General features: G+C 69.3%; 55 protein-coding genes, 1 tRNA gene and 1 pseudogene (1 of these 57 running past the window's edge). 25 read left to right on the top strand and 32 right to left on the bottom strand.

What is annotated here, in order from left to right; genetic code table 11:
- The 6 genes from C882_RS20050 to C882_RS20025 form a co-directional block, all read left to right on the top strand.
- A protein-coding gene (locus tag C882_RS20050; RefSeq protein ID WP_009542511.1) for a bifunctional cobalt-precorrin-7 (C(5))-methyltransferase/cobalt-precorrin-6B (C(15))-methyltransferase crosses the window boundary here: on the top strand, window positions 1-1092 show its 3' portion. 129 nt of this gene lie to the left of the window's left edge; only the last 1092 of its 1221 coding nucleotides appear in the window; its start codon lies beyond the left edge, outside the window; it ends in the stop codon at window positions 1090-1092.
- Complete coding sequence (cobI, locus tag C882_RS20045) at window positions 1089-1790, top strand: precorrin-2 C(20)-methyltransferase (protein WP_009542510.1); 702 nt, start codon at window positions 1089-1091, stop codon at window positions 1788-1790. Before C882_RS20050 ends, cobI begins: the two co-directional genes overlap by 4 nt.
- Window positions 1787-3607 carry a precorrin-3B C(17)-methyltransferase gene (gene cobJ / locus C882_RS20040; RefSeq protein ID WP_009542509.1) on the top strand — a complete coding sequence of 607 codons (1821 nt, stop codon included), beginning with the start codon at window positions 1787-1789 and terminating at the stop codon, window positions 3605-3607. Before cobI ends, cobJ begins: the two co-directional genes overlap by 4 nt.
- A 4-nt stretch (window positions 3608-3611) precedes the next feature.
- Entirely contained in the window at window positions 3612-4127 is a 516-nt protein-coding gene (locus C882_RS23590) for a hypothetical protein (RefSeq protein ID WP_009542508.1), read from the top strand.
- Window positions 4124-4891 (top strand): precorrin-4 C(11)-methyltransferase, encoded by a 768-nt coding sequence (gene cobM, locus C882_RS20030; protein WP_009542507.1) that lies wholly within the window; start codon window positions 4124-4126, stop codon window positions 4889-4891. Before C882_RS23590 ends, cobM begins: the two co-directional genes overlap by 4 nt.
- 172 nt (window positions 4892-5063) lie before the next feature.
- Entirely contained in the window at window positions 5064-5900 is an 837-nt protein-coding gene (locus C882_RS20025) for a sulfite exporter TauE/SafE family protein (RefSeq protein ID WP_009542506.1), read from the top strand.
- A gap of 1 nt (window position 5901) precedes the next feature.
- Here the strand turns inward: C882_RS20025 and rdgB are convergent, their stop codons facing one another.
- Both rdgB and rph read right to left on the bottom strand, forming a co-directional pair.
- Window positions 5902-6501 (bottom strand): RdgB/HAM1 family non-canonical purine NTP pyrophosphatase, encoded by a 600-nt coding sequence (rdgB, locus tag C882_RS20020; RefSeq protein ID WP_009542505.1) that lies wholly within the window; start codon window positions 6499-6501, stop codon window positions 5902-5904.
- Between the two features lie 16 nt (window positions 6502-6517).
- A complete protein-coding gene (gene rph / locus C882_RS20015) occupies window positions 6518-7237 on the bottom strand; it encodes a ribonuclease PH (RefSeq protein ID WP_009542504.1) in 720 nt (239 codons plus the stop codon).
- 175 nt (window positions 7238-7412) lie between these two features.
- Here rph and hrcA point away from each other — a divergent pair, with 175 nt between their 5' ends.
- Together hrcA and grpE are read left to right on the top strand one after the other, a co-directional pair.
- Window positions 7413-8480, top strand: coding sequence for a heat-inducible transcriptional repressor HrcA (hrcA, locus tag C882_RS20010; protein WP_009542503.1), 1068 nt, complete (start codon window positions 7413-7415; stop codon window positions 8478-8480).
- A gap of 14 nt (window positions 8481-8494) precedes the next feature.
- Window positions 8495-9247: a nucleotide exchange factor GrpE gene (gene grpE, locus C882_RS20005; protein WP_009542502.1), complete on the top strand. Its 753-nt coding sequence runs from the start codon at window positions 8495-8497 to the stop codon at window positions 9245-9247.
- Window positions 9248-9639: 392 nt separating this feature from the next.
- Here the strand turns inward: grpE and polA are convergent, their stop codons facing one another.
- Together polA and C882_RS19995 are read right to left on the bottom strand one after the other, a co-directional pair.
- Window positions 9640-12465, bottom strand: coding sequence for a DNA polymerase I (gene polA, locus C882_RS20000; RefSeq protein ID WP_009542501.1), 2826 nt, complete (start codon window positions 12463-12465; stop codon window positions 9640-9642).
- Window positions 12466-12561: 96 nt separating this feature from the next.
- A complete protein-coding gene (locus tag C882_RS19995) occupies window positions 12562-12768 on the bottom strand; it encodes a zinc-finger domain-containing protein (RefSeq protein ID WP_009542500.1) in 207 nt (68 codons plus the stop codon).
- Window positions 12769-12967: 199 nt separating this feature from the next.
- Between C882_RS19995 and C882_RS19990 the strand changes: the two genes are divergently transcribed.
- From C882_RS19990 to C882_RS19975, 4 genes are all read left to right on the top strand, one after another.
- Window positions 12968-13978 carry an ABC transporter ATP-binding protein gene (locus tag C882_RS19990; RefSeq protein ID WP_009542499.1) on the top strand — a complete coding sequence of 337 codons (1011 nt, stop codon included), beginning with the start codon at window positions 12968-12970 and terminating at the stop codon, window positions 13976-13978.
- 19 nt (window positions 13979-13997) lie between these two features.
- Complete coding sequence (locus tag C882_RS19985; protein ID WP_009542498.1) at window positions 13998-15101, top strand: alpha/beta hydrolase; 1104 nt, start codon at window positions 13998-14000, stop codon at window positions 15099-15101.
- Window positions 15102-15164: 63 nt separating this feature from the next.
- Entirely contained in the window at window positions 15165-15515 is a 351-nt protein-coding gene (locus C882_RS19980; RefSeq protein ID WP_009542497.1) for a DUF3140 domain-containing protein, read from the top strand.
- A gap of 91 nt (window positions 15516-15606) precedes the next feature.
- A tRNA-Arg gene (locus C882_RS19975) sits at window positions 15607-15683 on the top strand.
- Window positions 15684-16163: 480 nt separating this feature from the next.
- Here the strand turns inward: C882_RS19975 and C882_RS24780 are convergent.
- The 6 genes from C882_RS24780 to C882_RS19950 all read right to left on the bottom strand — a co-directional run bounded on the left by C882_RS24780 (window position 16164) and on the right by C882_RS19950 (window position 21015).
- Window positions 16164-17039, bottom strand: coding sequence for a hypothetical protein (locus tag C882_RS24780; RefSeq protein ID WP_152415431.1), 876 nt, complete (start codon window positions 17037-17039; stop codon window positions 16164-16166).
- Window positions 17040-17174: 135 nt separating this feature from the next.
- Window positions 17175-17816 carry a methyltransferase family protein gene (locus C882_RS19970; protein ID WP_009542496.1) on the bottom strand — a complete coding sequence of 214 codons (642 nt, stop codon included), beginning with the start codon at window positions 17814-17816 and terminating at the stop codon, window positions 17175-17177.
- 15 nt (window positions 17817-17831) lie between these two features.
- The gene (locus C882_RS23585; RefSeq protein ID WP_009542495.1) at window positions 17832-18179 is read right to left on the bottom strand and encodes an I78 family peptidase inhibitor; all 348 of its coding nucleotides are present in this window, start codon (window positions 18177-18179) and stop codon (window positions 17832-17834) included.
- 23 nt (window positions 18180-18202) lie between these two features.
- The gene (locus tag C882_RS19960; protein ID WP_009542494.1) at window positions 18203-18550 is read right to left on the bottom strand and encodes an I78 family peptidase inhibitor; all 348 of its coding nucleotides are present in this window, start codon (window positions 18548-18550) and stop codon (window positions 18203-18205) included.
- 17 nt (window positions 18551-18567) lie between these two features.
- Window positions 18568-20034, bottom strand: a complete 1467-nt coding sequence (gene rfaE1, locus C882_RS19955; protein WP_009542493.1) for a D-glycero-beta-D-manno-heptose-7-phosphate kinase — start codon at window positions 20032-20034, stop codon at window positions 18568-18570.
- Window positions 20035-20073: 39 nt separating this feature from the next.
- Window positions 20074-21015 carry a UDP-glucuronic acid decarboxylase family protein gene (locus tag C882_RS19950; RefSeq protein WP_009542492.1) on the bottom strand — a complete coding sequence of 314 codons (942 nt, stop codon included), beginning with the start codon at window positions 21013-21015 and terminating at the stop codon, window positions 20074-20076.
- A 104-nt stretch (window positions 21016-21119) separates the two neighbouring features.
- On the opposite strand from C882_RS19950, the gene C882_RS23580 reads away from it, so the two are divergent.
- The 6 genes from C882_RS23580 to C882_RS19920 all read left to right on the top strand — a co-directional run bounded on the left by C882_RS23580 (window position 21120) and on the right by C882_RS19920 (window position 27673).
- A complete protein-coding gene (locus tag C882_RS23580; protein WP_052000236.1) occupies window positions 21120-22517 on the top strand; it encodes an EAL domain-containing protein in 1398 nt (465 codons plus the stop codon).
- Window positions 22514-23803, top strand: a complete 1290-nt coding sequence (locus C882_RS19940; protein WP_009542491.1) for an EAL domain-containing protein — start codon at window positions 22514-22516, stop codon at window positions 23801-23803. The genes C882_RS23580 and C882_RS19940 overlap by 4 nt, the downstream gene beginning before the upstream one ends.
- A 96-nt stretch (window positions 23804-23899) precedes the next feature.
- Window positions 23900-24274, top strand: coding sequence for a hypothetical protein (locus C882_RS19935; protein ID WP_152415430.1), 375 nt, complete (start codon window positions 23900-23902; stop codon window positions 24272-24274).
- A gap of 52 nt (window positions 24275-24326) precedes the next feature.
- Window positions 24327-25799, top strand: a complete 1473-nt coding sequence (locus tag C882_RS25575) for a methyl-accepting chemotaxis protein (protein ID WP_009542489.1) — start codon at window positions 24327-24329, stop codon at window positions 25797-25799.
- A 123-nt stretch (window positions 25800-25922) separates the two neighbouring features.
- A complete protein-coding gene (locus C882_RS19925) occupies window positions 25923-26792 on the top strand; it encodes an ABC transporter ATP-binding protein (protein ID WP_009542488.1) in 870 nt (289 codons plus the stop codon).
- A 20-nt stretch (window positions 26793-26812) separates the two neighbouring features.
- Window positions 26813-27673, top strand: a complete 861-nt coding sequence (locus C882_RS19920) for an ABC transporter permease (protein ID WP_009542487.1) — start codon at window positions 26813-26815, stop codon at window positions 27671-27673.
- Between the two features lie 3 nt (window positions 27674-27676).
- Here C882_RS19920 and C882_RS19915 read toward each other — a convergent pair whose 3' ends face one another.
- The 11 genes from C882_RS19915 to C882_RS25710 all read right to left on the bottom strand — a co-directional run bounded on the left by C882_RS19915 (window position 27677) and on the right by C882_RS25710 (window position 38237).
- A complete protein-coding gene (locus C882_RS19915) occupies window positions 27677-28447 on the bottom strand; it encodes a hypothetical protein (protein ID WP_009542486.1) in 771 nt (256 codons plus the stop codon).
- A gap of 83 nt (window positions 28448-28530) precedes the next feature.
- A complete protein-coding gene (locus C882_RS19910) occupies window positions 28531-29034 on the bottom strand; it encodes a hypothetical protein (RefSeq protein ID WP_043646763.1) in 504 nt (167 codons plus the stop codon).
- Between the two features lie 40 nt (window positions 29035-29074).
- Entirely contained in the window at window positions 29075-31000 is a 1926-nt protein-coding gene (gene mutL / locus C882_RS19905) for a DNA mismatch repair endonuclease MutL (protein ID WP_009542484.1), read from the bottom strand.
- Between the two features lie 309 nt (window positions 31001-31309).
- A complete protein-coding gene (gene dnaA, locus C882_RS19900) occupies window positions 31310-32809 on the bottom strand; it encodes a chromosomal replication initiator protein DnaA (protein ID WP_043646760.1) in 1500 nt (499 codons plus the stop codon).
- A gap of 685 nt (window positions 32810-33494) precedes the next feature.
- Window positions 33495-33764, bottom strand: a complete 270-nt coding sequence (gene rpsT / locus C882_RS19895) for a 30S ribosomal protein S20 (protein ID WP_009542482.1) — start codon at window positions 33762-33764, stop codon at window positions 33495-33497.
- A 246-nt stretch (window positions 33765-34010) separates the two neighbouring features.
- Window positions 34011-34787, bottom strand: coding sequence for an enoyl-CoA hydratase (locus tag C882_RS19890; RefSeq protein WP_009542481.1), 777 nt, complete (start codon window positions 34785-34787; stop codon window positions 34011-34013).
- Between the two features lie 101 nt (window positions 34788-34888).
- Complete coding sequence (locus C882_RS19885) at window positions 34889-35278, bottom strand: hypothetical protein (RefSeq protein ID WP_009542480.1); 390 nt, start codon at window positions 35276-35278, stop codon at window positions 34889-34891.
- Between the two features lie 16 nt (window positions 35279-35294).
- A complete protein-coding gene (gene mutM / locus C882_RS19880; RefSeq protein WP_009542479.1) occupies window positions 35295-36149 on the bottom strand; it encodes a bifunctional DNA-formamidopyrimidine glycosylase/DNA-(apurinic or apyrimidinic site) lyase in 855 nt (284 codons plus the stop codon).
- 48 nt (window positions 36150-36197) lie between these two features.
- Complete coding sequence (locus C882_RS19875) at window positions 36198-36824, bottom strand: LysE family translocator (RefSeq protein WP_009542478.1); 627 nt, start codon at window positions 36822-36824, stop codon at window positions 36198-36200.
- Between the two features lie 116 nt (window positions 36825-36940).
- Window positions 36941-37285, bottom strand: a complete 345-nt coding sequence (locus C882_RS19870) for a hypothetical protein (protein ID WP_009542477.1) — start codon at window positions 37283-37285, stop codon at window positions 36941-36943.
- Between the two features lie 199 nt (window positions 37286-37484).
- The gene (locus tag C882_RS25710; RefSeq protein WP_009542476.1) at window positions 37485-38237 is read right to left on the bottom strand and encodes a tetratricopeptide repeat protein; all 753 of its coding nucleotides are present in this window, start codon (window positions 38235-38237) and stop codon (window positions 37485-37487) included.
- Window positions 38238-38315: 78 nt separating this feature from the next.
- Between C882_RS25710 and C882_RS19860 the strand changes: the two genes are divergently transcribed.
- The gene (locus C882_RS19860) at window positions 38316-39185 is read left to right on the top strand and encodes an SDR family oxidoreductase (protein WP_009542475.1); all 870 of its coding nucleotides are present in this window, start codon (window positions 38316-38318) and stop codon (window positions 39183-39185) included.
- 57 nt (window positions 39186-39242) lie between these two features.
- On the opposite strand, the gene coaA is transcribed toward C882_RS19860, so the two are convergent.
- On the bottom strand, window positions 39243-40196 hold the full coding sequence (coaA, locus tag C882_RS19855) for a type I pantothenate kinase (protein ID WP_009542474.1): 954 nt from the start codon (window positions 40194-40196) through the stop codon (window positions 39243-39245).
- 143 nt (window positions 40197-40339) lie between these two features.
- Between coaA and C882_RS19850 the strand changes: the two genes are divergently transcribed.
- Entirely contained in the window at window positions 40340-40825 is a 486-nt protein-coding gene (locus C882_RS19850; RefSeq protein ID WP_009542473.1) for a PaaI family thioesterase, read from the top strand.
- 44 nt (window positions 40826-40869) lie between these two features.
- Here the strand turns inward: C882_RS19850 and C882_RS19845 are convergent, their stop codons facing one another.
- The 3 genes from C882_RS19845 to C882_RS19835 form a co-directional block, all read right to left on the bottom strand.
- Window positions 40870-41742: a DMT family transporter gene (locus C882_RS19845; RefSeq protein ID WP_009542472.1), complete on the bottom strand. Its 873-nt coding sequence runs from the start codon at window positions 41740-41742 to the stop codon at window positions 40870-40872.
- 73 nt (window positions 41743-41815) lie between these two features.
- The gene (locus C882_RS23575) at window positions 41816-42355 is read right to left on the bottom strand and encodes a hypothetical protein (RefSeq protein WP_009542471.1); all 540 of its coding nucleotides are present in this window, start codon (window positions 42353-42355) and stop codon (window positions 41816-41818) included.
- Between the two features lie 11 nt (window positions 42356-42366).
- On the bottom strand, window positions 42367-42885 hold the full coding sequence (locus C882_RS19835; RefSeq protein ID WP_152415429.1) for a hypothetical protein: 519 nt from the start codon (window positions 42883-42885) through the stop codon (window positions 42367-42369).
- Between the two features lie 189 nt (window positions 42886-43074).
- On the opposite strand from C882_RS19835, the gene rlmN reads away from it, so the two are divergent.
- The 3 genes from rlmN to C882_RS19820 all read left to right on the top strand — a co-directional run bounded on the left by rlmN (window position 43075) and on the right by C882_RS19820 (window position 45863).
- Entirely contained in the window at window positions 43075-44340 is a 1266-nt protein-coding gene (rlmN, locus tag C882_RS19830) for a 23S rRNA (adenine(2503)-C(2))-methyltransferase RlmN (protein WP_009542469.1), read from the top strand.
- A gap of 2 nt (window positions 44341-44342) precedes the next feature.
- A complete protein-coding gene (locus C882_RS19825) occupies window positions 44343-44756 on the top strand; it encodes a hypothetical protein (RefSeq protein ID WP_009542468.1) in 414 nt (137 codons plus the stop codon).
- 129 nt (window positions 44757-44885) lie between these two features.
- A complete protein-coding gene (locus C882_RS19820; protein ID WP_009542467.1) occupies window positions 44886-45863 on the top strand; it encodes a calcium/sodium antiporter in 978 nt (325 codons plus the stop codon).
- A 79-nt stretch (window positions 45864-45942) separates the two neighbouring features.
- Here C882_RS19820 and fliN read toward each other — a convergent pair whose 3' ends face one another.
- From fliN to C882_RS19785, 7 genes are all read right to left on the bottom strand, one after another.
- The gene (gene fliN / locus C882_RS19815) at window positions 45943-46236 is read right to left on the bottom strand and encodes a flagellar motor switch protein FliN (RefSeq protein WP_009542466.1); all 294 of its coding nucleotides are present in this window, start codon (window positions 46234-46236) and stop codon (window positions 45943-45945) included.
- Window positions 46237-46316: 80 nt separating this feature from the next.
- On the bottom strand, window positions 46317-47984 hold the full coding sequence (locus tag C882_RS19810) for an ABC transporter ATP-binding protein (protein ID WP_009542465.1): 1668 nt from the start codon (window positions 47982-47984) through the stop codon (window positions 46317-46319).
- Window positions 47984-49021 (bottom strand): ABC transporter permease, encoded by a 1038-nt coding sequence (locus C882_RS19805; RefSeq protein WP_009542464.1) that lies wholly within the window; start codon window positions 49019-49021, stop codon window positions 47984-47986. Before C882_RS19805 ends, C882_RS19810 begins: the two co-directional genes overlap by 1 nt.
- Before the next feature lie 16 nt (window positions 49022-49037).
- On the bottom strand, window positions 49038-50141 hold the full coding sequence (locus C882_RS19800; RefSeq protein ID WP_009542463.1) for a microcin C ABC transporter permease YejB: 1104 nt from the start codon (window positions 50139-50141) through the stop codon (window positions 49038-49040).
- 23 nt (window positions 50142-50164) lie between these two features.
- Window positions 50165-52102: an extracellular solute-binding protein gene (locus C882_RS19795; RefSeq protein WP_009542462.1), complete on the bottom strand. Its 1938-nt coding sequence runs from the start codon at window positions 52100-52102 to the stop codon at window positions 50165-50167.
- Window positions 52103-52285: 183 nt separating this feature from the next.
- Window positions 52286-53101 carry a histidinol-phosphatase gene (hisN, locus tag C882_RS19790; protein WP_009542461.1) on the bottom strand — a complete coding sequence of 272 codons (816 nt, stop codon included), beginning with the start codon at window positions 53099-53101 and terminating at the stop codon, window positions 52286-52288.
- Between the two features lie 72 nt (window positions 53102-53173).
- Window positions 53174-54388 (bottom strand): UbiH/UbiF/VisC/COQ6 family ubiquinone biosynthesis hydroxylase, encoded by a 1215-nt coding sequence (locus C882_RS19785; protein WP_009542460.1) that lies wholly within the window; start codon window positions 54386-54388, stop codon window positions 53174-53176.
- Between the two features lie 297 nt (window positions 54389-54685).
- On the opposite strand from C882_RS19785, the gene C882_RS19780 reads away from it, so the two are divergent.
- Window positions 54686-55024 carry a P-II family nitrogen regulator gene (locus C882_RS19780; RefSeq protein WP_009542459.1) on the top strand — a complete coding sequence of 113 codons (339 nt, stop codon included), beginning with the start codon at window positions 54686-54688 and terminating at the stop codon, window positions 55022-55024.
- Window positions 55025-55086: 62 nt separating this feature from the next.
- Window positions 55087-55793: pseudogene (locus tag C882_RS19775) on the top strand (ammonium transporter); the annotation flags it as partial.

The following is a 55793-nucleotide window of genomic DNA, read 5'->3' as shown; positions in this document are numbered from 1 at the left end:
CTTGCACCGGAAACGGATGCAGTGCGCATAGAATGGTCCTCGCTGGAAGAAACGCTGGCCGCCATCGAGTCGCGGCGCGGAACGCCCGGCGTGGTGGTCCTGGCGAGCGGCGACCCCATGCTCTACGGCCTGGGCGCGACGCTGGCGCGGCGCTTCGACCCGGCGGAAATGGTGGTGCTGCCGCACGCCAGCGCCTTCAGCCTAGCCGCCGCCCGCATGGGCTGGCCGGTGCAGGACTGCCGGCTGCTCACCGTCCACGGCCGCCCGCTGGAGGGCCTGATCCCGCACCTGACCCCCGGCGCCCGCCTGCTGGTGCTGTCGGCGGACGGGACCAGCCCGGCGGCGGTGGCGGCGCTTCTGACCCGCCACGGCTTCGGCCCGTCGGCCATCACCGCGCTCTGGCACATGGGCGGCCCCCGCGAAGGCCGGCGGGAGGGCACGGCCGAGGCCTGGGACGGCGAACCGGTGCCCGACCTCAACACCCTTGCCGTCGCCTGCGAGGCCGACGCCGGCGCCCGCGTGCTGCCGCGCACGCCGGGCCTGCCGGACGATGCCTTCCGCCATGATGGACAGCTGACCAAGCGCGTGGCCCGCGCCGCCACCGTCTCCGCCCTCGCGCCCCTGCCGGGGCAGGTGCTGTGGGATATCGGCGCCGGCTGCGGATCGGTCGCCATCGAATGGATGCGCGCGGCCGACGGCGCCCAGGCCGTCGCCGTCGAACTCCACGCCGGCCGCCGCGCCATGATCGCCGAGAACGCCGCCACGCTGGGCACACCGGGCCTGCGCGTGGTCGCCGGCGAGGCCCCCGCCGCGCTGGCCGAGGCCGGACCGGCGCCCGATGCCGTCTTCGTCGGCGGCGGCGTCTCGCGCCCCGGAATGCTGGACGCGGCGTGGAACGCGCTCAAGCCCGGCGGGCGGCTGGTCGCCAACGCCGTCACCGCCGAGGCGGAGGCGCGCTTGATCGACCGGCGCGCGGCCTGGAACGGCACGCTCACCCGCATCAGTGCGAGCCACCTGAAGGAAACCCCCGGCGGCCTGCATGTGTGGGACGCGCTGGCGCCGGTCACCCAGCTTGTGGCGGTGAAACCATGACGGCCCCCGGCACCCTTTACGGCCTGGGCGTCGGCCCCGGCGATCCGGAACTGGTGACGCTCAAGGCGTTGCGGCTCTTGCGTGCCTGCCCCGTCATCGCCTGGCCTGCCAACCCGGAAGGGCATTCCATGGCGCGCGCCGTGGTGGCGGAGTGGATTCATCCCGGCAAGATCGAGGTCCCCATCGTCATGGACTTCGTCTCGAAGGGGCGCGAATCGGCGCTGGCGGCCTATGACGCCGCCGCCGACACGCTTGCCGGTCATCTGGCCGAGGGCCGCGACGCCGCCGTGCTGTGCGAGGGCGATCCGCTGTTCTACGGCTCGTTCATGTACCTGCTGGAGCGCCTTGCCGGCCGGTTCCCCGTCGCGATCGTCCCCGGCATCACCAGCGTCGCCGCCTGCGCCGCCGTGGCCGCGCGCCCCGTGGTGTCGCTGGACGAGGGGCTGACGGTCCTTCCCGCCACGCTGCCCGAGGACGCCCTGTCCGCCCGTCTCGCCGCGACCGAGGCCGCCGCCGTCATGAAGCTCGGCCGCCACCTGCCCAAGGTCGCCGCCGTGCTCGACCGCCTGGGCCGGGCCGAGGGCGCCGTAGTCGTGGTGCGCGCCGGCCATGAAGACCAGCGCGTGCTGTCGCTGCCCGAGGCGCTCTCCGAGGGCGTCCCCTATTTCTCCCTCCTGCTGACCCGGAACCGCCCATGACCTCGCCCGCGCCCGTCCTGCTCTGCCTGAACGACACCGGCCTCGCCATCGCCGCGCGCCTGAAAGCCGCCGCCCTGCCCGATGCCGAGGTCCACGGCCTGCGCGGACGGGCGGACGGCGCCGATGTGGCCTTCGACGACACCATGGCCCACGTCCGTGCCCTGTTCGCCGCCGGGCGGCCCATCATCGGCGTCTGCGCGAGCGGCATCCTCATCCGTGCCGTCGCGCCGGTGCTGGGCGACAAGCAGGCGGAGCCGCCGGTGGTCGCCGTGGCGCAGGACGGATCGTGCGCCGTGCCGCTGCTGGGCGGTCACCACGGCGCCAACGCGCTCGCCCGCCGCATCGCCGAGGCGCTGGAGGGCGCGGCCGCCGTCACCACCGCCGGCGACGTCACCCACGGCATCGCCCTGGACGAGCCGCCCAAGGGCTGGAGCCTCGCCAATCCCGCCGCTGCCAAGCCCGTCATGGCCGCGCTGGCGGCCGGGCAGCCGGTGACGGTGGAGGGGGATGCGCCCTGGCTCGCCGCCCTGCCCCAGTCCGACGCCGCCGCCCACGTCATCCGGGTGACGGAGCGGCTGGATGTGGGCCGGGACGCGCTGGTGATCCACCCGCCGGTGCTGGCCGTCGGCGTCGGGTGCGAGCGCGGCGATGATCCGGCCGAGGTGGCGACGCTGGTCAGCGACACGCTCGCCCGCGCCGGCCTCTCGGAAAAGGCCGTTGCCTGCGTCTGCTCGCTGGACCTGAAGGCCGACGAGGCCGCCGTGCGCGCCGTCGCCGCCATGCTGGGCGTGCCGGCCCGCTTCTTCACCGCCGAGGAACTGGAGCGCGAAACGCCGCGCCTGCAAACCCCCTCCGAGGTCGTCTTCGCGGAAGTGGGCTGCCATGGGGTGTCCGAGGGCGCCGCGCTCGCCGCCGCCGGGCCCGAGGCGACGCTCATCGTGCCCAAGAAGAAGACCACCCGCGCCACCTGCGCCGTCGCCCTGGCGCCCACGCCCATCGACGCGGGCGCCGTGGGGCGCGGCCTGGGGCGGCTGACGGTGGTGGGCATCGGCCCCGGCCAGGACGGCTGGCGCACGCCCGCCGTCTCCGCCGCCGTGGCGGGCGCGACCGACCTTGTCGGCTACGGCCTCTATCTCGACCTGCTCGGCCCGGCCGCCAAGGGCAAGACCTGGCACCAGTCCGACCTGGGGGCGGAGGCCGACCGCGCCCGCGTCGCCCTGGACCTAGCCGGCGAGGGCCGCGACGTGGCCCTGGTGTGCTCCGGCGATGCCGGCATCTATGCCCTGGCGACCCTGGTGTTCGAGCTGATCGCGACGGAAGCCAACCCCGCCTGGCGCTTCGTCGACCTCACGGTGGAGCCCGGCGTCTCCGCCATCCAGGCCGCCGCCGCGCGCTCCGGCGCGCCCATCGGGCATGACTTCTGCACCATCAGCCTGTCGGACCTTCTGACCCCGTGGGACGTCATCGACGCCCGCCTGCACGGCGCGGCGGCGGGCGACTTCGTGGTGGCCTTCTACAACCCCGTCTCCAAGCGCCGGCGCGACCATCTGGCGCGGGCGCGGGACGTGCTGCTGACCGGCCGCCCCGGCACCACGCCGGTGGTGCTGGCCCGCAACCTGGGCCGGCCGGACGAAAGCGTCACCTTCACCACCCTTGCCGAACTTTCGCCCGATATGGCCGACATGCTCACGCTTGTGATGGTCGGCAACCGCGAAAGTCGCCTCGTTGAGCAGGGCGGGCGCGTTTGGCTTTATACGCCGCGCGGCTACGCGGCCAAGCTGACCGCCACCGGAGACGCTCAACCGGCAGGAGAGTGACACCATGACCCGATCCGCATCCGCCCTGATCCTTTCGACCGCGCTCGCGGCCCTGCTGACCGCCGCCGGCCCCGCCATGGCCGCCCCGCCGGAGGGCAAGGGCAAGCCCGACCACGCCGGCGGCCCCTCCAAGGGCCAGGGCCAGGGCAACGGCACCGAGGCCCTGATCGCGCCGCTGAGGAAGGGCGAGGCGGATGTCGGCGACATCATCCTCGACACCGTGCTGACGGAGGTGGAGCGCCGCCTCATCCGCGACTACTTCGCGGGCACCGACCGCTCCAGGCTGCCGCCGGGCCTGGCCAAGCGCGACCAGCTGCCGCCCGGCCTCGCCCGGCAGGTGCAGCGCAACGGCACCCTGCCGCCGGGCCTCGCCCCCGAGCCGCTGCCCCGCGACCTGATCGACCGCCTGCCCCGCCGCGGCCAGGGCATCGACCGCGTGGTGGTGGGTTCCGACGTCATCCTCATCGAGCAGGGGACGCGGCTTATCCTCGACATCATGGAGAACGTACTGTCGTCATGACCGTCCATTTCATCGGCGCCGGTCCCGGCGCGCCCGACCTCATCACCGTGCGCGGCCTGAAGCTCATCCAGAAGTGCCCCGTCGTGCTCTACGCCGGGTCGCTGGTGCCGGCCGAGGTGGTGGCGGAAGCGCCCGAGGGGGCGAAGGTGGTCGACACCGCGCCCCTGCACCTGGACCAGATCATCGCGCTGATGGAAGAGGCCCATGCGCAGGGCCACGATGTCGCCCGCGTGCACTCCGGCGACCCCAGCCTCTACGGCGCCATCGCGGAACAGATCCGGCGGCTGGAGGCGCTGGACATCCCCTACGACGTGACGCCCGGCGTGCCGGCCTTCGCGGCGGCGGCGGCGGAGCTGTGCCAGGAACTCACCCTGCCCGACGTCAGCCAGTCCATCGTGCTGACCCGGACGGCGGTGCGGTCCTCGGCCATGCCCAACAACGAAACCCTGGCCGCCTTCGGCGCCACGGGCGCGACGCTGGCCCTGCACCTGTCGGTCAACAACCTCAAGCATGTGGTGGACGAACTCACCCCCCACTACGGCGCCGATTGCCCGGTGGTGGTCATCTACCGCGCGACCTGGCCGGACCAGATGGTGATCCGGGGGCGGCTGTCGGACATCCGCCCGAAGGTGAAGGAGTCGGGGATCACCCGCACGGCGCTCATCCTGGTGGGGCGGGTGCTGGAGGAAGGCGGCGCCGAGTTCACCGACAGCCGGCTCTATGCCGCCGATCATACGCACGTTCTTAGGCCGAAGGCTGGGTGATACAGCTTCCAGGGGCTTCCGCCCCCGGAGCCCCTGATCGAGAGGCACAGCCTCTCGAACTCTCCAGTTTTTTGTTTAGTAATAAGAGACTGGGAGGTTTGGAGGGCTGTGCCCTCCAAGCGGGGTTCGGGGCCGCGGCCCCGAGCGCGCAGCGCTTGTTGAAGGAAATGGAATGGACGCCCTGTTCGCCGCCGATGCCGGCACCCTCGTGGCCCTGGTCGCCGCCCTGCTGGCGACGGGTGTCGTGGCGGGTGTTCTGGCGGGGTTGCTGGGGGTGGGCGGGGGCATCGTCATCGTGCCCATGCTCTACCACCTGTTCACCCTGATCGGCGTGGACGAGGGCGTGCGGATGCATGTGGCCGTCGGCACCTCGCTCGCGACCATCATCCCGACGTCGATAAGCTCCATCCGCGCCCATTGGAAGCGCGGCTCGGTGGATGTGGATTTGCTGAAACGCTGGGGGCCGTGGGTCTTCGTCGGCGTGGTGATCGGTACCGTGATCGGCGGCACCGTGGGCGGGGCCGCGCTGACGGGCGTCTTCGCCGCCGTGGCTCTACTGGTTTCCGCCAACATGGCCTTCCGGAAGGAGGGCTGGACCCTGCGCGAGGGCCTGCCGGCCCTGCCGGGACAGGCGGCCATGGCGACGGTGATCGGCGGGATCTCGGTAATGATGGGCATTGGCGGCGGCACGCTGTCGGTGCCGACGCTCTCGGCCTTCGCCTACCCCATCCGCCGCGCGGTCGGCACGGCGGCGGCGATCGGGCTGATTATCGGCGTGCCGGGTGCGATCGGGTTCCTGGTCTCCGGTCTGGGAGCGGAGGGCCTGCCGCCGGGGACGGTGGGCTACGTGAACCTCATCGGCTTCGCGGTGATCGTGCCTTGTACCGTACTGGCCGCGCCGCTGGGTGCCAGGATCGCCCACACCATCAACCCGAGGATGCTGCGGGCGGCGTTTGCGCTGTTCCTGTTCGCCACCGCTGCCCGCATGATCTACGGCCTTGCGACCTGAGCTATTTCTGGAAGCAGTTGTCCACCAGCTGCTCGAACGCCCGGGCGCGGTGGCTCATGGCGTGTTTCTTCTCCGGCTCCATCTCGCCGAAGGTGATGGTGTGGCCCTCGGGGCGGAAGATCGGGTCGTAGCCGAAGCCCTTCGTCCCCGTCGGCGGCCAGGAAATCACCCCGTCCACCGTGCGCTCGAACACCTCCACGTGCCCGTCCGGCCAAGCGAGGCACAGCGCGCAGATGAATTGCGCGCGCGGGTCGTCCTTGCCGACCATCTCTGTGTTCACCCGCTTCATGGCGATGCCGAAGTCCTTCCCCGGCCCCGCCCAGCGCGCGGAATAGATGCCCGGCGCGCCGTCCAGCGCATTCACCGACAAGCCGCTGTCGTCGGACAGGGCGGGAAGGCCGGAGGCCTCCGCCGCCGCCTTGGCCTTCAGGATGGCGTTCTCGGCAAACGTCACGCCCGTCTCCTCGGGCTCGGGCAGGTTCAGGTCGCCGGCCGACACCGCTTCCACCCTGAAGGGGCGCAAGAGGTCGTTGATCTCGCGCACCTTGCCGGGGTTGTGGCTGGCGACGACCAGGCGGCCGCCCTCGAACTTGCGTGCCATGGGTCGTAGCGCTCCCTCAGTCCAGGCCCAGCGCGGCGCGCTGCTTGGTGGCCAGTTCGGCGATGCCGGCCGTTGCCAGGTCCATCATGGCGGTCAGTTGGCTCTGCTCGAAGGGGTGTTCCTCGGCGGTGGTCTGGACCTCGACGATCAGCCCCTTGGCGGTCATGACGAAGTTGGAGTCGGCGTCGGCGCTGCTGTCCTCGGCATAATCCAGGTCCAGCACCGGCGTGCCCTTGTAGATGCCGCAGGACACCGCCGCCACCTCGTCGGTCATGGGCACGGCCGACAGCACGCCCAGGCTCACCAGCTTCTGGAAGGCCTGGTACAGCGCCACGTAGCCGCCGGTGATGGAGGCGCAGCGGGTGCCGCCGTCGGCCTGGATGACGTCGCAGTCCACCTTGATCTGCATCTCGCCCATGCCCTTGAGGTTCACCACCGAGCGCAACGAGCGGCCGATGAGGCGCTGAATTTCCTGGGTGCGGCCCGACTGCTTGCCGCGCGCGGCCTCGCGGTCGCCGCGGGTGTGGGTGGCGCGCGGCAGCATGCCGTATTCCGCCGTCACCCAGCCGCGTCCCTGGCCGCGCAGCCAGGGCGGCACGCGCTCGTCCACGCTGGCGGTGCACAGCACATGGGTGTCGCCGAAGCGGATGAAGCACGATCCCTCGGCGTGTTTGGCGAAGCCCGGTTCCAGGGTGACCGGGCGAAGGGCGTCGGCGGCGCGGCCGGAAGGTCGCATGGGGTGTACCTCTCGTTGGGGGAGCCGTTGGGACTCGGCGGAATCCGTTGCCCGGCAGGCTAGCGCCTCCACCGGCGCTTGAAAAGGCCGTGCATCCGGGCATGGCGGGCGCGTTGACGGGTTCCGCCCCCTTCCCTACATTCCGGAGCGGTCGTGATTCCGAAGGGTTACGCGCGTGTCGACGCGAGACACACTGAAAAACTCCACCGCCGTCGCGGAGCTGAACCAGCGGTCGCGGGAAATCCTGCGGCACGTCGTGGATGCCTATGTGCAGACCGGCGAGCCCGTGGGCAGCCGGACCCTGTCCAAGCGCCTGCAGACCTCGCTGTCGCCGGCGACCATCCGCAACGTGCTGGCGGACCTGGAAGACCTGGGGCTTCTCTATGCCCCCCACACCTCCGCCGGCCGGCTGCCGACGGAGCTGGGCCTGCGCATGTTCGTCTCGGGCCTGCTGGAGATCGGCAGCCTGACCGACGAGGAGCGGGCGCGGATCGACCTGCAATGCCGCGCCAGCAACAAGTCGATGGAAGACGTGCTGGCCGAGGCGACGCATACCCTTTCCGGCCTGTCGCTGTGCGCCGGGCTGGTCATGGCGCCCAAGACCGAAAGCCCGCTCAAGCACATCGAGTTCGTGAACCTGGGCCCCGGCCGGGCGCTGGTGGTGATCGTCACCCAGAACGGGGTGGTGGAAAACCGCGTGGTCGAGGTGCCCCACGACCTGCCGCCCAACGTTCTGGTGGAGGCGTCGAACTTCCTGTCGGCGCGCATGACCAACCGCACGCTGGAGGAAGCGCGCGAGGCGATCCTGAAGGAACTGGAAAGCCACAAGCACGCCCTGGACGAGTTGACCAGCAAGGTCATCGCCGCCGGGCTCGGCACCTGGACGGGCAGCGAGGCCGACGGGGCGCTGATCGTGCGCGGGCAGTCGCACCTGCTGTCGGACGTGACCGCGCTGGAGGACCTGGAGCGTATCCGCCACCTGTTCGACATGCTGGAGACGCGCGAACAGATGCTGCGCCTGCTGGATCTGGTGGGCGCGGCGGAAGGCGTGCAGATCTTCATCGGGTCGGAGAACGACCTGTTCACCGCCGCCGGGTGTTCGATGATCGTCAGCCCGTTTCGCAACGGCCGGGAAGAAATCGTCGGGGCCATCGGCGTGGTCGGCCCCACCCGCATCAATTACGCCCGCATCATCCCGCTGGTGGACTACACCGCGAAGGTGGTCGGAAGACTCATTGGTTGAGGACACACACAGGCATGGCACAGCAGCATAATCCCGCTCAAGCCGCGAACGGCGCCGAGACCCCCAACGAGGTGCCCGAGCACGAGGGCCAGGAAGGTACCCACCCCGGCGGCACCGCCGACACCGGTGAACAGAGCCCGCAGGCCGGCGACATCCCGCAGGGCACCGTTCCCGACGAGGAGGCCCAGGCCGCCGCCGCCGACAACATGGCGCCGGAAGAGCGCATCGCCATGCTGGAAGGCGAGGTCCAGCGCCTGAAGACCGAATACATGCGTGCGCTGGCAGACGCCGAGAATTCCAAGCGCATGGCGGAAAAGCGCATCGAGGACAACTCCAAGTACGCCGTCTCCAACTTCGCGAAGGAGATGCTGACGGTCGCCGACAACCTGGACCGCGCCCTGCTGGCCGCGCCCGAGGACAAGCGCAGGAACAATGAGCTTCTCAAGAACCTGGCCGTCGGCATCGAGATGACCCAGAAGACGCTGACCGGCGCGCTGGAGAAGTACGGCGTGCAGAAGGTGGAGGCGCGCGGCGCGGCCTTCGATCCCAACCTGCATCAGGCCGTGCAGGAGGTCGAGAACCCCGACGTTCCCGCCGGCACCTGCGTGGAGGTCTACCAGGACGGCTACCTGATCCGCGACCGCCTGCTGCGGCCGGCCATGGTGGTGGTCAGCCGCGGCGGCCCCAAGCGCGACGCCGGCAACGGCAACGGCGGCGGCGCCCAGACGCCCGAGGGCGGCCAGGGCGGGGTGGATACCTCCGCCTGAGGCACCTTGCCGGATTGAAGGGAACGGGGCGCGGCCTTGCGGTCGCGCCCCGTTTCGTTCGGTCTTACCGGGGGCGCGTCAGGACGCCGCGGCCTCCCCTCGCGCTCCCCCGCACGTCTGTGAGAGCGCCGCCACCGGCTGACGTCCCGCCTTCGCGGGTGTCAAGACCGGGAGCGCGGCAGGTCAGCACGGTACACGGATTCCTGCCTTCGCAGGGATGACGGAAGTTTTCATTTTCTAAATCACAAGCTTATGAAACGCATCGCCTGCTGCCATCCCTCGGTACACGACGCACATCCGCCACCGCCGTTCCCGGGCCGCACAAAGCGAGAGCGCGAGAGGCCGCGCCTCTCGCATCCCCCATCGCGCGTCAGCGTGGCGCGGTACCGGGTCTAGTGCGCCTCCGCCCAGGTGTCGGCGATTCCCGCCTCGACCTCCAGCGGCACGGACAACTCGGCCGCGCCCTCCATGACCGCCTTGATGACCGCGACCGCGCGCTCGGCCTCGGCCTCCGGCGCCTCGAAGACCAGTTCGTCGTGGACCTGCAGGAGCATCTTCGTTTCAAGCCCCGCGTCGGTCAGCGCCGCCGGCACGCGGATCATGGCGCGCTTGATGATGTCGGCCGCCCCGCCCTGGATGGGGGCGTTGATGGCCGCGCGCTCGGCGAACCCGCGCATGTTGGGGTTGCGGTCGGAAATGCCCGGCGTCCAGCACTTGCGGCCGAAGGGCGTGCGGACGAAACCGTGGGTCTTCGCGAAGGCCTTGGTCTCGTCCATGTAGGCGCGGATTTCCGGGAAACGGTCGAAGTAGGCGTCGATGTAGGCCTTGGCCTCGCCCCGGTCGATGCCCAGCTGCGCGGCCAGCCCGAAGGGCGAGATGCCGTAGATGATGCCGAAGTTGATGGCCTTGGCGCGGCGGCGGATCATGGGGTCCATGCCCTCGACCGGCACGCCGAACACCTGGCTGGCGGTGATGGCGTGAATGTCCTGGCCCTCGCGGAAGGCTTCCTTCAGCGCGGCGATGTCGGCCACGTGGGCCACCAGTCGAAGCTCGATCTGCGAGTAGTCGGCGCTGATGAGCTTGCACCCCTGCTCCGCCACGAAGGCGCGGCGGATTTTGCGGCCTTCCTCGGTGCGGATGGGGATGTTCTGCAGGTTGGGCTCCTGCGACGACAGGCGGCCGGTGCTGGTGGCCGTCTGGCTGTAGTTGGTGTGCACCCGGCCGGTGCGAGCACGGATCTGGTTGACCAGGCTGTCGGCGTAGGTGCTCTTCAGCTTCTGCACCTGGCGCCAGTCCAGCACGCGGGCCGGCAGGTCGTGGCCCTGCGCGGCCAGCTGTTCGAGAATGTCGGCGCTGGTGGAGTAGGCGCCGGTCTTGCTCTTCTTTCCGCCGGGCAGGCTCATCTTGCCGAACAGGATTTCGCCCAGTTGCTTCGGGCTGCCGGGGTTGAACTCCTCGCCGGCGAGGGCGTGGATTTTCACCTCAAGCTCGCGCATCCGGCTGCCGAGGTCGTCGGACAGGCGCCTCAACTCCACCGAGTCGACCTTGATGCCGGCGGCTTCCATGTCGGCCAGGATGCGCACCTGCGGGCGGTCCAGGCTTTCATAGACGCCGGTCATGCGCTCGGCGAACAGGCGCTCGCGGAACAGGCGGTGCAGGCGCAGGGTGATGTCGGCGTCCTCGGCGGCGTAGTGGGTCGCCTTGTCGACGGGCACCTTGTCGAAGGTGATCTGGTTCTTGCCCTTGCCGCACAGTTCCGTGAACGTGGTGCAGGTGTGGTCCAGGTGGCGGCGGGCCAGTTCATCCATGCCGTGGCCGGTGGTGGTGCCGTCCAGCACGTAGGACATGACCATGGTGTCATCCACGGGCATGACGCGCACCGGCAGGCCATGCGCCGCCATTTCGCGTTCCAGCACGTGCAGGTCGTACTTGATGTTGTGGCCGACCTTGAGCACGCCGGGGTTTTCCAGAAGCGGCCCCAGCCGCTTCAGCGCCTCGGCCACGCCGATCTGGTCGGGACGCAGGGCGGAGCCCGCCTCGGCCGCCGCCGCGTCGCCGCCCAGGTCCAGCGAGCCCTGCGCCTGTCCCGCCGGCACGGCCTCGGGGTCGACATGGCGCAGCGGCACGTAACACGCCCGGCCCGGCGCGGTAGACAGCGACAGGCCGACGAGGTTGCCGCCGTGGGCATCCAGGGCGTCTGTTTCCGTGTCGATGGCGACCACGCCGGTGCGCGTCGCCTCCTCGATCCAGGCGTCCAGGGCGTCCAGCGTCAGAACGCTGTCATAGTGGATGTCGTCGGGCGCGGTGGCGGCCTCGGCGGCGGGATCGCGCACGGGCTCGGGCAGGTCTTCGCCGTCGGCGGCCAGTTTCTCCCGCACGCGGGCGAGGATGGAGTTGAAGCCGTTGTCCTTCAGGAAGGCCGTCAGGGTTTCCACGTCGGGCTTCTTGACCGTGAAGGTGTCCAGCGCCTCGGTCACCTCGCAGTCGCTGCGCAGCAGCACCAGCCGGCGCGAGATGCGGGCCGCCTCGGCATGGTCGATCAGGTTCTGGCGGCGCTTGGGCTGCTTGATCTCCTCGGCGTGGGCCAGCAGGGTGTCGACGTCGCCGTACTGCTCGATCAACTGCGCGGCGGTCTTCACGCCGATGCCCGGCACGCCGGGAACGTTGTCGGTGGAATCACCGGCCAGCGCCTGCACGTCCACCACCTTGTCCGGCCCGACGCCGAATTTTGCGACCACGTCCTCGGCCCGGATCTCCTTGTTCTTCATGGCGTCGAACAGGACAACCTCGCCATCGTGGACCAGCTGCATCAGGTCCTTGTCCGACGACACGATGGTCACCTTGGCGCCGGCCTCGCGGGCCTGGCGGGTGTAGGTGGCGATCAGGTCGTCGGCCTCGAACCCGTCCATCTCCACGCTGGGCAGGTTGAAGGCGCGCACGGCCTCGCGGATCAGCTCGAACTGGGGGATCAGCTCGTCGGGCGGCGGCGGGCGGTGGGCCTTGTATTCGGGGTAGAAGTCGTTGCGGAAAGACTTGCGCGCCGTGTCGAAGATGACGGCGATGTGGTCCGCATCCGTTTCGGCGATCAGCTTCATGAGCATCTGGGTGAAGCCGTAGACGGCGTTCACCGGCGTGCCGTCCGGCCGCGACATGGGCGGCAGGGCGTGGAAGGCCCGGAAGATGAAGCCCGATCCGTCGACCAGGAAGACGTGTTTCATGGCGCGCCCATCATTCATGTGCTGATCGGAAAAAACGACGACGCCGGAGCCGCCACCCGACTCCGGCGCGAAATTCAGGCACCTAGACCCGCACCCCTAGTGCTGCGTGGTGGCGGCGGTGGCCTCGACGCCTTCCTTCAGCACGTACTGGCGGCTGCAGTAGGGGCAGACGATGTCGCGGGTTTCCGGGCGGATGTGCAGCCACACGCGCGGATGGCCCAGCGGACCGTTGCCGCCGTCGCAGGCGACGTCGATGCGGTCCGTCTCGATGGTCTCGGTGATGGTGTTGCCCTTCTGCGTCATGGCCTCTGTCTCTTGTGAAAACCGTGGAGTCGGCGTCTGCCGGCGGATCGCCGGATGATACCCGAGGACAGGACGCGATCAAGGGGACTCGACCGGACCCGGACCCGCAACCATATAGGACCGGCAGCGGCCCTTGCCAGATGGCGCGTTATGGGGTCGACTCCGCCCATCCGAATCCCGCACACCGACCGCAGAGACCATGCCCCGCGACCACGCCAGTTCCATTTCCACGCCCGCCCAGGACCCCTCCGTGCCCGACAACGCCATCGAGATCCGCGACGTCACCAAGGTCTACGCAGCTCGCCACGGCCAGGGGGAGAAGCGCGCGCTGGACGGCGTGAGCATCGAAATCCCGCGCGGCAGCTTTTTCGGCCTGCTGGGCCCCAACGGCGCGGGCAAGTCGACGCTCATCAACATCATGGCCGGGCTGGTGACCAAGACCAGCGGCACGGTGCGCATCTGGGGCAACGACATCGACACCGCCGAGCGCGCCGCGCGACTGGCCATCGGCGTGGTGCCGCAGGAGTTGAACCTCGACCCCTTCTTCACCCCGCGCGAGCTGCTGGACGTGCAGGCGGGCCTCTACGGCGTCCCGAAGTCGGAGCGCCGGACCGATGAAATCCTCCATCTGGTCGGCCTGACCGACAAGGCGGAATCCTACGCCCGCACCCTGTCGGGCGGGATGCGCCGCCGGCTGCTGGTGGCGAAGGCGATGGTGCACGCCCCGCCCATCCTGGTGCTCGACGAGCCGACGGCGGGCGTCGACATCGAACTGCGCCAGCAGTTGTGGGAGCAGGTGAAGCTGCTCAACCAGCAGGGCACCACCATCCTGCTGACCACCCACTACCTGGAGGAAGCCGAGGAACTCTGCGACCGCATCGCCATCATCAGCCAGGGGCAGGTGGCGGCGTGCGAGCCCAAGAAGACCCTTCTCCAGCGCCTGGACAACAAAGCCCTGCACGTCACCGTGCGCGAGACGCTCGGCCACCTGCCGCCGGCCCTGGCGGCCCTGGGGGCGGAGATCGCCGACGAGCACAAGCTGATCGTCCGCTACCGCCCCTCCGAAACGGTGATCGGGGAAATCCTGGAGGCCATCCGTGTCGCCGACCTGTCCATCCTGGACCTGTCGACGGAGGAAGCGGACCTGGAGGACATCTTCCTTCAGCTGACCAGCCAGCCTGACGCGGCCGCGAACCGCGCCAAGGCCTGACGCGGCGGAGGAACGGGCAATGCGTGGGCGATCCTTCCTTGCGGCGGGGCTGGTGGCGGGTGTGCTGGCCCTGACCGGCTGCGCGCCCAGGACCGTGCCGCCGGGTCCGCTGGCCGACGCGCCCCAGTCGCCAGCACTGGCCCAGGAAACCTTCCGCACCGCCGACGGCTATGCGCTGCCCGTGCGCTCGTGGCTGCCCGAGGCCGGCGCGCCCGAGGCGGTGGTGCTGGCGGTGCACGGCTTCAACGACTATTCCCACGGCTTCGACCTGCCCGGCCGTGCGCTGGCCGAGGCGGGCGTGGCGGTCTGGAGCTTCGATCAGCGCGGCTTCGGGCGGGCGCCCCACTTCGGCCTGTGGTCCGGCGAGGAGGCCATGATCGGCGACATCTCCGGCATGGCGCGGGCCCTGAAGGCGCGCTACCCGGACACACCGCTCTACCTGCTGGGCGTGAGCATGGGCGGCGCGGCGGTCATCGCCACCGCCACGTCGGACGATCCGCCGCCCCATGACGGCGTGATCCTGTCGGCGCCCGCGGTGTGGGCGCGCGACACCATGCCCTTCTACCAGCGCGCCGGCCTGTTCATCGCCAGCCACACGGTGCCGTGGCTCAAGCTGTCCGGCGAGGGTCTGGGCTACCAGGCCTCCGACAACCTGGAGATCCTGCGGGCGGCCGGGCGTGATCCGCTGTTCATCAAGGAAACCCGCATCGACAGCACCAAGGGGCTTGTGGACCTCATGGACCGCGCCATGGAAACCGTCGACGACGTGCCGGGGCCGGTCCTCTACCTGTACGGCGAGAAGGACGAAATCGTCCCGCCCCACGCCACGGACCGGGCGCTTGCGACCCTGCCGGACCGGGGCGGGCGCGTGCGCGTGGTGCTGTATGACGACGGCTGGCACATGCTGCTGCGCGACCTCCAGCGCGAGACGGTCTATGCCGACATCCTGGCCTGGATCGAGGACCGCCAGGGCCCGCTGCCCTCGGGCGAGGAAGTGGGCCCCGAGGTGACCGTGGCGCAGGAGATCGCCGACAACGGCGACGGAGCGGAGGGCGGCGCTGCCGACCGTCCGGGGACCGTGCGCGCCGCCGGCCCGTCGGACGCCTCCGAGCCGTCGGAGTAAACCTCGCGGTCGCGCGGGCCGTAGGGCAGGGACAGGCACCGCTTTCCCGTCCCGGAGGCTTCCATGACCAGTGACGACCCACAAGCCATCTACCAGGAATTCAACGCCGTGGTGAACATGGCGCCGAAGGAGCTGGAGGAGTGGCTCGCCACCGACGAAAGCCAATCCGTCGGCTGGACCCGCGAGGGCGAGGACGAAAGCGTCGGCCACCACTCGGGCCGGCGGATCGTGGAGATCAAGCGCAAGAAGAAGGCGGATCTGACCGACGACGACTACGCGCACATGCGGAAAGTCATCGGCTACGTCCACCGCCACCAGAAACAGGTGCCCGGCGGCGACGTGACGGACACCCGCTGGCGTTACTCCCTCATGAACTGGGGCCACGATCCGCTGAAGGAACCGGGCGAGCATTGACGCGGGCGGCGGCGGCTCCTAGATGGTGGATCGCCGCCGATTTCCCGGTTGGCAAAGTGCATTGGGATCGGTATGGTTCCGATCCTGCTTGGGACCCGTAGCTCAGCTGGATAGAGTGTCGCCCTCCGAAGGCGAAGGTCGCGCGTTCGAATCGCGCCGGGTCCGCCAGAATTCTAGAAACCCTGGTCGCTTGATTAGCGGCCAGGGCTTTCTGCGTTTCGCGGGCTCGGAAGTCGCTACGGTTCTTCTGCGTCGCGCTTCGCCAGGATAGCCTTCTTTGTGGGTATCCGAAAAACCGCTAGGGACAGATCATAAATCGTGACAATAAAAAAATATACTACAAGAAGGGCCAGGGAGTTCATAAACGAGGTCGCGTGTTCCTCTGCTGATACTAAGGGTTTTACGACAACTATGACGACAGAGGCGCCCAGAAGAATAATGAGACTTGCCGATGATTTTCGGAGGGAATTTCTGGTTCTTATGAAATTGGTATCAGTTTCGTCTTCTAGACGATTAAGTTCAAGATGAATATTTGCTGCTGAGGCTAATGTTACCGCGGCAATAAATCCAAGAGTCGCCAAGAATTCGTGGTTCACGAAGCCGTGCAAGAAGGCATTGGCATCGCTAGTGAGATGTGGGTGGCAAATGTTAATCGCCCCCAGAATCGTCGCCAGTCCTATCAGACCGATCCACGGCAGTGTTTTCCCCATGACCCAAAATCCAGTTCTTCAGCCCACGCAATGCATCAGCAATTACTTCCCTCGGAGCGGCAATGCGGGGGATTTCTGTGACTGCCGGGCGCCTGCTTGATGAGAACCTTTTATTGTCCAAGGATCTTGCAGTTATTTTACCCGCGCCTCGCTCCGAATATCTTACGGCCTCTCTAATTTTATTGGTATCAGTCGCCACGCCTACGGAAGATTCCATTCCGTACTGCACCCTTTCCGCGCCATTTTCTTCTCGGGTGTCTCGCAAGTCTCTGTCGATGTCTCCGGTTGTGTCCCACATGTTCGGAACAGCGAAATCAAACCGGATCGAGCGCAACTTGCCGCCACTTTCTTTAGCGAATTTCCAAAAATCTTGACTGTCGAAGATGTGGTCTACTTCGATATTGTATGGTCGGTAGGAGTTCTGGTTGATGTGCCTCACGAGCGACCTTATGAGCGCGGAAGGCTTGCCCACAACGTCATTCTCAACAGCGACACGCTGTCCTTGTTCGTGCGTTGTCGGATCAACTAGAACGTATGCTCCCTGCCATTCGTCAGTAGTAACTTCAGCACCGCCCTCTTCTGGAGGCCTATGATGATCGTGGGGCTTTTGCAGCTGTAAAAGCCCCAAAATCAGGTCATCGTCATCCTTAAGCGGAAGCCAGTGAAGCGTTCTTGCGCCGTGATGAGGAAAGGCGAGCGTTTGTCCAAGACATTTTCGCAGCCACTCCTCGCGACCAATTTTGTAGGTTTCCAGATCAGCTTGGGGAACTGGAGATAAGCTGAGGTGGAAAAGCGTAAATCGTCGAAATGCCATGAATACCCTCCCGCGACGCGGGAGAATATAAACCAATACGATCTGAGGTCAAATCTCTTTCGAGTAGTGCTCAGTAGGAGTATGTGGTCCCCGTAAAGCAGACCCTTAAGGACGCTCGCGCGCCGGCACCGATCGTCAATCCGGGATGTTCACGTTTACCCGCCCCCGCCACGGCACGAACGCCGGCACCTTCTCCCGATACCGCGCATAGGCCTCCCCATACAGCCGCAGCAGCCTTCGTTCCTCGAAGCGGCTGCCGATGAGCAGGTAGAGGCTCGCCCAGACCGCCGTCGCCAAGCCCAGCGGGTCGACGGAGCGGCCCCAGAGGACCAGGAAGGCCGCCGAATACAGCGGATGCCGGACCCAGGCGTGCACCCCGTCCGTCTGCAAGGGCTCGTCGTCGGCCGCCTCCGCCGCGCTGATGTCGCCCCGGCGGGCCATGCGCAGCTGGTGGGTGCCGGCGAAGCGGCCCAGGTCGTAGGACTGGGCGAAGTACAGCAGCAGGAACACGCCCAGCGCCGACACCGCCAGCATCACCGCCTCCAGCCAGCCCGGCAGGGCGAAGGCCGGTGCGTCGCCCAGGGCCCACCAGCCCACCGCCAGCACGGCGGCCACATGCACCAGGGCGAACAGGTTGTAGGCCAGCCGCTCCCACGCGCCCAGCCAGGGGCGCAGGCGCGCCTTCACGCTGGCGTTGGCGAGCCACGAATGGCCGACGCCGAAACTCAGCCAAGCCAGGGCATAGACCAGATGCGCCGCCCAGGGCTCCAGAGGCATCCCCCGCGCCTTCCGTCAGCCGCACTGCAGGCGCTGGATGCGGCCCGTTTCGGTGACGAAGATCGTCAGCCGCTCGGGCCGGAAATCCTTGGTCATGGCATCGCCAGGGCCGAGGATGCGGTGGGGGAAGGGCAGGGCGTCCTCGTCGACCTCGTTCGGCCCCGCCGTCCCCGCCACCAGATATTTCCCAGCGGTGTCCGACAGGTCCGAGGCGCCGCAGCGCGACAGGTCGTGCGGCCCGGCCTCGGTCGGGCGCTCGCCGGCCGCCGTCGCGACCGGCGTCCGGTCGGTAACGTCGGGCGAGGGCGCGCAGGCCGCGAGGGTCAGGGCGAGCGGGGCGAGCAGGAAGAAGCGCGGGCGCATCGGCACCTCCGTCGGTTGCCGGCTCACCCGCAGGTGAGCTTGGTGATGATGCCGTCGCGGGTGGTGGTGATGGTCAGCCGGTCGGGCCGGAAATCCATGGTCACCGCCATGCCCGGCATGACGACGCGGTGCGGGTCGGGCAGCGCGTCCACCGACACCGCCTCCGGCCCGGCCTCGCCGCGCACCAGCCGCTTGCCCAACGCGTCCGCCAGGTCCGATGCGTTGCAGGACGCCAGTTCCTCGGCCGAAACCTGCTTTGCCGGCCGCTCCAGCGGCGGCTCGGGCTCCTGCGGGCCGGCGGCGCAGGCGGCTAGGGCGAGCACGGCGGCGGCGGCCGTGGCGGTCGCGGGTAGGCGGCGGCGGAAAAGCATGGTCGGTCTGTCCCCTTTCAGCGGTCCCCGATGCGGGCGATGGTGGCGGTGGTGGAAAACCCGTCCTCAAGGTTGGCCAGCATGACGCGGCCCCCGTAGGCCTGCACCACGTCGGCCCCGACCACCGTTTCCACCGTGTAGTCGGCGCCCTTGACCAGAACGTCCGGGCGCAGGGCGCGGATCATCTCCAGCGGCGTGTCCTCGCCGAAGATCACCACCATGTCGACGCTCGCCAGCGACCCCAGGACGGTCGCCCGCGCCGCCTCGCTCTGCACCGGGCGGCTCTCGCCCTTCAGCCGCTTGACCGAGGCGTCGGAGTTCAGCCCCACGATCAGCCGGTCGCAGCCGGCCTTGGCCTGGGCCAGCAGCGAAACGTGGCCGGGGTGCAGCAGGTCGAAACAGCCGTTGGTGAAGCCCACCGACAGCCCGCGCGCCCGCCACTTGCCCACGCGCTCCAGCGCCTGGGGCAGGGTGAGCACCTTGGCCTCGTCGGCCTCCAGGTCCTGGCGGCGCAGCGTGTGGAGCAGTTCCTCGGCATTAACCGCGGCGGTGCCCACCTTGCCGACCACGATGCTGGCGGCCACGTTGGCCAGCGCGGCGGCGTCCACCAGCGACGCCCCGGCGGCCAGCGCGGCGGCGACGGTGGCGACCACCGTGTCGCCGGCGCCGGACACGTCGAACACCTCGCGCGCCTGGGCGGGCAGGTGGGCGGGTTCGGCGTCCGGTCCCACCAGCGTCATGCCTTCCTGGCTGCGGGTGACCAGGATGGTCTCGATGCCGCAGGTCTCGATCAGCTTGCGCGCGGCGGCGGTGATGCTGTCGGTGTCGTCGGTGGACATGCCGGCGGCTTCGGCCAGTTCCTTGCGATTGGGCGTGACCACCGTGGCGCCGCGGTAGCGTGTCCAGTCCGCCCCCTTGGGATCGACCACCACCGGCACGCCGCGGGCGCGGGCGACCTCGATCAGCCGGGCGGTGACGCCCTCGGGCAGCACGCCCTTGCCGTAGTCCGACAGCACCAGGGCCCCGGCGGCCTCCATCTGGTCGGACGCGGCGGCGGTCAGGCGGTCGAGCGTCAGGTCGGTGACGGGGGCCAGGGTTTCGTCGTCGGCGCGCAACAGCTGCTGGTTGCCGGCCACGAAACGGGTCTTGATGGTGGTCTGGCGGCCGGCGTCGACGCACAGCACCGGGTCCACGCCCGGCAGCGCGTCGATCAGGTGCGCCACCTCGCGCCCCGGCGCATCGTCGCCGACGCAGGTGAAGAAGCTGGCTTTCGCGCCCAGGCCCACCAGATTGCGCACCACGTTGCCGGCCCCGCCCAGCATGGCGTCCTCGCGCCGCACCCGCAGGACGGGGATCGGCCCTTCCGGCGAGATGCGGTCGACGCTGCCGTAGACGAAGCGGTCCAGCATGACGTCGCCGGCGCACAGGACGCGGGCATGGGACAGAGAGGCGGCAAGGGCGGCGAGGGCGGACTGGTCGGTCATCGAAGCGGCGGCTTTCCGGACAGGCGAAGGAACGCGATGTCAGCAGACCGTGCGGAAATAGTCCACCGTCTTCGCCAGTCCCTCTTCCAGCGTCACCGTCGGCTCCCATCCCAGGGCGTCCCAGGCGCGGGTGATGTCGGGGCGGCGCTGCTTCGGGTCGTCGGCGGGCAGGGGCTTGTTGACGATCCGTGACGTCGAGCCGGTCAGGCGGATCACCGCCTGGGCCAACTCCAGCATGGTGTACTCGCCCGGGTTGCCCAGGTTCAAGGGTCCGATCAGTTCGTCGGGGCTGTCCATGAACCGCATCAGCCCGTCCACCAGGTCGTCGACGTAGCAGAACGACCGGGTCTGGGTGCCGTCGCCGTAGATGGTGATGTCCTGCCCGCGCAGGGCCTGGCAGATGAAGTTCGACACCACGCGGCCGTCGTCGGGGTGCATCTTGGGGCCGTAGGTGTTGAAGATGCGGGCCACCTTGATCTTGATGTCGTACTGCCGCTGGTAGTCGAAGAACAGTGTCTCGGCGCAGCGCTTGCCTTCATCGTAGCAGGCGCGCGGGCCGATGGGGTTGACGTTGCCCCAGTATCCTTCCGTCTGCGGGTGGATTTCCGGGTCGCCGTAGACCTCGCTGGTGGATGCCTGCAGGATGCGGGCGCGCTTGCGCTTGGCCAGCCCCAGCATGTTGATGGCGCCGATGACGTTGGTCTTGGTGGTCTGCACCGGGTCGTTCTGGTAGTGCACCGGGCTGGCCGGGCAGGCAAGGTTGAAGACGCGGTCGATCTCCACGTACAGGGGGAAGTTGACGTCGTGGCGCATCAGCTCGAAGCGCGGGTTGTTCAGAAGGTGCGCCACATTGCCGCGCCGGCCGGTGTAGAAGTTGTCCACGCACAGGACCTCGTGGCCCTGGTCCAGCAGCCGCTCGCACAGGTGGGAGCCGATGAACCCGGCGCCACCGGTCACCAGGATGCGAAGGCTTGATGCCATGGTGTTCTCCTTGTCGCGGACGGCCGCCGGGGGCTTTCTCTTTCTAAGTGCTGGAATTTCTTTATACTGGCGGCCGTGAGGGTTGGAAACGAGGCCGCGCGCGCATGCGCAACCGCAAGGGGATTCAGGCCGAACGCCTGCTGCTGGACACCATGGATCGCCTGCGCCGGAACGGGTCCGGCGGGCGGGCGGTCTACCTGCATCTGTCGCGGCTTCTGCCGATGAACCGCGTGCCCGTGCGCATGCGCATCGTGGCGCGCATGTTCAAGACGCTGGAGACGGGCCACGGCGCCGCCGTCTATACGCTGGACAACGACGATCTGGTCATCCTTGGGCGCACCCTGCCGGAGTCCGAGATCGACCTGATCATCCATCGCGTTCGCTCTCTGTTTGAACATGATCCTTTGACATACGCGGGAAGCGGGCAAGCCGATCCCGATGATCCCTTCGTCACCTGGTACGACCTGATGACCGACCACCGGCGCCTGCGCCTGGCGGTGGAAGCGGTGGAGCAGGCGCGGCTGGAGCGCCTGGGCACCGTGGGGTCGGGCGGTCTGGTCAGCCCCTATTCCTGGGCGGCCCCGCGCGAGTCCGTGCCCGAACCCGTCGACCCGCGGGCGCTGGAGCGCGTGCTGGACGCCTTCGCCCTGTTCGACCTGGGCCCGCACCTGCGCCGACAGCCGGCGGTGCGCATCGGCGACGACCGCCTGGCCGAGGTGGCGTTCGAGGAGTTCTTCGCCTCCATCGGCGGCGTGCAGAAGGCGCTGTGCCCGGAAACGGTGCTGACGGCCGACCGGTGGCTGTTCCAGGATTTCTCCCGCGCGCTGGACCGCCGCGTGCTGGAGATCCTGGCCGACCAGCCGTTGCTGCGCAAACCCGGCGCCATCAGCCTGAACCTCAACCTGGAAAGCACCCGCACGCCGGCCTTCCGGCGCCTGGTCAAGGCCATGGGAGAGCGGCAGAAGCTGGTGGTCGAGGTGCAGGTGATCGACGTCTTCGCCGACATCCACGCCTACGAGGACGCCCGCGACGCCCTGCGCGAAGCCGGGCACGAGGTGCTGATAGACGGCCTGAGCCCGGTGACCTTGCGGCTTCTGGACGTGCGCAAACTGGCGCCCGACTACGCCAAGGTGCTGTGGAACGCCGACCTGGCGACCGAGGAGACGGCGGACAAGACCGCCGCCTTCGCCGCCGAGGTCAAGGCCGTCGGCCCCCGGCGCGTGGTGCTGGCGCGCTGCGACACCGAAGCGGCCGTCATGTGGGGCCTGAACAACGGCATCCAGATGTTCCAGGGCCGCTTCATCGACGCGGTGCTGGGCACCATGACCATGGCGGAGTGTCCCACATCGCCCCAGTGCACCCTCAGCCAGTGCGCCGCGCGGCGGGCCTCGGTCGCGGGGGCGATGCGCACCCAGTGCCCGCACCCGCCGGGCCTGGACGCCGTGCAGCGCTTCGCCGCGCCGGGCGTGCGGCGGGCGACCAGGGCGGAGAAGGCCTCGTGAGCGACACCCTTTCCTCCTCTTCCGCGGCTTCCCGGTCCGGTTCCGCGCGTCCGGGGCGCGAGCATCCCCTGGGGGCCGGCCAGGAGTCCAAGTTTCTCAACGACCTGCGCAAGGCCGACGGCAAGGCGCCCGGCAAGACGGTGGCCGAGGTCGGGCTGTCGCGCATGGACCCCATGAACCGCACCGAGGCCAAGGCGCGCGAGATCGCCGACGCCTTCGCGGCCGCCGTGGGGGCGGGGGCGCGTCTGTACTGGATGCGCGACTGGACGCTCATGGTGCTGTTCGACGAGGCCTCGGCCCAGGCGGTGCAGGCGGCGCTGGTGCGGCTGCGCTTCGTGCTCGGCGGCGATCCGCTGGCCGAGGACCGCGACCTCGTGGTCTACCGTCCCTTCGTCCGCGACTACGAGGCGCTGATCGCCGAGACCGAGGACCGGGTGGTCGGCGGCGCCGCGGCGGGTGCGCCGTCGGGCTCGGGCGCCGAGGCGCGGGGGGGCGGCGACGGGGTGCCCCGCTTCCGCACCGCAGCCCGGCAGCCGCGGGGAGAGCCGCTGACCCCCGGAATGCTGGGCCGCATCGAGAGCATGCTGGTCAACGCCAACCTCTCCAGCCACATCCGCCGCCAGTCGGTGTGCGTCATGGTGTCCGAGGGCAAGCCCGAGCCCATGTTCACCGAAGTCTTCGTGTCCATCGCCGACCTGCGCGAGACCCTGCTGCCGCGCGTCGACCTGGCGTCCAACCCCTGGCTGTTCCAGCGCCTGACGCAGACGCTGGACCGGCGGGTGCTGGCCATGTTGACCCACCGCGACGATGCGACATTGGTCAAGGGCTTCTCCATCAACCTCAACGTCGCCTCCATCCTGTCCGACGAATTCCTGGCCTTCGACGACAACATGGCCGCCGGCAGCCACGGCACGGTGGTCATCGAGTTGCGGCCCGAGGACATCTTCGCCGACCTGGGGGCCTTCACCTTTGCGCGCGACTTCGTGCGCCAGCGCGGCTATCGCGTCTGCCTGGACGGCCTGACGTGGCGTTCGCTGCCCTACGTCAGCGCCCGGCGCCTGGGGGCGGAGATGGTCAAGCTGAACTGGTCGCCGGACCTGCCCTCGGTGCTGGAGGGGCCCGAGGGCAAGCCGGTGCGCGAGGCCATGGAGGCCCTGCCGCCCGGCAAGCTGGTGCTCGCCCGCTGCGACAGCGAGGATGCCGTCGCCTTCGGGCAGGACAACGACATCACGCTCTACCAGGGGCGCATCATCGACACCTGGATGCGCGAGCGCGCGCCGTTCTGACGCCCCAAAAAATGTCCTAATGATCCGGTCAGGTAATGATGGCGTAAGAGGTGCATATACGCCAGAATATCATATCGACCTTGCCGGACTTGTCGCGTGCCCCGACCCTTCGCCTCCTCCACACCGTCATCGTCCCGCCCGGACACCGCGTCGACTGTCGGCAGCCTGATGCCGGCGGCGGCGATGCTGGTCGTCAGCGTGCTGGGCGTCTTCGTCGCCGGGCTGTGGCCGCGGGAGACCGGGCCGGTGGCGGTGCTGGCGGCCGATTTTCCCGCCGCCGTGGCGGTGGTGGAGGCAGCCGGCGGGCGCCTGGTCGGCGGCACGGGCGTGGACGGCCTGGTGGTGGCCGCGCCGCGTGATCCCGCCGACTCCGGCCTGCACGACCGCCTCTCGGCGGCGGGGGCATGGCTGCTGCTTGATCCGCAGGGGCTGGCGGGCTGCGGCGTGACCCTGCCGGACGGCGTGTCCTGACGCCGCTGCCGCACGTCTCTCTTCTTCCCGGTTCCGCTTTACGGAGGCTTCCGTGACTGCCCTCGACACCCTGCGCCGGCGCTATGCGGCACTTCTCGTCATCGCCCTTTGGATCATGGTGCCGGTGGTGGCCCTGACGGCCGGCCTGAACGGCGTGCCCTGGCTGCCGCCGGCGGCGGTCGGGGCGGCGCTGGCTCTGGGCGTGACGCTCACCTGGCACCGCGACCCGGCTGGCTTGGCGGTGCGCCTTGCCAGCGGCGTTGCGCTCGCGGGCGTGCCGGCCCTGCTGGTGTGGAGCATGCGCGGCGGCACCTGGCAGCTGGACATGCACATGACCTTTTTCGCCGCCCTGGCCCTGGCGGCGCTCTGGTGCGACTGGCGCGCCGTGGCGACGACGGCGGCGGTGACGGCGGTGCATCACCTGCTGCTGAACTTCCTCATGCCGTCGCTGGTCTTCCCCGGTGGTGCGGACTTCGGCCGCGTGGTCCTGCATGCCGTCGTCGTGGTCGTGCAGGCTGGCGCCCTGATGTGGCTGTGCGAGCAGCTGCGCCGCGCCTTCGTCGATGCCGATGCCGCCGTGGTCGCCGCCAAGGCCGCCGAGTCCCAGGCCGAGGCCGGCGCGGCCGAGCAGGCCGCGCTGCGCCACGAGCAGGAAAAGGTCGCCGCCGCCCTGGCCGAGGCGACCGCCGACTTCGACCGCCGCGTCACGCAGGCGGTTTCGGACCTGGCCGCCGCCGCCGGGGCGCTGGAGGACAGTTCGGAAACCATGTCGGGCACGGCCGACACCACCGCCGGCCGCTCCCGCAGCGCCGCCGACGAGTCCCGCCAAGCCACAATGAACGTGCAGACCATGGCCGCCTCGGCCGAGGAACTCGCGGCCTCCATCGGCGAGATCACCCGCCAGGTGGCGCGGTCCTCCGAGATCGCCACCGGCGCGGCCGAGGAAGCCAGGCGCCTGTCGGCCACCGTGGAAAACCTGGACCAGGCGGCGCTGCGCATCGGCGACGTGGTCAAGCTGATCCAGGACGTGGCGGACCAGACCAACCTTCTGGCGCTCAACGCCACCATCGAGGCCGCGCGCGCCGGTGAGGCCGGTAAGGGCTTCGCCGTGGTCGCCAACGAGGTCAAGGCGCTGGCCGGCCAGACCACCCGCGCGACCGAGGACATCGCCGCCCAGATCGCCGGCGTCCAGCAGGTGACGCGCGAGGCGGTGGATGCCATTGCCGGCATCGGCACCACCATCGGCTCCATGGACGAGATCACCGCCGCCATCGCCGCCGCCGTGGACCAGCAGGGCGCAGCGACCAAGGACATCGCCCGCCACGCCGAGGAAGCCGCGCGCAACACGGAAACGGCCGCCCAGGGCATAGACGGGGTGAGCGCGGCGACCGACCTGACGCGCGGCGAGGCGGCCAAGGTGGCCGAGGCGGCGGAAAGCCTGACCGGTCAGGCCGACGGCCTGCGCGCCATGGTCGACGCCTTCCTGGACAGAGTGCGGCCGGCGCAGGAAAAGGCGGCGGCATGAGGATGGGCGGCTGAAAGACGGAACAACGATACATGGTGCGATACGAAGCATGAGGCATGGCGGCCCCGCCCTGCCGCCAAAACGGCCCTTTCCGCCACCCCCTCGATCGCCCATATCGGGCGGATGAGCCAGCCCACGCCCTCATCCGCCGCCACCGACACCATCGATGCCCCGCCCGCCATCGCCGTGGAGGGGCTGACCAAGCGGTACGGACCGGTGACCGCCGTCGGCGGGTTGACGTTCTCCGTCCCGTCCGGGCGCACGGTCGCGCTTCTGGGCGGCAACGGGGCGGGGAAGACCACCACCATCTCCATGCTGCTGGGCCTGCTGCTGCCCACCGAGGGGCGCATCCGGGCGCTCGGCTTCGACATGCTGAAGGAGCGCCACCGGGCGCTGCCCCGCATGAACTTCTCCAGCCCCTATGTCGATCTGCCCCACCGCCTGACGGTACGCCAGAACCTCATGGTCTACAGCCACCTTTACGGCCTGCGCGATCCCAAGGGCCGCATCCGCGAACTGGCCGAGGACCTGGACATCGCCCACCTGCTCAACCGCCCGTCGGGCAAGCTGTCGGCGGGGCAGAAGACGCGCGTGGCGCTGGCCAAGGCGCTGCTCAACGACCCGGCGCTCCTGCTGCTGGACGAGCCGACGGCGTCGCTCGACCCCGACACCGGCGACTGGATTCGCGGCTACCTTAACGCCTACCAGCGGCGCACCGGGGCGACGCTCTTCCTCGCCAGCCACAACATGCAGGAGGTGGAGCGGCTGTGCGACGACGTGCTCATCATGAAGGGCGGGCGCGTGCATGACCGGGGCGCACCGGCCGACCTCCTGGCCCGCTACGGCCGCGGCACGCTGGAGGATGTGTTCCTCGACATCGCCCGCGACCGGACCCGTCCCCTGGAGGGCGAGGGACAACCGCGGGCCGAGCGCCCGGATCGTGATCCCGAGCTTCCCGGCGGCGGCAGCGGTCCCGAGAGCCTGTCGGAATGAGCCAGGAGGACCGCCACCTTATGCCCCACGACGTCCGCCACCCGCCCGAGCGCGGCTTCAGCCCCATCCAGACGCCGCAGTCCGTCGCCTTCGCCCCGCGCCGGGTGCTCGCCATCGTGCTGCGCCACACCTACGTGCTGAAGTCGTCCTTCCCGCGCCTGCTGGAGCTGGCCTACTGGCCGACGGTGCAGATGGTGCTGTGGGGGTTCATCACCACCTTCTTCGTCTCCCACTCCAGCTGGGTGGCGGAAGCCTTCGGCGTGCTGCTGGCGGGCGTTCTGCTGTGGGACGTGATGTTCCGGGGGAACCTGGGCCTGTCCATCTCCTTCATGGAGGAAATGTGGTCGCGCAACCTGGGCCACCTGTTCGTCAGCCCGTTGCGGCCCTACGAACTGGTCGCCAGCATCATGACCATGAGCTTCATCCGCACCGTCGTCGGCATCGTGCCGGCGACCCTTCTGGCGATCGTGTTCTACGAATTCAACATCTACGGCCTGGGCCTGCCGCTGGTGACGTTCTTCGCCAACCTTCTGGTGTTCGGCTGGGTGATCGGCCTGCTGGTCAGCGCCATGATCCTGCGGTTCGGCCTGGGGGCGGAGAGCCTGGCCTGGGTCGCGATCTTCGCCTTCGGACCGTTGAGCGGCATCTACTATCCCATCGACACCCTGCCGGGCTGGCTGCAGCCCGTCGCCTGGGCCATGACGCCGGCCTACGTGTTCGAGGGGATGCGCGCGGTCTTGTTCGACGGCGTGTTCCGGTGGGACCTGTTCGGCGGCGCGGTGGCCTTGAACGTACTGTACCTGGGCGCGGCGACGCTCGTCTTCCTGCGCACCTTCACCACCGCGCGCAAGCTGGGCCTGCTGCTGGACGTGGGGGAATAGCCGCTACACCACCCCCGCCACCACCTTGTGGCGCAGATCATAGCGGCGGTCTTCCTCGGGCGCCGGGGCGATGTCCCACCACCACGTATCGCCGCCGTCCAGGTGGGGGTGGCCGAACAGAAGGTCGCGCGAGAGCGCATCGCCGGTGCTCTTGAGCACCCGGTTCGCCGTCGTGTCGGTCACCAGCAGGGCCAGCCCCGGCGCGTCGGCCAGGGCCTCCACATGGGCGGCGACGATGGCGCGGCTGAAGCGGTCCAGCCGATCGGCCGAGACGTCGGGCAGCGACTCCAGCGCCAGCCGCGGGTTCAGCGGCAACTGGCTGAGGCAGTTGAGCGAGCACACGAGGTCGGCGTCGCGCAGGTAGGGAATGCTGCCGCGCGGCACGGCGGGAATGGACGCCACGCCCCGGCAGGCGGCGGCAAGACCGGTGACGTCGTGGTCCAGAAGGTCGACGTTGCCGAAGCGGCGCACCGCGCGCCGCGTTTCTCCCAGCCAGCACACGTCCACCAGCACCACCCGGCGGAAGGCAGCCGCCAGGGCGTCCAGCGGCACGTCCAGCAGCAGCCCCGCGCCCAGCACCACGGCCAGGTCGCGGCCCGGTGTCGCATCGACCGCCGCCGCCACCCGTTCGCGCGTGGCGGCCAAGTGCGGCGCCCAGGCGTCGCGGCAGCGGCGATGGCGGGCTCGCACGGCGATCATGTCGTGCAGGTAGCCCAGGCGCCGGATGGGGCGCGGACAGGGCGTCATCCAGTGGGTGAGCAGTTCCTGGATCACGCGGCAACCCTGCGGGTTTGGAGGAAAGGGACAGGGCGGGCGGGGCGGACCGGACGCTTGGAAGGTGCCAAGGTACCACAGCCTTACGGGGTGTGCAGCGGGCTCTGGTCCTTCAGGCGGTCGATCATGGCGTCGACGGCGGCGCGCACGGCGGCGACGGTGTTTTCCCGCGCCCAGACCTCGTAGATGGGGCCGCAGGCGTGGGCGTGGGCGTCGTGGGCGTGGGCGGTGCAGGGCAGGGGCTGCGTGTGGATGGCGCCGAACAGGCGGCCGGTCTCCGCCTGCAGGTCGCCCAGCCGCGCCTTCATGCCGCCGGGGCCGAAGGCGCCGGACGGGTAGAACTCCGCGGCCAGCGTGGCGGCGACTTCCTCAAGGCAGGCCAGACGGATTTCCAGCGCCGCCATCATGCGGCGCGGCACGCCGGACCAGTATTCCTTCTCGGAGGCCTGCTCGCACAGGAAGGCCTGCTCGGCCATGGCGTCGAGCATGGTCCAGTCCGGTTCGACGGCGCGGGCCGGGGCGGTCTCCGCCAGGCCCAGGCCGGCGCCGAGCAGCAGGATGGCTGCCGCGCGCGTGGCCGGTGTCATCACCTTGGTCTCCCCCTCGCCCCCGGCGCCGCCGATCCCCTCAGCGGCGTCCGAACAGGCGCTCGATGTCCTTCAGCTTCAGCTCCACATAGGTCGGGCGGCCGTGGTTGCACTGGCCCGAATGCGGAGTCGCCTCCATCTGCCGCAGCAGGGCGTTCATCTCCTCGGCGTTGAGCAGCCGCCCCGAACGCACGCTGCCGTGGCAGGCCATGGTACCACAGACGTCGGCCAGACGATCCTTCAGCGCGAGCGCCTCGCCCAGGTCGGCCAGTTCGTCGGCCAGATCCTCGATCAGCCCCTTCACGTCGCAGTCGCCCAGCAGCGCCGGAACCTCGCGCACCAGGATGGTGCCCGGGCCGAACCCCTCCAGCACCAGACCCAGTTGCCCCAGTTCCTCCGCCCGGGCGATGACGCGGTCGGCGGCGGCCTCCTCCAGCTCCACCACCTCGGGCAGCAGGAGCATCTGGCGGGCGACCCCGCCGGCATCCATGGCCTGTTTCATGCGCTCGTAGACCAGGCGCTCATGCGCGGCGTGCTGGTCGACGATGACGATGCCGTCGGCCGTCTGGGCGACGATGTAGGTCGCGTGCAGTTGCGCCCGCGCCACGCCCAGCGGGTGCTCCGACGCGGCCGGCGGCGGGCTGTCGAGGTCCACCGCCGCCATCGCCTCGGCGAAGCTGGGCGGGGCAGGGCGGCCGTCGGCGTGCGACTCGACGCTGCGCGCCTGGGGCGGGGCCGACAGGTTGGGCAGGCGGGTGGGCTGCTCGTACAGGCCGCCGTAGCCGGATTGCGGGGCCTGGGCGGCATAAGCGGCGTCCACCTCATCCTGCGACGGGCGCGGCGGCGGCGTCCAGCTCCAGGCGGACTGGCCGCCGGACCGACCGAGCGGCAGGGCCGGGCGTTGCGGCTGCCCCTCCGGCCGGGCCGCGCCCAGCGCCCCCAGGGAGACGGTGGTCGAGGCGCGATGCCCGGCCTCCGCCAGCGCGTGGCGCAGGGCCGAGACGATCAGCCCGCGCACCAGCTGCTGGTCGCGGAAGCGCACCTCCGCCTTGGCGGGATGAACGTTCACGTCCACGTCGCGCGGCGGCACCTCCAGGTACAGCGCCAGGATGGCATGGCGGTCGCTGGCGAGGAAATCGGCATAGGCCCCGCGCACCGCCCCGGTCAGCAGGCGGTCCTTCACCGGGCGGCCGTTGACGAACAGGTACTGCTGTTGCGCGTTGCCGCGGTTGAAGGTGGGCAGGCCGATGTGGCCGGTCAGGCGCAGGCCCTCGCGCGCGGCGTCGACGGGCAGGGCGTTGTCGAAGAAATCCCGCCCGATCACCGCCGACAGCCGGTCGAGTCGCCGCCGGAACAGGTCGCCCTGCGTGGCGCCCAGCTTGACGACGCTGCGCGTGCCGTCGGTCAGCGTGAAGGCGACCTCCGGGTGCGCCATGCCCAGCCGGTTGATGACGTCGGCGGCATGCTGGGTCTCCGTGCGCGGCGTTTTCAGGAACTTGAGGCGCGCGGGCGTGGCGTAGAACAGGTCGCGCACCTCCACCCGTGTGCCGCGCTGGCCGGCGGCGGGCTCGGGCGCGGACTTCACGCCGCCCTCGACCTGGATGCGCCAGGCGCTGTCGGCCTCGGCGGTGCGGCTGGTCAGCGTCATGCGCGCGACCGAGCCGATGGAGGGCAGCGCCTCGCCCCGGAAGCCCAGGAAGCCGATGTCGAACAGGTCCTCGCTCGGCAGCTTGGAGGTGGCGTGGCGCTCCACGGCCAGCGCCAGGTCGTCGGGCGTCATGCCCCGGCCGTCGTCCTGCACGGCGATGAGCGCGCGGCCGCCTTCCGAGAGCGTCACGTCGACCCGCGCGGCGCCGGCGTCGATGGCGTTCTCCACCAGTTCCTTCACGGCCGAGGCCGGACGCTCCACCACCTCGCCGGCGGCGATCTGGTTGATGAGCGTGGGCGGCAGCAGACGGAGGCTCACGGCGGGGAAACCCTTTCGGCGGCGGTCCAGATATAGGCGATCGGCGGCGGGCGCGGACGCTATATGTTGTGGGAGCGCGGTGCGTCCGACGCAAGCCCGACGGTAATCCAGTGGAGTCGCCAGAGCAAGCGACTCGGGCGGCGCCGGGGGGGCTTGCTAAGGGCGGCCGAGGGCGTGCGTGGGCCCCTGCCTTCGCAAGGGGCGACGGGTACTATAGGTTCTTGTTCTAGAACACGATATTTGCCGCCATTCCTGCAAAAAGCAGGAATCCACGACCACCGTCGATACGCCGGACGTCCTCCGCCCGCCTCAGCTTTCCAGCATGCGGCGGAGCAGGTTGACGTCCTCGGCGAAGGCGGCGTCGCCGGCGATCAGCTCCTCCACCTTCTTCACCGCGTGCATGACGGTGGTGTGGTCGCGGCCGCCGAACTTGCGGCCGATCTCGGGCAGCGAGCGGCTGGTGAGCTGCTTGGACAGGTACATGGCCACCTGGCGCGGGCGCGTCACGGCACGGGCGCGGCGGGCGGAATGCATGTCGGCGACGCGCACCTGGAAGTGCTCGGCGACCTTCTTCTGGATTTCCTCGATGGTGACCCGGCGGTCGTAGGCGCGCAGCAGGTCGGCCAGTACGTCGTGGGCCGTCTCCAGGCTCAGTTCGCGGCCGACAAGCTGGGCGTGGGCGACCAGGCGCGTCAGCGCGCCTTCCAGTTCCCGGGCGTTGGACGTGATCTTGTGGGCCAGGAACTCCTTGACCTTCACCGGCACCTCGACGCCCATCTGCTCGGCCTTGGCGTCCAGGATGCCCAGCCGCAGTTCATAGGTCGTGGGGTGGATGTCGGCGACGAGACCCGAGGCCATGCGCGAGCGCAGGCGGGCGCCGATCTCCTCCAGGTCGTTGGGCGATTTGTCGGCGGAGATGACGATCTGCCGGCCCTGGTCAACCAGGGCGTTGAAGGTGTGGAAGAATTCCTCCTGCGTGGAATCCTTGCCGGAGATGAACTGCACGTCGTCGATCATCAGCACGTCGACGGTGCGGAACTGCTCCTTGAAGCTGATGGTGTCCTGGTGGCGCAGGGCGCGCACGAAGGAATACATGAACTTTTCCGCGCTCATGTAGATCACGCGCCGTTCCGGCCGGCGCTCGCGCAGGCGGTGGGCGATGGCGTGCATGAGGTGCGTCTTGCCCAGCCCGACGCCGCCGTAGAGAAACAGCGGGTTGAAGCTGACCTGATCGGAGTCGGCCACGCGCTGGGCGGCGGCGTGGGCGAATTCGTTGGGCTTGCCGACGACGAAATTCTCGAAGGTGTAGCGGGCGTCCAGCGAGGCCGACAGGTCGTCCACCTGGCCCGTGGGGGCCGCGGCCATGAAGCCGCCGTGGGCCGGGACCGGCGCCGCGGCGGATGCCGGCGTGCCGGCGCGGCCGGCGGCGGCGGCCTCGGTGCGGCGGCCGGATTCCATGGCGGCGGCGCGGGGGCTGCCGGGAACGGGATCATTGACGGCCGCGGCGGCGGGTCCGCCGCCGGTCAGGTCGGGGCGCTGCATGTTGGTCACCACCATGACGTCCACCGTGCGCACGGCGGGATTTTCGCCGTTCCACAGGGCGCGAATCCGGTCGGCGTAGTGCGTCAGCACCCAGTCCCTGATGAAGCGCGTGGGCACGGCCAGCGTGACCGCGCCGTCGCGCACGTCCGTCACCGTCATCGGCGCGACCCAGCTCTTGAAGGCCGCGTCGCCGAACTCCTCGCGCAATTGACCCTGGACGCGATCCCATTGGGCGGCGATCGCTGCGTCCATTGAACCCGTGCTCATCAACGACTCCGACGCGCTTTCCGCTTGCACTGCCCCAGCCACGTGCCTTCCCCCGTCTCTCCGATCCCCCGGCTGACGGCAACACGATGGCTGCCCCGGCCGCCGGCGGCGGTCGGTGGGGGCTGTTCTGGTCAAGGTGATCCGCCCGGAAGCGCCGGGACGATCTCTCCCTCACCGCCCTTGCTTGTGTGATGTCGCCGGTCTGCACCGGCGGCGCCGACCGGCCCTGGGGCGGACGGCGCGGAACCGGCGGGCGGAGCCGGCCCCCTTTCTGGGTTCCCGGGACGCGGCCTGGTACCGCTCCCGTCGACGCGCCACGAAAGCGGCGTCCGGAACCCCGACATGATTCCCGAAAACGCCCGCGCAAGAAAGCCGAATCTTGTAAAAGAGTCGAGGGCGAAACATTAAAGACGATAAAGTATCGCATTCTTCCAAATCTTGATTGGAAGAAGGGTTTCGCGTCGTAAGACTTTCATCGCTTGGGGTCGGGGCCTCTGATCCGAGGCCCCTTAAGCTAGCCACGACATACGGCCGAAAGCAATATGTCCGAAAAGGGAACGCCGTGATTTGTGACTGGCGGTTGAATTCGGGCAACGCGAAAGACCGCACCTCCGCCGGGCGGAGGGCGGTCCCGGGCCGAATCCGGTTCCGGCGGCGCAGGCGCGCGCGCCGGTCACATCGGGGATCAGGCGGCCTTGAGGGCCTTCACGCGGGCGTTCAGGCGCGAGATCTTGCGCGACGCCATGTTCTTTTCCAGGGCGCCCTTGGAGGCGGCGCGGGCGATCACCGGCGCGGCGTTGCTCAGGGCGGTCTGGGCCTGTTCGTAATCGCCGGTGGCGATGGCGGCCTCGACCTTCTTCATGAAGGTGCGGGCGCGCGACTTGCGGGCGTGGTTGATCTCGTAGCGCTTGGCGTTGCGGACGATCCGCTTCTTAGCCGACTTGTGATGGGCCATTGCCTAACCTTGTCTGTAATGCTGGTGAAACCGGCTTCGCACCGTGGAAGCGCGGTTTATAAGGAATCCCCGGCACACAGTCAACCGGGAGCTTGTGGAAAACCGTCGTTTGCCCTGGGAACGCGGGCGGTGCGGTGTCCGTGCCCGTCGCCTTCGCGACTCCGGCCCATGCGACCGGGGGCGAAACGGCACCGGCCGCCGGGGCGGGAACGCCGCCGGCGGCCGGGCTGTGACGGGTGAGCCGCCTTACCGGTTCTTGAAGTTGGGCTGGCGCTTCTCGGCGAACGCGCTCATGCCTTCCTTCTGGTCCTCGGTGGCGAAGGTGGAGTGGAACAGCCGGCGCTCGAACATCAGCCCGTGGGTCAGGGTGGTGTCGAAGGCGGCATCGACGGCTTCCTTGGCCATCATGACCACCGGCCGGCTCATGCCGGCGATGCGGTCGGCGGTCTTGACCGCCTCGTCCACCAGGTCGGCGGCCGGCACGATGCGCGAGACCAGGCCGCAGCGCTCGGCCTCGGCGGCGTCCATCTGGCGGCCGGTCAGGCACATTTCCATGGCCTTGGACTTGCCGACGAATCGGGTCAGGCGCTGGGTGCCGCCGGCGCCCGGGATGGTGCCGATTGTGATTTCCGGCTGGCCGAACTTGGCGGTGTCGCCGGCCAGGATGAAGTCGCACATCATGGCGACCTCGCAGCCGCCACCGAGCGCGTAGCCGTTCACGGCGGCGATGATGGGCTTGCGCACGGTGGAGACGCGCTGCCAGCCCTTGGTGATGAAGTCCTGCAGGTAGGCGTCCATGTAGGACTTGCCGGCCATCTCCTTGATGTCGGCGCCGGCGGCGAAGGCTTTCTCCGAGCCCGTCAGCACGATGGCGCCGATCTCGTCATCGGCCTCGAAGGCGTCCAGCGCCTTGCCCAGTTCGTCGATCAGCGCGACGCACAGCGCGTTCAGCGCCTTGGGACGGTTCAGGGTGATGAGGCCGACGCGACCCCGTGTTTCCACCAGGATGTTCTCGTAGGGCATCGGATCAATGCTCCGTTCAACGATGGCTTGGGTTTATGTCCTTGGACGAAATGGGCGCCGACCGGCTGGCCGCGACCCCTTCGATGGTGTAGGCGCGGCAGTCAGTCGGGCGACACCTCGAAGCGGACCAGAAGAGTCGGCGCACCGCCCGGGGACGGGCGGGGAAACTCGATGCGCAGCACCTCGCCCTCGCGGCGGAAGACCCGGGCGTCCTGCCGGGTCCATCCAAGCTGGGGAAGGGTGGCGCCGTAGAAGTCCAGCACCTGGCCGGGCGTGGCCCGGCCGCTGGCATAGGCTTCCACGATGCGGCCGTAGGGGCTGTCGAACACGGTCGTCCGGTCCGTCTGCTGGCTGAGGCTGGGCATCAGCGGCAGGTCCTCGAACCCGTCGAGGAACGCCGCCCCCTTGGCTCCCGGCCCCAGGGGCAGGAACACCAGGAGCGCCAGGCTCAGCGCCAGGACCGGCGCGGCTATGCTCGGCCAGAACCGCATGCGCGGTACGCTACACTCACCGCTGCCGTTTGGCACAGAAAAAAGTCGAGCGGCCCGCCTGGACGATTCGCTGGATGCCGTTCGCCTGGCCCTCGGCGGCGCCGCAGTCGCACCCGGGGCAGGGCTGGCCCTCGCGGTCGTACACGGCGAAGGTGTGCTGGAAGTATCCCAGTTCGCCGGTGGCCTGCCGGTAGTCGCGCAAGGACGACCCGCCCGAGGCGATGGCCTCCGTCAGCACCGACTTGATGGCCGGCACCAGGGCCTCGACCTTGCGCCGGCCCACGTTGTCGGCCAGCCGGCGGGGGCTGACGCGGGCGCGGAACAGGGCCTCGCAGACGTAGATGTTGCCCAGGCCCGCCACAGCGCCCTGGTCCAGAAGCGCGCTCTTGATCGGCGTCTGCTTGCCTTTCAGCGCCGCCGCCAGGACGGCGGGGGTGAAGGCGTCCGACAGCGGCTCCGGCCCCATGGCGGCCAGCAGCGGGTGATCCTCCACCCCGGCCACCGTCGACAGGGTCATCAGCCCGAATCGCCTGGGGTCGTGGTAGGAGACCTGGGCGCCGTCGTCGGTGGTCAGGATCACGTGGTCGTGCGGCGCCGGCGGGGGGAAGTTGGTGCCGGGCGCGCGGATGGTCATGCTGCCCGACATGCCCAGGTGCCCGAGAAGCGCCGTGCCGTCGTCCAGTTCCCAAATGAAGTACTTGCCGCGCCGGCGGATTCGCAGCACTCGGCGGCCTTGCAGGGCAGCGGCGAATCCGGGCGGAAAGGGGATGCGCAGGTCAGGCCGGCGGACCTCCACACCGGTCAGGCGGCGCCCCTCCAGGGCGGCGGCCAGGCCGCGGCAGACGGTTTCGACTTCGGGAAGTTCGGGCATGATGGCGGCAATCTAGGGCGTCGGGCGGCAAAGCGCCAGCCGTGGCGTTCAGGCCCGCCGCATCATGGCCGTCAGCACGCCGGCGCCGACCAGCAGCCCGCCGCCGGTGCGGTTGACCGCGCGGCGCACCGCCGCCGACCGCACTGCCCGCCGCGCCGAGGACGCCAGCAGGGCGTAGGCGGCGGCGTTCAGCACCGCCAGCGTCAGGAACGTCGCCTCCATGATCGCCAACTGCGGCAGCACCGGAAGCGCCGGGTCGAGGAACTGCGGCAGGAAGGCGACGAAGAAGACGATGCCCTTGGGATTGAGCGCGGTGACGATCCAGGCGTGCAGCAGCATGGTGCGGCGGCTGACCACGGGGGCCGCGACCTCTTCCGGGCCGCTCTCGGGCACGGGCGCGCGCCACATGCGGATGCCCAGCCACACCAGATAGGCCGCGCCGATCCATTTCAGCACGGTGAACGCCTCCGCCGAAGCTGCCAGGATCACGCCGAGTCCCGCCAGCGAGGCGGTCATGGCCGTGAAATCCCCCAGCAGCACCCCGGCGACGGTGGCGAACGCCGCCCGCCGCCCCTGCCCCAGCGCATAGGCCACCACCAGCAGGATGGTCGGGCCGGGAATCAGCAGCATCACTGCCGAGGCGGCGGCGAAGGCGAGCCAGAGGTCGAGGGGCATTGGCGTGCGCTCCAGGATTGACGGTCAGGCAAGGCGCAGGGTGGCGCCCCGTCGCCGTGCCTGGTCCACCGGACGTGAATAGCCGAGGCCGCCCGGCACCGCCAGTGCGATGACGGTTACAGCCCCCAGACGGTCACGTAGAATTCGTCGCCGCTGTCGACGAGTTCGCTCAGGTAGGTGATGTCGATGCTGTTGCTGCCGCCCGGACCGGTGAACTCCAGTTCGGCGGCGCATTCGAAGGCGCCGGTGGTCTCGTTCGCATCGGTGGTGCGAATCGCGTTCAGGGACATCTCCACCTTGTTGGCGATTTCGGCGCCGGCCTGCTCGAGCAGGCTGTCGCGCGCGATTTCCAGCACGAGGTCGACGGTTTCGGTGTCCGAACACGCCGGCGCCGTGTCGGAGCAGGCCGCGGTCAGCAGAGACGCGGCGACCACGAGCGACGCCGGTACGATCTTCAACATTCTTTTTCCCCTCATGAAGCGCCGCAGGCAGGAAGGCGCGTTCTTCCCAACGCCGCCAACCGGGTGCCTCGAAAGGGTGTTTCACAGAAGCTGGGCCGCAGGAAATCTTTAGAGGTAGATAAATAGGCGAATCGCTTGTTTCACGCAAGAATGACGTTGCCGATGAGCAAGCATTTCTCAGCCCAAGGTGACGTCCGCCTCAGCCGCCGTCCATCACCTGCAGGTGGGCGCGCGCCGTGTCGGCCTCGGGACTGTCGGGGGCGGCGTCCAGCAGGGCGAGCCAGGCCGCGCGCGCCGTCGCGACGTCGCCGGACTGGCGGGCCAGGATGCCCTTTTCCAGAAGTGCGGCCGGGTGCGCCGGGTCGATCGAAAGCGCGCGGTCCAGGTCGGCCCGCGCGGGAACCGGGTCGCCCGCCATGCGGAAGGCCGACGCCCTCAGGGCCAGGGCGCCGGCGTCGCGCGGGCGGGCGTCGAGGACACGGGTCAGGTCGTCGATGGCCCCGCGCACGTCGCCGGCCTCCACCAGCGTCAGCGCCCGGTCGGTCAGCAGCGCCGGGTCGCCCGGCAGAAGCTCCAGCGCCGTCGACTGTACCGCGTAGGCGCGCTCCGCGTTGTCGGCCATCAGCCACGCCTGGGCGGCCTGCGCCAGCATGCCGGCCCGCAGGGCCTCGGCCGCGCGGGAGACTTCGGCCAGCTTTTCCAGGCGCGTGGCGGCCTCGGCATACTCGCCCAGCCCGATCAGGGCGACGGCCTGGCAGTGCCGCGCCGGTTCGCCGCCCGCCAGCCCGGCCCACTGGCCGGCCAATTCCCACGCCCGATCCGGGCGGGTCTCCGCCAGCTCCATGCATTGCGCATATTTCGCCGCCGGGTCCGGCGCGGCGTCCTGGGCGGCGGCGGGCAGGGCCGCCAAGGCGAGCAGGGGCAGGGTCAGGCGGGGCAGAAGGCGGGTCATGCGATGTCCATGGGCTTGAGGGCGGCGTCGGCGCATCATAGGTTCCAGGGCATTGTGGCGAAACGGTGAGAGGTTTTCATGGCGGACCCCGGACGGCTGTTCATCTTCGGTCTCGGCTTCAGCGCGCGGACGCTGGCCCGCCGGCTCATGGCCGAGGGCTGGCAGGTCGCCGGCACCACCCGCAGCGCCGAGAAGCGCGAGGCCCTGGCGGCCGAGGGCGTCGAGGCCCACCTGTTCGACCGCGACCAGCCGCTGCCGCCGGGCGTGCTGGCGGGCGCGACGCATCTTCTGTCGTCGGTGCCGCCCGATCCCGCCGGCGACCCGGTGGTCGACGCCCACGCCGCCGACATCGTGGCGCTGATGCCGGGGCTGCGCTGGGTGGGCTACCTGTCCACCACGGGCGTTTACGGCGACCATCAGGGCGGCTGGGTGGACGAGGAGACGCCCGTCGCCCCCGACGTCGGCCGCAGCGAACGCCGGGTGGAGGCCGAGGTGGCATGGCTGAACCTGTGGCGCGAGCACGGCCTGCCGCTGCACATCTTCCGCCTGGCCGGCATCTACGGCCCCGGCCGCAGCGCCGTCGATTCGGTGCGCGAGGGCAAGGCGCGGCGCGTCATCAAGCCGGGGCAGGTATTCTGCCGCATCCATGTGGACGACATCGCCCAGGTGGTGGCCGCCAGCATGGCGCAGCCACATGCAGGGCGCATATATAATGTCGCCGATGACGAGCCGGCGCCGCCGCAGGTGCCCATCGAGGAAGCCGCGCGCCTTCTGGGCGTGGACCCGCCGCCGGCGGTGGACTTCGAGGAGGCGGACCTGTCGCCCATGGCGCGCAGCTTCTACCGCGACAGCCGCCGGGTGCGGAACGACCGCATCAAGCAGGAACTGGGCGTGACGCTGAAATACCCGACCTACCGCGAAGGCCTGGCGGCAATCGCGAAGGGCTGATTAACTTTGCGCGGGGGAGCGCGAGGGGGAGGCCGCGCCTTCCCCTCGCAGAAGTCCTCAAACCCTGCGCAGCCACACCTCGCGCACGCGGTGGTCCTCGCCCTTGCGCAGCACCACGTCGGCGCGGGCGCGGGTGGGCAGGATGTTGTCGCGCAGGTTCACCAGGTTGATGCTCTCCCACACCGACTCGGCGAAGGCGGCGGCCTCCGTCTCGGGCATGGCGGCGTAGCGGTGGAAATAGGCCTCCGGGTCCTGGAAGGCTGTGGCGCGCAGGGCGAGGAAGCGGTCCAGGTACCAGCGCCGCAGGTGGTCCTCCGCCGCGTCGACGTAGACGGAAAAGTCGAAGAAGTCCGACACGAAGGGTCGGTGTTCGCCCTCCTGTTGCAGCGGCCCAACCTGGAGGACGTTCAGCCCTTCCAGCACCACCACCTCGGCGTCCTCCACCGCCACGGTCCGGCCGGGGACGACGTCATAGGTCTGGTGGCTGTAGACGGGCGCGTGGGCGGGGCGGCCCAGGCGCAGGTCGGTCAGGAAGCCGACCAGGGCGCGCATGTCGTAGGTGCCGGGAAAGCCCTTGCGGTGCATCAGGTCGCGCGCCTTGAGTTCGGCGTTGGGCAGCAGGAAGCCGTCGGTGGGCACCAGCGCGACCTTGCGCCCCTCGGCCTGGAGCAGCGATTGCAGCACGCGGGCGGCGGTGCTCTTGCCCACCGCGACGCTGCCGGCGAGGCCGATGATGAAGGGCATGGGGCGCCCCGGCCGGCGGTTGAGCGCGGCGCGGCGGCGGCGCAGGTCCCACTGGGCGCCCATATGGGTCACCAGCAGTTCGACCAGCGGCATGTAGATGCGCTCCACCTCGCCCAGCGTCAGCGGGTTGCCGATGCCGCGCAGCCGGCGGATGTCGTCGGCGTCCAGCGGCGGCGGGGCGCTGCCGCCCCAGGCGACGGCCCAGTCGGCGGCGGTGTAGCGGTCGAACAGCGGTCCCACGGTGCCGCTCCCCGAAACAAGGCTCATCTCGCGAGACCTCTCCCCAGGCGTATGACGCGCACAGAATGAGCAGGACGGGTGCATCGCGCAAGGGCCGTATGAATTGACGCTGATGAAAGTATCGGACAACTTTGTCGGCAAAATATCGACATAACGTGGAGGTTTTGCCGATGTCCCGCATCACCGGCCCCGACGGGCGGTTCGAGCCGCAGTGCCCGGAGTATGCCGCCCGCGTCGCGGCCAGCTTCGCGCGCCAGAGCTTCATGGCGACCATCGGCGCGGAACTGGGCCGGGTGGAACCGGGCTTTTGCGAGATCCGCCTGCCGTGGCGCGCCGACCTGTGCCAGCAGCACGGATTCATCCACGCCGGCGTCACCACCACGCTGGCCGACAACGCCTGCGGATATGCGGCCTATTCCCTCATGCCCGAGGACAGCTCGGTCCTGACGGTGGAATTCAAGACCAACTTCATGGCCCCCGGCGCCGGCGAGATGTTGATCGCACGCGGCATGGTGGAGAAACCCGGCCGCTCCCTGACCGTCACGCGGGCCGAGGTGGTGGGCGTTGTCGACGGCCGGGAAAAAACGGTCGCGCTGATGCAGGCGACCATGATGTCCATGGCCGGCCGGCCCGATTCGGCGGCACCGGCGGGATAGCGCCCGGCGCCCGGCATCAGGCATCAGACATCAGGCAACAGGCGTCAGGCGCTCTGGGCGCGGCTGAGCAGGGTGGCGGTGACCAGGATCACCGCCATGCCCGTCAACTGGACCGGGGACAGGGTCTCCCCCAGCGCCAGGACCCCGAAGGTCGCGGCCGTCACCGGCTCCACCATGGCCAGCACGGAGGCGATGGTGGGCGGCGTGTGGCGCACGCCGGCGACATACAGGGCGAAGGACAGGCCCGCCCCCAGGACGCCCAGCAGGATGAAGAGCGGCCACGACTCCGAGACCAGTGCCGCCGCGACGGCCTCCAGTTCGACCAGCGGCAGCAGCGCGACCACCACCGTCGCCAGCGCGATGGACAGCACCAGCGGCACCGGCCCGCGCTGGGCGGCTGCCTGAAAGCTGAAAATGAACACGGCGTAGGACACGCCCGCGAGCAACCCGAAGGCCACGCCCCAGAGGGTGACGCTCCCGTCGGTGCGGTGGACCTCGGTCAGCAGCACCACGCCCGCCGTGACGGCGGCGACGGCCAGCGCCTTGGGCAGGGTCGGGCGCTCGATCCGGCACAGCACCGCCGACAGGAAGACGAAGGCGGGCGCGCTGTACATCAAGGTCGCGGCGACGGCCACGCCCGTTTCGCGGATGGCGAGGAAATAGAAGGTGAAGTTGACCGCCACGCCGGCCCCGGCCACCAGCGACCAGCCGAGAAGCCCGGCGAGAGTCCCGGACGAGCGCGGACCGTGACGGTTCCACGCCAGCCACAGGGCGACGCAGATCAGACCGAAGGCGGCGCGGTGGAATGTTACCGTCAGCGGCGCCCAGCCGGCCGCCATCAGCAGGCCGCCCAGCCCGCCGGCCAGGCCCCAGAACATGGCTGCCAAGGCGATCAGTAGCGGGCTGAGGCGCGGCATCGGGTCTCCTTCGGTTCCGAAGGGGAACGTCCGCACCGCACCCGACGATCACGCGCGCTGAAACCGGCCCCGCCTACCGGCCTTCGCGGGCGATCAGCGCGCGTGCGGCCCCGGCCGCCGCTCCGGCGTCGCCGCCGCTTGCCAGCGTCCACGCCAGCGCCAGGTCCACGGCGCCGTCCAGCGCCGGGCCGTCCTCCAGCCGGGCGGCGGCGCGGGCGCGCAGGCGCTCGGCCTCGTCCGGGTCACCCCAGCGGGCGCGGCGCAGGCCGTCGGCATCGCGCAGGGCGAAGGGGCGGGGGAAGGGCGCGGCCTCGTACAGGCGGTCGAGCAGCGCCTCGTGCCCCGCCGGGTCGGCCGAGGCGACGGTGGCGCCGGCCAGATCCTCGGCCAGCAGCATGGCGACGCGGCGGGCATCGCGCCCGTCGGCCTCCAGCGCGGGCCGCGACAGGCCGTGACGCGACTCGGCCTCGGGCGCATAGAGCGACTCGTCCCAGTCCGGCGCCGGGCGGATCAGCCACGAGGCGGCGGCCGACAGGTCGGCGGCGGCCCAGGCGATTTCCACCGGCACGCCGTCCTCGGGCGCCGAGGCCGCGATGTCGAGGAAGATCAGCATGGGCCGGCCGCTCAGCCGCGCGCCTGGATGTCGCGCAGGGTGTCGCGGAACAGCGACTCGCAGTCGATGGGCGTGATGCCGGTGCCGACGCGGACGTCGTTGGCCCAGCAGTCGTATGCGGCCTGGGCGGTCGCGAGCTGCTCGGGCAGGGTGTCGCGCGCGCTCATGGACAGCATGAGGGCGGCGCGGGCGCGTTCCAACTCGCCGGTCGGCGCCGATTCGGGCTCGGGCACGGGTGTGGAGGCGGCGGCCATGGCCTTGGTGCGGAAGAAGGCCGCGTCGCCCGCATCGCCGGCGCGGTCCTCGTAGGCGGCCATGGTGGCGTAGGCCTCGGCCAGGGCGGCGGGGAAATCGAGCCCCTGGCCCTGGACGATGGGCGCGGCCATGACGGCCTGCGGCGCCATGGCGGCCGCGGCGGGGCTGACGGAGCCCTCGGGCGGGCTGGTTTCGCCGGCGCAGGCGGCCAGCCCGAGCGCGAGGGCGGCGGCGGTGGCGCGGGCAAGCGGGCGCGGGATGGCGACGGACGGCATGGGCTTCATCTCCCTCGATCCTCTGATCCAGGCTCGGAACGTTGTGCGGCAGGGTGGAGTGGCACTGTGGCGGGATCAAGGCCGAAACCCGATCCCGCGCCGGTTTTGCGGGCATGTTCCGCTTTGCGCGCGCGCCTCGACGCCTTATATGTCCGGGCGAGACTGCCCTTCTTCCAAGATAGACGTGCCATGACCACCGACACCACCGCTGCCGACGCCGTCGCGCGCGAGGACGCCGCCGTTTCCGACGCCCAGGCGAATGCCGTTTCCGATGACGGCATCGAGAAACTGCCGCTTCAGGCGTCCGACACCGCCGCCAGGGCCGCCGTCGCCGCCGACCACGGCAAGCGCGACCTGGTGGGCCTCAGCCGTGAGGAACTGGGCGCGGCCATGGCCGAGCTTGGCGAGAAGCCCTTCCGCGTCAAGCAGGTGTGGCAGTGGATCTACAACAAGGGGGTCACGGATTTCGACTCCATGACCAACCTGTCCAAGCCCCTGCGCGAAAAGCTGGATGCCCACTTCGTCATCCGCCGCCCGTCCCTGCCCGTGGAGCAGACGAGCGAGGACGGCACGCGCAAGTGGCTGATGCGGTTTGCCGACGGGAAGGAGGCGGAAACCGTCTACATCCCGGATGTCGACGAGCCGCGCGGATCGGTCTGCATCTCCAGCCAGGTGGGCTGCACGCTGACGTGCAAGTTCTGCCACACGGGCACGCAGCTTCTGGTGCGCAACCTGTCGGCGGCCGAGATCGTCAGCCAGTTCATGGTCGCCCGCGACAGCTATGGCGAGTGGCCGAGCCCGACCGACGAATCGCGCCGCCTGTCCAACATCGTCATGATGGGCATGGGCGAGCCGCTGTACAACTACGACAACGTGGTCAAGGCGCTGAAAATCCTGGTGGACGGCGACGGCATCGCCCTGTCCCGCCGGCGCATCACGCTGTCGACCTCCGGCGTCGTGCCGGAGATGTACCGCCTGGGCAACGACATCAACGTGAACCTTGCGGTGTCCCTGCACGCGGCGACGGACGAGATCCGCAACCGCATCATGCCCATCAACAAGAAATACCCGCTGGCCGAGCTGATGAAGGCCTGCCGCGAGTACCCCAACGTCTCCAACGCCCGGCGCATCACGTTCGAATACGTGATGCTGAAGGACGTCAACGACAGCGACGCCGACGCGCGGGCCCTGGCGAAGCTGGTCGAGGGCATCCCGTGCAAGTTCAACCTGATCCCCTTCAATCCCTGGCCGGGATCGCAGTTCGAGTGCAGTTCGTGGAACCGCATCCGCAAGTTCTCGGACCTGCTCTATGACCTGGGCTTCTCGGCCCCCATCCGCATGCCGCGCGGCCGCGACATCCTGGCGGCCTGCGGCCAGCTCAAGTCGGAAAGCGAGCGCGAACGCAAGAGCCTGATGAAGGCGCGGCTGGCCGCCGGCATCCCTGACGAGCACTGAGGGTGGGCGCCGAAGGGATCCCGGCGCGCCCGCGCAGCCTGGCCGACGTGGCGGCGCGGGCGATCCATACGGGCGACTACACCTCGGCCATGAAGGAATTCATCGACACGCTGATCGCCGAGGCGCCGGTGCTGCCCGAGTCGGCCTATGCCACGCGCCCGCCCCTGCCGGAGTCGGCGGTCCTGCGGGCGCATCTGGGTGGCATGGCGGAGCATCTGGCGGCGCTGGCCGGCCGCGCGGCGCCCGACTGGTGCCGGGAGCCGGTCTTTTTCCTGGACGCGCCGCACGTCATGGCCGGTGCCCACGCCGACGCCATCATGCGGGCCCAGACGCCCCCCGCCTTCGCGCGCCGAAACCTGTTCTGCGGCCCCGTGCTGCTGAAACTGGAGGCGGTGACCGGCCGCCGGAGCGGCTGACGCGCCGACGCACGCCGGCCGGGTCGCGCGCTCAGGAATGTCGCACCGGGAACACCGAAAACGCCGGGAACGTTCATGTTGCGGCGGGCGCCTGCCCGTCGGTCGCGGTGGTGATCGAGGTGGTTTCGCATGACGTTTGTTTTTCTCGGCGTGGGGCTCCTGCTGCTGTTCGTCGGCGGCGAGTTGCTGGTGCGCGGCGCGGTCCGCCTGGCCGAGGGGCTGGGCATCTCGCCGCTGGTGATCGGGCTGACGGTGGTCGGCTTCGGGACGTCGACGCCGGAGATGGTCACCTCCATCCAGGCCGCGCTGGCCGAGACGCCGGGCATCGCCATCGGCAACATCGTCGGCTCGAACATCGCCAACATCCTGCTGATCCTGGGCCTGTCGGCGGTCATCTTCCCCATCGTGGTGCAGTCGGTGGCCCTGAAGCGCGACGGGGCCATCATGCTGGGCGTGGCGGTGGTCTTTTCGCTGCTGGCGGCGGCTTTCCCTCTGACGCGGCCCGTCGGCATCGTTTTCGTCGCTGTGCTGGCCGGCTACGTCTTCTACGTGATCCGCCAGGAGCGCCGCGCCGCCGCCGCCGCGCACGGTGCGGTATACGACAAGGCGCTCGCCCTGGAAGGCGCCGACCCGGCGCTGGTGCCCCGCCCGGTGGAAAAGCCGTCGCGGGTCCTGCCGGTGATCTTCTGCGTGGTGGGGCTGGCCTTGCTGATCGGCGGCGGCAAGCTGCTGGTCGACAACGCGGTCGCGCTGGCGCAGCAGATGGGGATTTCAGACACGGTCATCGGCCTGACCATCGTGGCCGTCGGCACGTCGCTTCCCGAACTGGTGACGTCGCTCATCGCGGCGGTGCGCCAGCAGGCGGACGTGGCCTTCGGCAACATCGTCGGGTCGAACATCTACAACATCCCGGCCATCGGCGGGATCACGGCCGTCATCGCGCCGGTCAGCGTGCCGCCGCAGATCGTGACCTTCGACAACCCGGCGATGATCGTCGCGAGCCTGCTGCTGCTGCTGTTCGCCTGGACGGGCCTGCGGATCAGGCGGCTCGAGGGGGCGCTGCTGGTGGCCGCCTACGCCGTCTACGTCTACCTGATCTGGCCCTGACGCCGGTGCCGCGGCCCATGAAAAAGGGGCCGCCGGATCCCGGCAGCCCCTTGGTCCCTCGGCCTTGGCCTTGTTCTTTTCAGCGGTGATCGAGCGTCCCGCTGTAGATGGACTTCACCAGTTCCGTCAGGGTGACGCCGATGCGGTCGCCCTCGGTGATGACGACCTCGCCGCGCGCGACCAGGATGTCGTTGGCGTAGATTTCGACGGGCTGGTTGGTCTTCTGGTCCAGCTCCACCACGGCACCACGGCCCAGCTTCAGCAGCTGGTTGACCCGCAGGTGGGACTTGCCGAGCACGACGGAAATCTCCACCGGGACCTTGTAAATGGCGTCGAGCGCTCCGCTCTCGCCGAGGGTCATGTTGTCGCTCATGGACCGTCCGGGCGCGTGTGGGAATGGAAACCGTAACCGCCGTACCATGCCACGGCGCGGTTAAGAGGGGGTAAAGGTGGCTAGACCTCCAGCTCGAAGGCCGCCGAGATCAGCGCCTTGGTGTAGTCGCGCTGCGGGGCCTCGAAGATTTGCGAGGCGGGGCCTGACTCCACCACCTTGCCGTCCTTCATGACGATGATCGTGTCCGCCAGCGCCCGCACCACGCGCAAGTCGTGGCTAATGAACAGGTAGGCCAGGCGGTGGCGCTGCTGGATGTCGCGCAGCAGGTCGACGATCTGCGCCTGCACCGACACGTCCAGCGCGCTGGTCGGCTCGTCCAGCACGATGAAGCGGGGCTTCAGCACCAGCGCACGCGCGATGGCGATCCGCTGGCGCTGGCCGCCGGAGAACTCGTGCGGGTAACGGTGGCGGGTATCGGGGTCCAGCCCCACCTCTTTCAGCGCGTCGATGATCATCTGCTCGCGCTCCTCGGCGCCCGAGCCGATGGCGTGCAGGTCCAGGCCCTCTCCGACGATCTGGCCGACGGACATGCGGGGGCTCAGACTGCCGTAAGGGTCCTGGAAGACGATTTGCATCTGCCGGCGCAGCGGCCGGATGGCGTCGCGCTTGAGCGTGTCGATGCGCTGGCCCTGGAAGCGGATCGGCCCGTCCGACGACGTCAGCCGCAAGAGCCCCATGGCGAGCGTCGTCTTGCCCGAGCCCGATTCGCCGACCACGCCGACCGTCTGGCCCTCGCGCACATTCACAGTCACCCCGTCGACGGCCTTCACGTGGTCGACGGTGCGGCGGATGATGCCCTTCTTGATGGGAAACCAGATCCTCAGGTCGTCGGCGGCCATGATTTCCTCGGCGTCGCCGGGCGGCGTGGCCGGCTTGCCCTTGGGCTCCGACGCCATGAGCATCTTGGTATACGGGTGCTGCGGGCGGTCGAAGATGTCTTCCAGCGGGCCGCTCTCCACCACCTCGCCGCCCTGCATGACGCAGACGTCGTCGGCCATCTTGCGCACCACCGTCAGGTCGTGGGTGATGAACAGGATCGCCATGCCGAAGCGCGCCTGGAGGTCCTTCAGAAGCTTGAGGATCTGCGCCTGGATGGTCACGTCCAGCGCCGTCGTCGGCTCGTCGGCGATAAGGATGTCGGGGTCGTTGGCCAGCGCCATGGCGATCATCACGCGCTGGCGCTGGCCGCCGGACAGCTCGTGCGGCAGGGCGGTCAGGCGCTCCTTGGCGTTGGGCAGGCCAACCAGCTCCAGCAGCTCCAGGATTCGCGCCCGCGCGGCCTTGCCGGTCAGGCCCTTGTGGATCGCCAGGATTTCCCCGATCTGCTTTTCGATGTTGTGCAGCGGGTTCAGCGACGTCATGGGCTCCTGGAAGACCATGGCGATGCGGTCGCCGCGAATCCGGCGCAGCGTGCGCGTGGGCGCGTTGACCAGCTCCTGCCCCTCAAGCCGGATGGAGCCCTTGGGGTGATGCGCCAGCGGATAGGGCAGCAGTTGCAGCACCGACAGCGCCGAGACCGACTTGCCCGAACCCGATTCGCCCACCAGCGCCAGGGTGCGGCCGCGGTGCAGGTCGAAGGAGACGCCGCGCACCGCGCGGGCTTCGCGCTCGCCATGGCCGAAGGAGACGTGCAGGTCGCGCACGCGCAGCAGTGGCTCCCCGGTGTCGCGGGGCGGGGCGGCGGCGGTGCCGGCGGGGGGCAGGGTCTGGAGGTCGTCGTTCGCCATCACGCCACCCGCTTGCGAGGATCGAAGGCATCGCGCACGGCCTCGCCGACGAAGACCAGCAGCGACAGCATCACCGCCATCACCATGAAACCGGTGATGCCCAGCCACGGCGCCTGCAGGTTCTCCTTGCCCTGGCGCAGAAGGTCGCCGAGGGAGGGCGAGCCCGGCGGCAGGCCGAGGCCCAGGAAGTCCAGCGCCGTCAGGCTGACGATGGCGCCCGACAGGATGAACGGCGCAAACGTCAGCGTCGCCACCATGGCGTTGGGCAGGACGTGCTTGACCATGATCTTGCCGTCGCCCATGCCCAGGGCCTTGGCCGCGCGCACGTAGTCGAAGTTGCGCGCCCGCAGGAACTCCGCCCGAACCACGCCCACCAGGGCGGTCCAACTGAACAGCAGCAGGATCACCAGAAGCGTCCAGAAGCTGGGCGCGATGATGCTCGACAGGATAATCAGGATGAACAGCTGCGGCAGGCCGCTCCAGACCTCCAGGAAGCGCTGGGCGATCAGGTCCAGCCAGCCGCCGAAGTAGCCCTGAACCGCGCCGGCCAGGACGCCGATCACCGACGAGACGATGGTCAGGATCAGGCCGAACAGCACCGATATGCGGAAGCCGTAGATCATGCGCGCCATCACGTCGCGCCCCTGGTCGTCGGTGCCCAGCCAGTGGCGGGCGTCGGGGGCCGAGGGCGCGGCCTGACCCAGCATGACGTCGGGTGTCGCGTAGTCGTAGCGGATGGGCGGCCAGATCATCCAGCCGTCGGCCTCGATCAGCTCTTGCACCGCCGGGTCCTTGTAGTTGGCTTCGGTCGGAAAGAATCCGCCGAACTCGGTCTCGGGGTAGCTGACCAGAACGGGGACGTGCGGCTTGCCGTCGTACCAGACGAAGATGGGCTCGTCGTTGGCCAGGAACTCGGCGAACAGCGACAGCACGAACAGCACCAGGAAGATCCACAGCGACCAGAACCCCCGCCGGTTGGCCTTGAAACGGGCCAGCCGGCGGCGGGTGATGGGGCTCATGTCGGAGAACAGGGCCATGGGCGCGTACGGGTCCTCAGGTGGTCTGGGCTTCGAAGGTGATGCGCGGGTCGACCATGTGGTACGTGATGTCGCTGACCAGGTTCAGCAGCAGACCGATCAGGCCGAACACGTAGAGCGTGCCGAACATCACCGGGTAGTCGCGGTTGATGGTGGCCTCGAAGCCGAGCAGCCCCAGGCCGTCCAGCGAGAAGATCACCTCGATCAGCACCGATCCGGTGAACAGCATGGTCACCAGCGCGGCCGGGAAGCCGGCGATGATGAGCAGCATGGCGTTGCGGAAGATGTGGCCGTACAGCACCTGACGCTCGCCAAGCCCCTTGGCGCGGGCGGTGATCACGTACTGTTTGTTGATCTCCTCCAAGAAGCTGTTCTTGGTCAGCATGGTCAGCCCGGCGAAACCGCCGATGACCATTGCCGTGACCGGCAGGGTCAGGTGCCAGAAGTAGTCGCCGATCTGCTGGATCAGCGTCATGTCGGCAAAGCCGTCCGACGTCAGCCCGCGCAGGGGGAACCAGTCGAAATACCGCCCGCCGGCGAACAGCACGATCAGCAGGATGGCGAACAGGAAGGCCGGCACGGCATAGCCGACGATCACCACCCCCGATGTCCATGTGTCGAACTTCGACCCGTCGCGCACCGCCTTCATCACGCCGAGCGGGATGGACACCAGGTATATGATCAGTGTCGACCATATCCCCAGCGAGGCGGAGACGGGAATCTTCTCGATGATGAGGTCGAGCACGCCCTCGTCGCGGTAATAGCTCTCGCCCAGGTCGAAGGTGGCGTAGTTCTTGATCATCAGCCAGAAGCGTTCGTGCGCCGGCTTGTCGAAGCCGAACTGCGCCTCGATCTCGGCGATGAACTCGGGCGGCAGGCCTTGCGCGCCGCGGTATTCGCTCTCGCCGCCGCCGCCGCCCTGCTGGGCCTGCCCGCCGGTCTCGCCGCCGCCCGTGCCGGTGATGCGGGCGGTGGCCTCCACGGCCGTGCCCTCGATGCGGGCGATCATCTGCTCCACCGGACCGCCCGGCGCGAACTGGACGATCACGAAGTTGATGAGGATGATGCCGAACAGCGTGACCGGGATCAGCAGCAGGCGGCGGACGATATAGGCGAACATGCGGCTCTAGCCCTCCTGCCCGCTCAGCCGCCGCTTTCGGGGCCGGTGGGTGCGCCGGCCTCGGCCTGGGTCTCGGCGGCGTCCTCCTTGCCCTCGGCGACGACCTTGTCCTTGTCGGGCACGATCCACCAAGCCATCAGGTCGATGCCGCGCATGGGCCGGGCATCGGTGAAGCCGAACTTGTCCCAGTAGGCGACGCGCTGATAGGGCGCGTGGAAGTGCGGGATGACCAGGAAATTCCACTGCAGCACCCGGTCGAGCGCGTGCACGCGGGTGATCAGCGATTTGCGGTCCGGCGCCTGGATGACCAGCTCCACCAGCTTGTCGACGGCGTCCGACTGCAGGCCGGCGTAGTTGCGGCTGCCGGTGTGCTCGGCGGCGGCGCTGGACCAGTATTCGCGCTGCTCGTTGCCGGGGCTGAGCGACTGGCCCCAGACCACCACCGTCATGTCGAAGTCGAAGCTGCGCAGGCGGTTGATGTACTGGGCGGTGTCCACCGTGCGCACGCGCGCGTCGATGCCGAGCGTCTTCAGGTTCTGCACGAAGGGCAGGGTGTAGCGCTCGGCTTCCGGCGAGACCAGGAGGATCTCGAAGCTGAAGGGCTCGTCGGTTTCAGGATCGACCAGCATCCGCGTCTTGGGGTCGACCTGCCAGCCGGCCTCCTGCAGCAGCAGGAAGGCGGCGCGAAGGTTCTCGCGGATGTTGCCCGAGGCGTCGCCCATGGGCGGCGTGTAGCTTTCGGTGAACACGCGCTCGGGAATCTCCCCGCGCAGGGGCTCGAGGATTTCAAGCTCCTCCTGGCTCGGCAGCCCGGTGGCGGCCAGTTCCGAGTTGTCGAAATAGCTGCGGGTGCGGGCGTACTGGTCATAGAAGATGGTCTGGTTCGCCCACTCGAAATTGAAGGCGTAGGCCAGCGCCTCGCGCACCAGCGGGTCGGCGAAGATGTCGCGGCGCATGTTGTAGACCCAGCCCTGCATGCCCGCGGGCAGGTCGTGGTCGAAGGTCGCCTTCTTCACCAGGCCCTGCTCGAAGGCCGGGAACTGGTAGCCCACCGACCAGTTCTTGGCCGAGTTCTCCATGCGGATGTCGTAGGCGCCCGCCTTGAAGGCCTCCAGCGCCACGGTGGTGTCGCGATAGTAGTCGTAGCGAATCCGGCCGGCGTTGTTGCGGCCGACGTTCACGGGCAGGTCCTTGCCCCAGTAGTCCGTCACGCGCTCGTAGACGACGTAGCGGCCCGCCTCGAAGCCGGCCACGCGATAGGGGCCGCTGCCGAGCGGCGGTTCCAGTGTGGTGGCGGTGGGGTCGCGGCCCTCGGCGGTCCAGTAGTGCTTGGGCAGCACCGGAAGCTGCCCGACGATCAGCGGCAGCTCGCGGTTTTCGCTGCCCTCCTGGAACAGGAAAGTGACTTGGCGGTCGCCCGTCTTCACCACGTCCTTCACGTTGCCGTAGTAGAAGCGGTAGAGCGGATCGCCGTCCTCCACCAGGAAGTTGAAGGTCCAGATCACGTCTTCCGGCTTGATGGGCTCGCCGTCGTGGAAGCGGGCGTCGGGGTCGATGTCGAACGCCACCCAGCTGCGGTCCTCGGGCATGCGCACGGCTTCGGCGACGCGGGCGTATTCGCTGAACGGTTCGTCGTCGGACGGCGTCAGCAGCGTGTCGTAGATCATGCCGATGCCGGCCACCGAGGTGCCCTTGGCGATATAGGCGTTGAAGCTGTCCCACGTGCCGGTGGTGAACAGCTTCATCTCGCCGCCCTTGGGCGCGTTGGGGTTGACGTAGTCGAAGTGGGCGAAGCCTTCCGTGTAGCGCGGCTCGCCATGCATGGCGATGCCGACCACCGGCTCGACGGCCGCGATGTCCGGCAGGGCGGTCGCAGTCTCCGCCTCCTGGGCGGCGGCCGGCGCGGCGGCGAGGCCGGCGGCGAGCATGGCGGCGGCGAGACGACGGACGAAGTGGCGCAACGGACCCTCCCGGACAGACACCCACGATCCCATTGAGATAAAGGGATAGTGGGCCGACAGGCGCCCCACCGCAAGAAGCGGTGGGCAACTTTTCGGCGGCGTCTTCATCCAACGCGACCGAAAAGCACACCGTTCAGGCGCATCGACGCTGTTTTGTTGCGCCGGGGAAGGGTATCGCCGGCCTCAGCCTTCGCGCAGAACGCGCAGGGCGGCGGCGTGAACCTGCGGCCCGCCGGCGGCCAGCACATGGCCGTCCGCGCCCTTGACCAGCGGTGCGCCGGTCCAGTCGGTCACCACGCCGCCGGCATTCTCCACCACCGGCACCACGGCGGCCCAGTCGTGCAGCTTCAGGTCCGCCTCGCACACGATGTCGACGAAGCCCGAGGCCAGCAGCCCGTAGGCGTAGCAGTCGGCGCCGTAGCGCGGCAGCTTCACGCCCTTGTAAAGGCGCTGGAAGACCGGCCAGTCCCCGCCCACGAACATCTCCGGCGCCGTGGCGTACAGCGCGGCGGCGTCGACGCGGCCGATGTCCCGGGTGGCGGCGGGCGTGCCGTTGAGCGTCGTGCCGTGGCCGGCCGCGCCGATCCAGCGTTCGCCGAGGATGGGCTGGTCGATGACGCCCAGCCACGGCCGGCCGTTCTTCAGAAGCGCGATCAGCGTGCCGAAGCTGGGCTTGCCGGTGATGAAGGCCTTGGTGCCGTCGATGGGGTCCAGCACCCAGACGTGTTCGGCGTCGGGGTTCACCGCCGGGAATTCCTCGCCGATGATGCCGTGGTCGGGAAAGGTCTCGGCGATGACGGCCCGCATGGCCTCCTCCGCGCCGCGGTCGGCGGCGGTGACGGGGCTGTCGTCGGCCTTGTCGTCGATGTCCAGCGGCGTGCGGAAATGCCGGCGGATCAGCGCCCCGCTGGTGTCGGCCAAGCGGTTGGCGAGCGCCAGGAAGGCCTCCGGCACGGCGGGCTCGGTCAGGGTGCTGACGGCGGCGGACGGCGAGGACATGGCGCGGCTCCTGGAGCTGGGGTCTCCGCGATGCCTACTCCCGCCGCTTGGCTGCCGTCAATCCGTCTTCGGTTACAGGGTCTGGCCGCGCATCAGCTTGGGCAGGATGCCGATCTCGCCCATGGCGTGGCGCATGAAGAACTTCTTGGCCGGGTTGATCTTGTTGACCACCGCCAGCCCCACGTCGCGCGCCAGCCGCACCGGCGGAATGTCGTTGGAGAACAGCCGCACGATGACGTCCGTCAGGCCCAGCATCAGCAAGTTGTCGAAACGGCGCAGGCGCTGGTAGTCGTCCAGCACCGTGATGGTGCCGACGTCCAGGCCCAGGCGATGGGCGTCGACGATCTTTTCGGTCAGCACGGCCACGTCGCGCAGGCCGAAGTTCATGCCCTGGCCGGCCACCGGGTGCATGCCGTGGGCCGCGTCGCCGATCAGCGCCAGGCGGCGGTCGGTGTAGCGCCGCGCGAATTGCAGCGACAGCGGATAGTGGAACTTCTTGCTGACCACCTTCACGTCGCCCAGGAAATCGCCGAAGCGCTTCACCAGTTCGGCGTGAAAAGTGCTGTCGTCCAGGTTCATCAGTTCTTCCACCAGGGCGCGGCGCTCCGTCCACACCAGCGAGGAATGGTGGCCGCCCTTCAGCGGCAGGATGGCGAAGGGGCCGGCGGGCAGGAAGTGCTCGATGGCGGTGCCGTTGTGGTCGCGCTCGTGCCAGACGGTCATGACGATGCCGTCCTGGCCGTAGTCCCAACCATGAATGGGGATGCCGGCGGCCTCCCGCGTCGGCGAGCGGCGGCCGTCGGCGGCGACCACCAGCTTGGCGCGGATGATGCGCCCGTCCTCCATTTCCGCCGTCACGCCGTCGGGGCCGCGGTCCAGCGCCACCACAGAATGGGGCGCCAGGTGGGTGACGTCGGGCAGGCTTTCCAGTTGGGTGTAGATGGCGCGGCGCATGACGCGGTTTTCCGCCATGTAGCCCATGGGCGCGTCGCCCACGTCGCGGTGGTCGTAGTGCAGGAACAGCAGGCTTTCGCCATCGGCGACGCGGATGTGCTCGATGGGCTGGCAGTCCTCGGCCATGTGTTGCCACAGGCCGACGCCGTCGAGCACCTTCTGGCAGGCCAGCGCGACGGCCGAGCAGCGGCCGTCGTAGCCTTCGTGGGTGAGGGTGGAGGGATCGTCGCGGTCCACCACGATGCAGGGCACGCCGAAGCGCCCCAGCGCACAGGCCATCGTGCCGCCCACCAGTCCGCCGCCGATGATGAGGACCTCGGTCCGAAGCTCCATGATCCGCTCCCGTGAATTCCGATGCCATGCCCGAGGCTTACGGGCCGGCTTGTATACGCGCCCGATTTGAGCCCCGACCACGCCGTTTGTCCAGACTTCAAGCAGGGGCACAGCGATTGTGCGCAAAATTAATGCAGAAATGACAATATGCATTGATTTTGTGCAGTGACGGACGGGACCTGTTGGCCCCGGTGGCGGTGAATGGTCCGGTTCATAACGAGTCGCGCGGCCCGGCCGAGTCTGGCACGCCCCTTGAAAAGTCTTCGGCCGGGATACCCGAGCATGAGGACACCACCCATGAAGCTCGTCACCGCCATCATCAAGCCGTTCCGGCTCGACGACGTGCGTGAGGCTCTGCTCGACCTCGGGCTGCAGGGGCTGACGGTCACCGAAGTGCGCGGCTTCGGCCGCCAGAAAGGCCAGACCGAAGTCTACCGCGGCGCCGAGTACGAGGTGAGCTTCCTGCCCAAGGTGAAGGTGGAAGTCGCCGTCGAGGACGACCTGGAAGACAAGGTCATCGAGGCCGTCCGCGAAGCCGCCCACACCGGAAAGATCGGCGACGGAAAAATCTTCGTCACCGAAGTCGCCCGCACGGTGCGCATCCGCACCGGCGAAAAGGACATGGATGCGGTCTGACCGCCCATACCGTCCAGACCCGTCCGCCGCCGGCGGGCGAAGGAAAGAAGGACCCTTACCCCATGACCAAATTGCGCAGCCTTCTGGCGCCGACGGGCGCCGCCCTGGCCGTGGCCCTGGCCGCCGCCCCGGCGCACGCGGAGGTGTCGGCCGAGACGGCGTTCACCTTCAACACGTTCTCGTTCCTCATTCACGGCGCCATGGTGTTCTTCATGGCCGTCGGCTTCGCCATGCTGGAAGCCGGCCTAGTGCGGGGCAAGAACGTCGCCTCCATCTGCCTGAAGAACACCGCGCTGTACGCCACGGCGTCCATCGCCTTCTACCTGGTCGGCTACAACCTGATGTACGTCGACGTGTCGGGCTGGATCGGCAGCTTCGCGCTGCTCTACAACCCGTCGGGCGCGGAAACCGCCCTGCTGGGCGCCGACGAGGCGACGCCGGAGATGGTGTCCGAGGTGGTCGGCAACGGCTATTCGGTCATGTCCGACTGGTTCTTCCAGGTGGTCTTCGTCGCCACCGCCGCCTCGGTGGTCTCGGGCACGGTGGCCGAGCGCATGAAGGTGTGGCCGTTCATCGCCTTCGTCTTCGTGCTGGGCGCGGTGATCTACCCGATCCAGGGTTCGTGGACCTGGGGCGGCGGCTGGCTGACCGAGATGGGCTTCTCGGACTTCGCCGGGTCCACCATCGTCCACTCCGTCGGTGGCTGGGCGGCGCTGGCCGGTGCCATCATGGTGGGCGCGCGCAAGGGCAAGTACGGCGCCGACGGCCG

It is taken from the genome of Caenispirillum salinarum AK4, from assembly GCF_000315795.1.
Lineage (GTDB): Bacteria > Pseudomonadota > Alphaproteobacteria > Rhodospirillales > Rhodospirillaceae > Caenispirillum > Caenispirillum salinarum.
This window is presented reverse-complemented; position numbering and strand designations above follow the sequence as displayed.

Excerpts from the sequence above, each read along its gene's own strand:
- C882_RS25710 (WP_009542476.1), bottom strand. The coding sequence starts at position 38,237 with ATGACCCGCCTTCTGCCCCGCCTGACCCTGCCCCTGCTCGCCTTGGCG.
- hisN (WP_009542461.1), bottom strand. The coding sequence starts at position 53,101 with ATGTCCTCGCCGTCCGCCGCCGTCAGCACCCTGACCGAGCCCGCCGTG.
- C882_RS19885 (WP_009542480.1), bottom strand. The coding sequence starts at position 35,278 with ATGCGGTTCTGGCCGAGCATAGCCGCGCCGGTCCTGGCGCTGAGCCTG.
- C882_RS20025 (WP_009542506.1), top strand. The coding sequence starts at position 5,064 with ATGGACGCCCTGTTCGCCGCCGATGCCGGCACCCTCGTGGCCCTGGTC.
- C882_RS23580 (WP_052000236.1), top strand. The coding sequence starts at position 21,120 with ATGCGCAACCGCAAGGGGATTCAGGCCGAACGCCTGCTGCTGGACACC.
- C882_RS19860 (WP_009542475.1), top strand. The coding sequence starts at position 38,316 with ATGGCGGACCCCGGACGGCTGTTCATCTTCGGTCTCGGCTTCAGCGCG.
- C882_RS19990 (WP_009542499.1), top strand. The coding sequence starts at position 12,968 with ATGCCCCGCGACCACGCCAGTTCCATTTCCACGCCCGCCCAGGACCCC.
- rfaE1 (WP_009542493.1), bottom strand. The coding sequence starts at position 20,034 with ATGACCGACCAGTCCGCCCTCGCCGCCCTTGCCGCCTCTCTGTCCCAT.
- C882_RS19835 (WP_152415429.1), bottom strand. The coding sequence starts at position 42,885 with ATGCCGTCCGTCGCCATCCCGCGCCCGCTTGCCCGCGCCACCGCCGCC.
- C882_RS19780 (WP_009542459.1), top strand. The coding sequence starts at position 54,686 with ATGAAGCTCGTCACCGCCATCATCAAGCCGTTCCGGCTCGACGACGTG.
- C882_RS19995 (WP_009542500.1), bottom strand. The coding sequence starts at position 12,768 with ATGACGCAGAAGGGCAACACCATCACCGAGACCATCGAGACGGACCGC.
- dnaA (WP_043646760.1), bottom strand. The coding sequence starts at position 32,809 with ATGAGCACGGGTTCAATGGACGCAGCGATCGCCGCCCAATGGGATCGC.
- mutM (WP_009542479.1), bottom strand. The coding sequence starts at position 36,149 with ATGCCCGAACTTCCCGAAGTCGAAACCGTCTGCCGCGGCCTGGCCGCC.
- rpsT (WP_009542482.1), bottom strand. The coding sequence starts at position 33,764 with ATGGCCCATCACAAGTCGGCTAAGAAGCGGATCGTCCGCAACGCCAAG.
- C882_RS19845 (WP_009542472.1), bottom strand. The coding sequence starts at position 41,742 with ATGCCGCGCCTCAGCCCGCTACTGATCGCCTTGGCAGCCATGTTCTGG.
- C882_RS19890 (WP_009542481.1), bottom strand. The coding sequence starts at position 34,787 with ATGCCCTACGAGAACATCCTGGTGGAAACACGGGGTCGCGTCGGCCTC.
- C882_RS19820 (WP_009542467.1), top strand. The coding sequence starts at position 44,886 with ATGACGTTTGTTTTTCTCGGCGTGGGGCTCCTGCTGCTGTTCGTCGGC.
- C882_RS23590 (WP_009542508.1), top strand. The coding sequence starts at position 3,612 with ATGACCCGATCCGCATCCGCCCTGATCCTTTCGACCGCGCTCGCGGCC.
- coaA (WP_009542474.1), bottom strand. The coding sequence starts at position 40,196 with ATGAGCCTTGTTTCGGGGAGCGGCACCGTGGGACCGCTGTTCGACCGC.
- rph (WP_009542504.1), bottom strand. The coding sequence starts at position 7,237 with ATGCGACCTTCCGGCCGCGCCGCCGACGCCCTTCGCCCGGTCACCCTG.
- C882_RS19875 (WP_009542478.1), bottom strand. The coding sequence starts at position 36,824 with ATGCCCCTCGACCTCTGGCTCGCCTTCGCCGCCGCCTCGGCAGTGATG.
- cobM (WP_009542507.1), top strand. The coding sequence starts at position 4,124 with ATGACCGTCCATTTCATCGGCGCCGGTCCCGGCGCGCCCGACCTCATC.
- rdgB (WP_009542505.1), bottom strand. The coding sequence starts at position 6,501 with ATGGCACGCAAGTTCGAGGGCGGCCGCCTGGTCGTCGCCAGCCACAAC.
- fliN (WP_009542466.1), bottom strand. The coding sequence starts at position 46,236 with ATGAGCGACAACATGACCCTCGGCGAGAGCGGAGCGCTCGACGCCATT.
- C882_RS19985 (WP_009542498.1), top strand. The coding sequence starts at position 13,998 with ATGCGTGGGCGATCCTTCCTTGCGGCGGGGCTGGTGGCGGGTGTGCTG.
- C882_RS19800 (WP_009542463.1), bottom strand. The coding sequence starts at position 50,141 with ATGTTCGCCTATATCGTCCGCCGCCTGCTGCTGATCCCGGTCACGCTG.
- C882_RS19810 (WP_009542465.1), bottom strand. The coding sequence starts at position 47,984 with ATGGCGAACGACGACCTCCAGACCCTGCCCCCCGCCGGCACCGCCGCC.
- C882_RS19870 (WP_009542477.1), bottom strand. The coding sequence starts at position 37,285 with ATGTTGAAGATCGTACCGGCGTCGCTCGTGGTCGCCGCGTCTCTGCTG.
- C882_RS19850 (WP_009542473.1), top strand. The coding sequence starts at position 40,340 with ATGTCCCGCATCACCGGCCCCGACGGGCGGTTCGAGCCGCAGTGCCCG.
- grpE (WP_009542502.1), top strand. The coding sequence starts at position 8,495 with ATGGCACAGCAGCATAATCCCGCTCAAGCCGCGAACGGCGCCGAGACC.
- C882_RS24780 (WP_152415431.1), bottom strand. The coding sequence starts at position 17,039 with ATGGCATTTCGACGATTTACGCTTTTCCACCTCAGCTTATCTCCAGTT.
- C882_RS19910 (WP_043646763.1), bottom strand. The coding sequence starts at position 29,034 with ATGACACCGGCCACGCGCGCGGCAGCCATCCTGCTGCTCGGCGCCGGC.
- C882_RS19980 (WP_009542497.1), top strand. The coding sequence starts at position 15,165 with ATGACCAGTGACGACCCACAAGCCATCTACCAGGAATTCAACGCCGTG.
- cobI (WP_009542510.1), top strand. The coding sequence starts at position 1,089 with ATGACGGCCCCCGGCACCCTTTACGGCCTGGGCGTCGGCCCCGGCGAT.
- C882_RS19970 (WP_009542496.1), bottom strand. The coding sequence starts at position 17,816 with ATGCCTCTGGAGCCCTGGGCGGCGCATCTGGTCTATGCCCTGGCTTGG.
- C882_RS23575 (WP_009542471.1), bottom strand. The coding sequence starts at position 42,355 with ATGCTGATCTTCCTCGACATCGCGGCCTCGGCGCCCGAGGACGGCGTG.
- C882_RS19785 (WP_009542460.1), bottom strand. The coding sequence starts at position 54,388 with ATGGAGCTTCGGACCGAGGTCCTCATCATCGGCGGCGGACTGGTGGGC.
- C882_RS19950 (WP_009542492.1), bottom strand. The coding sequence starts at position 21,015 with ATGGCATCAAGCCTTCGCATCCTGGTGACCGGTGGCGCCGGGTTCATC.
- C882_RS23585 (WP_009542495.1), bottom strand. The coding sequence starts at position 18,179 with ATGCGCCCGCGCTTCTTCCTGCTCGCCCCGCTCGCCCTGACCCTCGCG.
- C882_RS19805 (WP_009542464.1), bottom strand. The coding sequence starts at position 49,021 with ATGGCCCTGTTCTCCGACATGAGCCCCATCACCCGCCGCCGGCTGGCC.
- polA (WP_009542501.1), bottom strand. The coding sequence starts at position 12,465 with ATGAAACACGTCTTCCTGGTCGACGGATCGGGCTTCATCTTCCGGGCC.
- C882_RS19920 (WP_009542487.1), top strand. The coding sequence starts at position 26,813 with ATGCCCCACGACGTCCGCCACCCGCCCGAGCGCGGCTTCAGCCCCATC.
- C882_RS19925 (WP_009542488.1), top strand. The coding sequence starts at position 25,923 with ATGAGCCAGCCCACGCCCTCATCCGCCGCCACCGACACCATCGATGCC.
- C882_RS19960 (WP_009542494.1), bottom strand. The coding sequence starts at position 18,550 with ATGCTTTTCCGCCGCCGCCTACCCGCGACCGCCACGGCCGCCGCCGCC.
- cobJ (WP_009542509.1), top strand. The coding sequence starts at position 1,787 with ATGACCTCGCCCGCGCCCGTCCTGCTCTGCCTGAACGACACCGGCCTC.
- rlmN (WP_009542469.1), top strand. The coding sequence starts at position 43,075 with ATGACCACCGACACCACCGCTGCCGACGCCGTCGCGCGCGAGGACGCC.